This window comes from Micromonospora sp. RTP1Z1, from assembly GCF_033804685.1.
GTDB lineage: Bacteria > Actinomycetota > Actinomycetes > Mycobacteriales > Micromonosporaceae > Micromonospora.
On record NZ_JAPFQV010000044.1, the window covers coordinates 1 to 54,669 of the forward strand.

52 protein-coding genes are annotated in these 54,669 nt (G+C 71.3%); 34 read left to right on the forward strand and 18 right to left on the reverse strand.

Features of this window, described 5'->3' with window-relative positions:
* Positions 1 to 321: 321 nt before the first annotated feature.
* The 7 genes from SLP03_RS21035 to SLP03_RS21065 are packed head-to-tail and all read left to right on the forward strand — an operon-like array spanning position 322 to position 7,085.
* Positions 322 to 813 (forward strand): hypothetical protein, encoded by a 492-nt coding sequence (locus SLP03_RS21035; RefSeq protein ID WP_319462335.1) that lies wholly within the window; start codon positions 322 to 324, stop codon positions 811 to 813.
* A complete protein-coding gene (locus SLP03_RS21040) occupies positions 813 to 1,556 on the forward strand; it encodes a hypothetical protein (protein ID WP_319462336.1) in 744 nt (247 codons plus the stop codon). The genes SLP03_RS21035 and SLP03_RS21040 overlap by 1 nt, the downstream gene beginning before the upstream one ends.
* Entirely contained in the window at positions 1,553 to 3,130 is a 1,578-nt protein-coding gene (locus tag SLP03_RS21045; RefSeq protein ID WP_319462337.1) for a phage baseplate assembly protein V, read from the forward strand. Before SLP03_RS21040 ends, SLP03_RS21045 begins: the two co-directional genes overlap by 4 nt.
* The gene (locus SLP03_RS21050; protein ID WP_319462338.1) at positions 3,130 to 3,468 is read left to right on the forward strand and encodes a hypothetical protein; all 339 of its coding nucleotides are present in this window, start codon (positions 3,130 to 3,132) and stop codon (positions 3,466 to 3,468) included. Before SLP03_RS21045 ends, SLP03_RS21050 begins: the two co-directional genes overlap by 1 nt.
* Complete coding sequence (locus SLP03_RS21055; protein ID WP_319462339.1) at positions 3,465 to 3,914, forward strand: GPW/gp25 family protein; 450 nt, start codon at positions 3,465 to 3,467, stop codon at positions 3,912 to 3,914. The genes SLP03_RS21050 and SLP03_RS21055 overlap by 4 nt, the downstream gene beginning before the upstream one ends.
* Complete coding sequence (locus SLP03_RS21060; protein WP_319462340.1) at positions 3,911 to 6,496, forward strand: putative baseplate assembly protein; 2,586 nt, start codon at positions 3,911 to 3,913, stop codon at positions 6,494 to 6,496. Before SLP03_RS21055 ends, SLP03_RS21060 begins: the two co-directional genes overlap by 4 nt.
* Entirely contained in the window at positions 6,477 to 7,085 is a 609-nt protein-coding gene (locus SLP03_RS21065) for a phage tail protein (protein WP_319462341.1), read from the forward strand. The genes SLP03_RS21060 and SLP03_RS21065 overlap by 20 nt, the downstream gene beginning before the upstream one ends.
* A gap of 119 nt (positions 7,086 to 7,204) precedes the next feature.
* On the opposite strand, the gene SLP03_RS21070 is transcribed toward SLP03_RS21065, so the two are convergent.
* Positions 7,205 to 8,317, reverse strand: coding sequence for an RNA-guided endonuclease TnpB family protein (locus SLP03_RS21070; protein WP_319462342.1), 1,113 nt, complete (start codon positions 8,315 to 8,317; stop codon positions 7,205 to 7,207).
* A gap of 143 nt (positions 8,318 to 8,460) precedes the next feature.
* Here SLP03_RS21070 and SLP03_RS21075 point away from each other — a divergent pair, with 143 nt between their 5' ends.
* The 3 genes from SLP03_RS21075 to SLP03_RS21085 are packed head-to-tail and all read left to right on the forward strand — an operon-like array spanning position 8,461 to position 10,640.
* Positions 8,461 to 9,381 carry a hypothetical protein gene (locus SLP03_RS21075; protein WP_319462343.1) on the forward strand — a complete coding sequence of 307 codons (921 nt, stop codon included), beginning with the start codon at positions 8,461 to 8,463 and terminating at the stop codon, positions 9,379 to 9,381.
* Entirely contained in the window at positions 9,378 to 9,857 is a 480-nt protein-coding gene (locus SLP03_RS21080) for a hypothetical protein (RefSeq protein WP_319462344.1), read from the forward strand. The genes SLP03_RS21075 and SLP03_RS21080 overlap by 4 nt, the downstream gene beginning before the upstream one ends.
* A 27-nt stretch (positions 9,858 to 9,884) precedes the next feature.
* Positions 9,885 to 10,640 carry a hypothetical protein gene (locus SLP03_RS21085; protein WP_319462345.1) on the forward strand — a complete coding sequence of 252 codons (756 nt, stop codon included), beginning with the start codon at positions 9,885 to 9,887 and terminating at the stop codon, positions 10,638 to 10,640.
* A gap of 18 nt (positions 10,641 to 10,658) precedes the next feature.
* Here SLP03_RS21085 and SLP03_RS21090 read toward each other — a convergent pair whose 3' ends face one another.
* Positions 10,659 to 11,297 (reverse strand): DedA family protein, encoded by a 639-nt coding sequence (locus tag SLP03_RS21090; protein WP_319462346.1) that lies wholly within the window; start codon positions 11,295 to 11,297, stop codon positions 10,659 to 10,661.
* A gap of 221 nt (positions 11,298 to 11,518) precedes the next feature.
* Between SLP03_RS21090 and SLP03_RS21095 the strand changes: the two genes are divergently transcribed.
* Both SLP03_RS21095 and SLP03_RS21100 read left to right on the forward strand, forming a co-directional pair.
* Positions 11,519 to 15,649 carry a SpoIIE family protein phosphatase gene (locus tag SLP03_RS21095; RefSeq protein ID WP_319462347.1) on the forward strand — a complete coding sequence of 1,377 codons (4,131 nt, stop codon included), beginning with the start codon at positions 11,519 to 11,521 and terminating at the stop codon, positions 15,647 to 15,649.
* A 125-nt stretch (positions 15,650 to 15,774) separates the two neighbouring features.
* Entirely contained in the window at positions 15,775 to 16,494 is a 720-nt protein-coding gene (locus SLP03_RS21100; protein ID WP_319462348.1) for an HD domain-containing protein, read from the forward strand.
* Between the two features lie 74 nt (positions 16,495 to 16,568).
* On the opposite strand, the gene SLP03_RS21105 is transcribed toward SLP03_RS21100, so the two are convergent.
* Positions 16,569 to 19,481: a M36 family metallopeptidase gene (locus tag SLP03_RS21105; protein ID WP_319462349.1), complete on the reverse strand. Its 2,913-nt coding sequence runs from the start codon at positions 19,479 to 19,481 to the stop codon at positions 16,569 to 16,571.
* A gap of 229 nt (positions 19,482 to 19,710) precedes the next feature.
* On the opposite strand from SLP03_RS21105, the gene SLP03_RS21110 reads away from it, so the two are divergent.
* The 3 genes from SLP03_RS21110 to SLP03_RS21120 all read left to right on the forward strand — a co-directional run bounded on the left by SLP03_RS21110 (position 19,711) and on the right by SLP03_RS21120 (position 21,295).
* A complete protein-coding gene (locus tag SLP03_RS21110; protein ID WP_319462350.1) occupies positions 19,711 to 20,649 on the forward strand; it encodes a hypothetical protein in 939 nt (312 codons plus the stop codon).
* 79 nt (positions 20,650 to 20,728) lie between these two features.
* Positions 20,729 to 21,067, forward strand: coding sequence for a hypothetical protein (locus SLP03_RS21115; protein ID WP_319462351.1), 339 nt, complete (start codon positions 20,729 to 20,731; stop codon positions 21,065 to 21,067).
* A gap of 39 nt (positions 21,068 to 21,106) precedes the next feature.
* A complete protein-coding gene (locus SLP03_RS21120; RefSeq protein ID WP_319462352.1) occupies positions 21,107 to 21,295 on the forward strand; it encodes a hypothetical protein in 189 nt (62 codons plus the stop codon).
* Between the two features lie 5 nt (positions 21,296 to 21,300).
* Here the strand turns inward: SLP03_RS21120 and SLP03_RS21125 are convergent, their stop codons facing one another.
* From SLP03_RS21125 to SLP03_RS21145, 5 genes are all read right to left on the reverse strand, one after another.
* The gene (locus SLP03_RS21125) at positions 21,301 to 22,422 is read right to left on the reverse strand and encodes an LCP family protein (protein ID WP_319462353.1); all 1,122 of its coding nucleotides are present in this window, start codon (positions 22,420 to 22,422) and stop codon (positions 21,301 to 21,303) included.
* A gap of 365 nt (positions 22,423 to 22,787) precedes the next feature.
* On the reverse strand, positions 22,788 to 24,608 hold the full coding sequence (acpA, locus tag SLP03_RS21130; protein WP_319462354.1) for an acid phosphatase: 1,821 nt from the start codon (positions 24,606 to 24,608) through the stop codon (positions 22,788 to 22,790).
* Positions 24,609 to 25,175: 567 nt separating this feature from the next.
* Positions 25,176 to 25,724, reverse strand: a complete 549-nt coding sequence (locus SLP03_RS21135; RefSeq protein ID WP_319462355.1) for a hypothetical protein — start codon at positions 25,722 to 25,724, stop codon at positions 25,176 to 25,178.
* The gene (locus SLP03_RS21140) at positions 25,721 to 26,860 is read right to left on the reverse strand and encodes an XRE family transcriptional regulator (RefSeq protein ID WP_319462356.1); all 1,140 of its coding nucleotides are present in this window, start codon (positions 26,858 to 26,860) and stop codon (positions 25,721 to 25,723) included. Before SLP03_RS21140 ends, SLP03_RS21135 begins: the two co-directional genes overlap by 4 nt.
* 11 nt (positions 26,861 to 26,871) lie before the next feature.
* A complete protein-coding gene (locus SLP03_RS21145) occupies positions 26,872 to 27,111 on the reverse strand; it encodes a winged helix-turn-helix domain-containing protein (protein ID WP_109801097.1) in 240 nt (79 codons plus the stop codon).
* Positions 27,112 to 27,426: 315 nt separating this feature from the next.
* Here SLP03_RS21145 and SLP03_RS21150 point away from each other — a divergent pair, with 315 nt between their 5' ends.
* The 4 genes from SLP03_RS21150 to SLP03_RS21165 are packed head-to-tail and all read left to right on the forward strand — an operon-like array spanning position 27,427 to position 32,821.
* Positions 27,427 to 27,720 carry a DivIVA domain-containing protein gene (locus SLP03_RS21150; protein ID WP_319462357.1) on the forward strand — a complete coding sequence of 98 codons (294 nt, stop codon included), beginning with the start codon at positions 27,427 to 27,429 and terminating at the stop codon, positions 27,718 to 27,720.
* A gap of 2 nt (positions 27,721 to 27,722) precedes the next feature.
* Complete coding sequence (locus SLP03_RS21155) at positions 27,723 to 28,100, forward strand: hypothetical protein (RefSeq protein WP_319462358.1); 378 nt, start codon at positions 27,723 to 27,725, stop codon at positions 28,098 to 28,100.
* Positions 28,101 to 28,110: 10 nt separating this feature from the next.
* The gene (locus SLP03_RS21160) at positions 28,111 to 32,433 is read left to right on the forward strand and encodes a fibronectin type III domain-containing protein (RefSeq protein WP_319462359.1); all 4,323 of its coding nucleotides are present in this window, start codon (positions 28,111 to 28,113) and stop codon (positions 32,431 to 32,433) included.
* Between the two features lie 10 nt (positions 32,434 to 32,443).
* Positions 32,444 to 32,821 carry a hypothetical protein gene (locus SLP03_RS21165; RefSeq protein ID WP_319462360.1) on the forward strand — a complete coding sequence of 126 codons (378 nt, stop codon included), beginning with the start codon at positions 32,444 to 32,446 and terminating at the stop codon, positions 32,819 to 32,821.
* A gap of 143 nt (positions 32,822 to 32,964) precedes the next feature.
* On the opposite strand, the gene SLP03_RS21170 is transcribed toward SLP03_RS21165, so the two are convergent.
* Positions 32,965 to 33,738, reverse strand: a complete 774-nt coding sequence (locus SLP03_RS21170; protein WP_319462361.1) for a VOC family protein — start codon at positions 33,736 to 33,738, stop codon at positions 32,965 to 32,967.
* Between the two features lie 170 nt (positions 33,739 to 33,908).
* On the opposite strand from SLP03_RS21170, the gene SLP03_RS21175 reads away from it, so the two are divergent.
* From SLP03_RS21175 to tnpB, 4 genes are all read left to right on the forward strand, one after another.
* Entirely contained in the window at positions 33,909 to 34,118 is a 210-nt protein-coding gene (locus SLP03_RS21175) for a type II toxin-antitoxin system VapB family antitoxin (RefSeq protein WP_319462362.1), read from the forward strand.
* Complete coding sequence (locus SLP03_RS21180) at positions 34,115 to 34,534, forward strand: PIN domain nuclease (RefSeq protein ID WP_319462363.1); 420 nt, start codon at positions 34,115 to 34,117, stop codon at positions 34,532 to 34,534. Before SLP03_RS21175 ends, SLP03_RS21180 begins: the two co-directional genes overlap by 4 nt.
* Positions 34,535 to 34,957: 423 nt before the next feature.
* Positions 34,958 to 35,533 carry an IS607 family transposase gene (locus SLP03_RS21185; RefSeq protein ID WP_319462364.1) on the forward strand — a complete coding sequence of 192 codons (576 nt, stop codon included), beginning with the start codon at positions 34,958 to 34,960 and terminating at the stop codon, positions 35,531 to 35,533.
* On the forward strand, positions 35,530 to 36,957 hold the full coding sequence (gene tnpB, locus SLP03_RS21190; RefSeq protein WP_319462365.1) for an IS607 family element RNA-guided endonuclease TnpB: 1,428 nt from the start codon (positions 35,530 to 35,532) through the stop codon (positions 36,955 to 36,957). Before SLP03_RS21185 ends, tnpB begins: the two co-directional genes overlap by 4 nt.
* Here the strand turns inward: tnpB and SLP03_RS21195 are convergent.
* From SLP03_RS21195 to SLP03_RS21205, 3 genes are all read right to left on the reverse strand, one after another.
* Positions 36,940 to 39,276: a hypothetical protein gene (locus SLP03_RS21195; RefSeq protein ID WP_319462366.1), complete on the reverse strand. Its 2,337-nt coding sequence runs from the start codon at positions 39,274 to 39,276 to the stop codon at positions 36,940 to 36,942. The genes tnpB and SLP03_RS21195 overlap by 18 nt on opposite strands.
* A 116-nt stretch (positions 39,277 to 39,392) precedes the next feature.
* The gene (locus SLP03_RS21200) at positions 39,393 to 40,079 is read right to left on the reverse strand and encodes a VOC family protein (RefSeq protein ID WP_319462367.1); all 687 of its coding nucleotides are present in this window, start codon (positions 40,077 to 40,079) and stop codon (positions 39,393 to 39,395) included.
* 113 nt (positions 40,080 to 40,192) lie between these two features.
* The gene (locus SLP03_RS21205; RefSeq protein ID WP_319462368.1) at positions 40,193 to 41,980 is read right to left on the reverse strand and encodes an ABC transporter ATP-binding protein; all 1,788 of its coding nucleotides are present in this window, start codon (positions 41,978 to 41,980) and stop codon (positions 40,193 to 40,195) included.
* An 89-nt stretch (positions 41,981 to 42,069) separates the two neighbouring features.
* On the opposite strand from SLP03_RS21205, the gene SLP03_RS21210 reads away from it, so the two are divergent.
* Both SLP03_RS21210 and SLP03_RS21215 read left to right on the forward strand, forming a co-directional pair.
* Positions 42,070 to 42,498: a MarR family winged helix-turn-helix transcriptional regulator gene (locus SLP03_RS21210; RefSeq protein ID WP_319462369.1), complete on the forward strand. Its 429-nt coding sequence runs from the start codon at positions 42,070 to 42,072 to the stop codon at positions 42,496 to 42,498.
* Between the two features lie 114 nt (positions 42,499 to 42,612).
* Positions 42,613 to 43,041 carry an SRPBCC domain-containing protein gene (locus tag SLP03_RS21215; RefSeq protein WP_319462370.1) on the forward strand — a complete coding sequence of 143 codons (429 nt, stop codon included), beginning with the start codon at positions 42,613 to 42,615 and terminating at the stop codon, positions 43,039 to 43,041.
* Between the two features lie 12 nt (positions 43,042 to 43,053).
* On the opposite strand, the gene SLP03_RS21220 is transcribed toward SLP03_RS21215, so the two are convergent.
* Positions 43,054 to 43,470 carry a hypothetical protein gene (locus tag SLP03_RS21220; protein WP_319462371.1) on the reverse strand — a complete coding sequence of 139 codons (417 nt, stop codon included), beginning with the start codon at positions 43,468 to 43,470 and terminating at the stop codon, positions 43,054 to 43,056.
* Between the two features lie 321 nt (positions 43,471 to 43,791).
* Entirely contained in the window at positions 43,792 to 43,965 is a 174-nt protein-coding gene (locus SLP03_RS21225; RefSeq protein ID WP_319462372.1) for a hypothetical protein, read from the reverse strand.
* Positions 43,966 to 44,161: 196 nt separating this feature from the next.
* Here SLP03_RS21225 and SLP03_RS21230 point away from each other — a divergent pair, with 196 nt between their 5' ends.
* The 3 genes from SLP03_RS21230 (at position 44,162) to SLP03_RS21240 (ending at position 46,191) form a co-directional block, all read left to right on the forward strand.
* Complete coding sequence (locus tag SLP03_RS21230; RefSeq protein ID WP_319462373.1) at positions 44,162 to 44,908, forward strand: SAM-dependent methyltransferase; 747 nt, start codon at positions 44,162 to 44,164, stop codon at positions 44,906 to 44,908.
* A 71-nt stretch (positions 44,909 to 44,979) separates the two neighbouring features.
* Complete coding sequence (locus SLP03_RS21235) at positions 44,980 to 45,852, forward strand: class I SAM-dependent methyltransferase (protein ID WP_319462374.1); 873 nt, start codon at positions 44,980 to 44,982, stop codon at positions 45,850 to 45,852.
* 177 nt (positions 45,853 to 46,029) lie between these two features.
* On the forward strand, positions 46,030 to 46,191 hold the full coding sequence (locus SLP03_RS21240) for a hypothetical protein (RefSeq protein WP_319462375.1): 162 nt from the start codon (positions 46,030 to 46,032) through the stop codon (positions 46,189 to 46,191).
* Positions 46,192 to 46,561: 370 nt separating this feature from the next.
* On the opposite strand, the gene SLP03_RS21245 is transcribed toward SLP03_RS21240, so the two are convergent.
* Entirely contained in the window at positions 46,562 to 47,080 is a 519-nt protein-coding gene (locus tag SLP03_RS21245) for a VOC family protein (protein ID WP_319462376.1), read from the reverse strand.
* Positions 47,081 to 47,171: 91 nt separating this feature from the next.
* Between SLP03_RS21245 and SLP03_RS21250 the strand changes: the two genes are divergently transcribed.
* From SLP03_RS21250 to SLP03_RS21260, 3 genes are all read left to right on the forward strand, one after another.
* Entirely contained in the window at positions 47,172 to 48,194 is a 1,023-nt protein-coding gene (locus SLP03_RS21250; protein WP_319462377.1) for a YafY family protein, read from the forward strand.
* Positions 48,195 to 48,451: 257 nt separating this feature from the next.
* Positions 48,452 to 48,949 carry a DinB family protein gene (locus SLP03_RS21255; protein ID WP_319462378.1) on the forward strand — a complete coding sequence of 166 codons (498 nt, stop codon included), beginning with the start codon at positions 48,452 to 48,454 and terminating at the stop codon, positions 48,947 to 48,949.
* Between the two features lie 320 nt (positions 48,950 to 49,269).
* Positions 49,270 to 49,875 carry a YdeI/OmpD-associated family protein gene (locus tag SLP03_RS21260; RefSeq protein ID WP_319462379.1) on the forward strand — a complete coding sequence of 202 codons (606 nt, stop codon included), beginning with the start codon at positions 49,270 to 49,272 and terminating at the stop codon, positions 49,873 to 49,875.
* Positions 49,876 to 49,977: 102 nt separating this feature from the next.
* Here the strand turns inward: SLP03_RS21260 and SLP03_RS21265 are convergent, their stop codons facing one another.
* Entirely contained in the window at positions 49,978 to 50,652 is a 675-nt protein-coding gene (locus tag SLP03_RS21265; RefSeq protein WP_319462385.1) for a cytidylate kinase family protein, read from the reverse strand.
* 413 nt (positions 50,653 to 51,065) lie between these two features.
* Positions 51,066 to 51,470 carry a DUF805 domain-containing protein gene (locus tag SLP03_RS21270; RefSeq protein WP_319462380.1) on the reverse strand — a complete coding sequence of 135 codons (405 nt, stop codon included), beginning with the start codon at positions 51,468 to 51,470 and terminating at the stop codon, positions 51,066 to 51,068.
* Between the two features lie 420 nt (positions 51,471 to 51,890).
* Here SLP03_RS21270 and SLP03_RS21275 point away from each other — a divergent pair, with 420 nt between their 5' ends.
* Positions 51,891 to 52,547, forward strand: a complete 657-nt coding sequence (locus SLP03_RS21275) for a Type 1 glutamine amidotransferase-like domain-containing protein (RefSeq protein ID WP_319462381.1) — start codon at positions 51,891 to 51,893, stop codon at positions 52,545 to 52,547.
* A gap of 52 nt (positions 52,548 to 52,599) precedes the next feature.
* Here the strand turns inward: SLP03_RS21275 and SLP03_RS21280 are convergent, their stop codons facing one another.
* Positions 52,600 to 52,986: a hypothetical protein gene (locus SLP03_RS21280; RefSeq protein WP_319462382.1), complete on the reverse strand. Its 387-nt coding sequence runs from the start codon at positions 52,984 to 52,986 to the stop codon at positions 52,600 to 52,602.
* 524 nt (positions 52,987 to 53,510) lie between these two features.
* Between SLP03_RS21280 and SLP03_RS21285 the strand changes: the two genes are divergently transcribed.
* Both SLP03_RS21285 and SLP03_RS21290 read left to right on the forward strand, forming a co-directional pair.
* Positions 53,511 to 53,915 (forward strand): DUF1062 domain-containing protein, encoded by a 405-nt coding sequence (locus SLP03_RS21285; RefSeq protein WP_319462383.1) that lies wholly within the window; start codon positions 53,511 to 53,513, stop codon positions 53,913 to 53,915.
* A gap of 339 nt (positions 53,916 to 54,254) precedes the next feature.
* Positions 54,255 to 54,669: winged helix-turn-helix domain-containing protein (locus tag SLP03_RS21290; RefSeq protein ID WP_319462384.1), on the forward strand; the 415-nt coding region annotated here is incomplete at its 3' end.

Genomic DNA, 54,669 nt, shown 5'->3' on the forward strand with positions numbered 1-54,669 from the left:
ACGCGGGACCGACGGCTCCACCCGGACGCCGGTACACCGGCGGGCCGGCCCTACCCGGACGTCGATCCCGCGAGCCCGGACCTCGGCACCCCGTGGCCCCGGCGGCGGGCTGCGGGTCTCGGGACCCCAGGGGCCAGGCCCGACGATCCAGGCCGCGGCGCCGCATGGACCCGGCCCCGCGACCCGGGCCTCGGCAGCGCCCAGCCCGCACCCGGCCTCGGTAACACGTCAACCGCGCCCGACTTTGGCAGCCCCTGGACCGCGCACCCGGACCATGACACCGCGTCGCCCGGCCCCCACGGCGTCGGCACCGGCCGGCCGGTGAGTTCCCAACCGGACGCTACGGTCGGCCACGCGGCGCACGACAGCCATCCCGGCGCGCCGGGCCACGACCAGGCGACCGGTTCGGTGACCGGCCGGACAACCGGCGGGGCCTCGGCCGGTCGGGGTCGGCGGGACGTGACGGGCGACGGCCCGGCCGTCGGCCTTGGAACTCCCAGAGCCCAGAGGGAGGCAGCGCCGGTCGGCCCGGGTCGGGAGTGGAGCTGGCGGTGGACGGGGCCGGCCGAGCCGCCGCCCGCACCCGCCGCCGGGGCCTGGCCGGCGCTGCCCGTCGAGGCGACCCGCTCCGGCCCGTCCGGGGTACCCCCCTCGGGACGGCCGGGGCCGACAGGGACGGACCGGTCGTCCGTCCGCGACCCGCGTGATCCGTGGCCGGCGCTGCCCGACGACCGGGAGCTGTGGACGCCGGCCGCGCCCACCGGCGACACCGCGCACCGGAACCGGCTGGACCGGGAACAGGCGGGTGCCTGATGGAACGTGTCGCCTTCCTCGTGGACGAGTCCGGCACCCGGGTCGACTGCCTGCTCAACCCGGAGACCGTGCAGGTCACCCGGCTGGCCGGGGTACGCCCGCGGGGCGCCGCCGACGGCCAGCTCACCGGGGCCGGCCTCGCCGACGACCCGCTGGTCTTCACCGGCGGCGGCCGTACCGAACTGATCCTGGATCTGCTCTTCGACGTGGACTTCGTGGAGGCCCAGGTACGCCCCGAGGACGTCCGGACGCTGACCCGTCCACTGTGGATGCTGGCGGAGAACTCGGCCACCGAGCACGGCTGGCTCCGGCCACCCCTGGTCCGCCTGGTCTGGGGCAAGACCTGGAACGTGCCCGGCGTCATCGTCGCCGTGGCGGAACGCTTCGACGCGTTCACCCTCACCGGCACGCCGCACCGGTCCTGGCTGCGGCTCAAGCTGGTCCGGGTCGCGGAGAGCGCCGAGGCGGCCCGGGCGGGCTTCGAGGAGGAGCTGGCGGCGGCGAGCACCCCGACCGTGCCGCCCGGTTCGGCGGTGGTGGCCGCCGCGGACGGCGCTGCCGAGCCCGGCTGGTCCGGGGTGCGCTTCGACCTGCTCGCCCACGACGCGCTCGGCTCGCCGCTGCGCTGGCGGCTGCTCGCCGAGCACAACCGGATCACCGACCCGCTGACCGTGCCGGCCGGCACGCCGCTGGCCGTTCCCCCGGTCACCGCGTCCGCCGCGTCGGGAGGTACGCCGTCATGACCGTGCCCCGCACGCCGACCGTCACCGTCGACGGCGCGCCGCTGGCCGACGCCCGGCGGCTGCGCGCGGTCCGGGTCGCCGCCCGGCTGGACCAGCCGACCCAGTGCGAAGTCACCCTCGCCACCGGCCCGGGCGCGGTCGCCCTCGACCCGCCGGTACGCCCCGGCGCCGCCCTCGACCTCCGCCTGGACGGCCACCCGGACGCCCTCTTCACCGGCGAGGTCACCTGCGTGGAGGTGGAGTACGCCGGCGACGGCAGCGCCCTGCTGCGGATCCGGGCGTACGACGGGCTGCACCGGCTGCGCAAGCGGCAGCAGCTGCGGGTCTTCGAGTCGGTGACCGCGGCCGACCTGGCCCGGGAGCTCTGCGCCGACCTGGGGTGGACGGTCGACGCGGAGGCCGACGGGCCCCGGCTGGACCGGCTGTTCCAGCACCGGCACACCGACCTGGAGCTGCTGTGCGAGGTGGCCGGGCGGGCCGGGCTGCACCTCGCCGCCGACGGGGACCGGCTGCGGCTGCTGACCCTCGACGGGTACGGCGAGCCGGTGCCGCTGGTGCTGGGCGACTCGGTGCACTCGTTGCGGATCGCGGAGAACCTGGACCGGGCCGGCGGGGAGAGCGTCGCGCTGGGCTGGCACCCGCAGCGCGCCGAGCCGCTGCGCCAGCAGGTGGGCGAGGCCCGCTCCGGCCGCCGGATTCCGCTGACCCCGGACCCGGGCGAGGTGGGTGCGGACGGCGTACGGACCGCGGTCGACCAGCCCGGCCGCAGCGACGACGAGTTGGCCGCCCTCGCCCAGGCCGGCCTGGACGCCCGGGTCGCCGCCCTGGTCACCGCCGAGGGGGTGGCCGAGGGGGATCCGGCGCTGCGCCCCGGCCGGCGGATCGCGCTCACCGGAGTGCCCGAGGCGGTCGCCGGGGTGTACGTGCTCACCGAGGTGGTGCACACCGTGGACGCGAACGGCCACCTGACCCGCTTCGCCACCGTGCCACCCGGCCCGCCGCCGAATCCGGCGCCCGCCCCGGCGACGGTCACCCTCGGCACGGTCACCGACGTCGACGACCCGGACCGGCTCGGCCGGGTCCGGCTGACCCTGCCCGCGTACGGGGACCTGGACGCCGGCTGGCTCGCGGTGGCCTGCCCGGGCGCGGGGCGGGGCAAGGGCATCGTGGCGCTGCCCGACCCGGACGACACCGTGCTGGTGGTGCTCCCCGGCGGGGAGCCGGCCGCCGGGATCGTCCTCGGCTCGCTCTTCGGCGCCGTCGAGCCGTACGACGCGGGGATCGTCGACGGGAGGTCCCGGCGCTGGTCGATGCGGACCGGCACCGGCCAGTCGATCGTCATCGACGACGACGGCCGGACCCTGCGGCTGGCCACCGACGCCGGCAGCTTCGTGGAGCTGCGGCCGGAACTGACCACCGTGCACGCGGCCGGCGACCTGGTGCTCTCCGCGCCCGGCCGGGCCATGGTGGTCCGCGCCCGGACCGTCGACTTCCTGCGGGCGGAGGCGACCGAGGACGCCCGCACCGCCGCCGAACAGGCCCGCACCCTCGCCCGCGCCCACGGAGGTGGCTGATGCGCTGGATCCACCGCGACTCGCTGATCGTCTGCGACCACGACGGCCGGGTCGCCAACCGCGCCTCCCAGCAGTGGGTGACCGTGCGGGGCGTACCGGTGCTGGTCGACGCCGACCCGGAGGGGCGGGACATCACGGCCTGCCCCAACTACGGGCCGACCATCAAGCCGTGCGCGAAGACGCTGCGGGTCGGTGTCGGCTACAGCGCCTGGCTGCGGGTGGACGGCCATCGGGTGGTCCTGGACAACCTGGACGGCCTCACCGACGGCACCCCGCCGGGGCTGGTCCACCACACCGTCCGCGATCCGCGGCAGACGTTCCTGGGGGCGGACGCATGAGGGCCTTCCGCTTCGTCGGCGCCGGCTTCGACGCGGGTCGTACCGGCGGGCTGGCGCTGACCGCCGCCGGGGGGCTCGCCATGACCGACGGCGACGAGACGGTACGCCAGGCGCTGTTCCTGCTGCTCTCCACCACGCCGGGCGAGCGGCTGATGCGACCCGGGTACGGGTCCCGGCTGCACCGGCTGGTCTTCGCGCCGAACGACGACACCACCGCCGGGCTGGCCATCCACTACGTCCGGCAGGCGATCCGGCGCTGGGAGCCGCGGGTCGAGGTGATCGACGTGGACGCCGGCCCCGACCCGGACGACCCGTGGCGGCTCGTGATCCGGCTCGACTACCGGGTCCGGGCCAGCCTCTCCCCGGGGCAGCTGGTCTTCTCCGTCGACCTGCTGCCCGACGACGACCCGCCGGAACCCGACCGCGCCGAGGGAGACCCGTCATGACGCTGCCGGTGCCGCACCTCGACGACCGTGCCTTCCTCGACCTGGTCACCGAGGCGCGGGAACGGATCCGCCAGTCCTGCCCCGGCTGGACCGACCTCTCCGCGCACGACCCGGGGATGGCGCTGCTGGAGGCGTTCGCGTACCTGACCGAGGTGATGATCTACCGGCTGAACCAGTTGCCGGAGAAGGCGTACGTCGCCTTCCTGAACCTGCTCGGGGTGACCCGGCACCCGCCCTCGGCGGCCTGGGTGGACGTCCGGTTCACCCGGACCGGCCCGGACCGCGGCCCGGTCCGGATCCCGGCCGGCACCCGGGTCGCCGCCGCCCGCGGCGCCGACCCCCGGCCCGTCGTCTTCGTCACCACCGAGCCGGCGTCGCTGCCCGCCGGGGAGACCGAGGTGACGGTACGCCTGCACCACTGCGAGCCGGTCGACGCGGAGTTGCTCGGCACCGGCACCGGCCAGCCCGGCCAGGTGCTGCGCGCGGCGAAGGCCCCGCTGACCCGGACCGCCGAGCCGCTGGACCTGCTGCTCGGCGTCGAGGTGCCGACCGGCTCGGTGGAGCTGGGCGCGGCGGCCCGCGAGCACGACGGGCGGACCTTCGAGATCTGGCGGCCGGTGGACAGCTTCGCCGGCCTCGGCCCGCAGGCGAAGGTGTACCTGGTGGACCGGGCCAGTGGAGTGGTCACCTTCGCCCCCGCCCTGGACCTGCGCGGCGCCGACGGGTCCGGGCCGGTGACGGTGGCCGCGGTGCCGCCGGCCGGCCGGCAGGTCCGGCTCTGGTACCGCTGCGGCGGCGGGCCGGCCGGGAACGTCGCCGCCGGGACGCTGACCAGCCTGCGCGACCCGCTGATCGGGCTGAAGGTGGAGAACCCGGAGCCGGCGGGCGGCGGCCGGGACCTGGAGTCGCTGGAGTCGGCCCTGGCCCGGGGGCCGTACGAGTTCTTCGCCCAGCAGCGCGCGGTCACCGCCCGGGACTACGAGATCCTCGCCGCCGGCTCCGGGGCGGTGGCCCGGGCCCGCGCGTTCACCCGGGCCGCGGTCTACAGCTTCGCCCGCCCCGGCGAGGTCGAGGTGGTGCTGGTGCCGTACGTGCCGGACGAGGCGCGTCCCGGCGGCCGGCTGCCGGTGGCGGTGCTGCGCGACCACGAGGTGGAGGAGGCCCGCCGCCGGGTGGCCGACGACCTGGAGCGCCGGCGCGCCCTGGGCACCAGCGTCCGCGCCGGCTGGGCCCGCTACAAGGCGGTGTCGATCCGGGCCCGGGTGGTGGTCCGCCGGGAGGAGGACGTGGACGCGGTACGCCGGCGCATCCACGACCGGCTGCACCAGACGCTGAGCCCGCTGCCCACCCCGCTCAACCCGGGCGGCTGGGCGTTCGGCGAGCCGCTGCGGGCGTCCAACGTGTACCGGATGCTGGAGCACGCCGAGCCGGGCGTGCGGTACGTCGAGTCGGTCCGGTTCGTCGTCGACGAGGCGCCGGACGCGCAGGTGCGCACCCTCGCCGTCGACCAGTACCAGCCCGGCACCTGGTACGCCGGGCGCGGGCCGGTGCTGTTCCGCTCCACCAACGCCGGGGCGGGCTGGGAGCCGGCCGGCCGCTTCGACTCCGAGAGCGTGCTCCGGGTGGCCCCCGCCCCCGCCCCGGTCCGTCCCGGCATCGTCGGCCGGGCCGGCTCGGTCGCGGTGGTCACCGCCCAGGACGCCGGTGGCTCCCGGGTGTACCTGAGCACCGACCTCGGCGAGACCTGGTCGCTCCTGACCGACCTGGACTCCCGGATCCAGGACCTTGCCTGGATCGACCGGGACGGCGCCGGGGCGCTGCTGCTGGCCACCGACACCGGCCTCTACGAGGTCTCCCTGCTCCCCGGCTCGGTGCCGTTGCAGATCCTGGTCGACTCCTCCGACGCCGACCGCGGCTTCTACGCGGTCCGCGCCTTCGTCTCCGAGCGCGGGGCGCCCGGGGTGGCGGTGGCCGCGCAGGCCGGCTTCGGGGTCTACCTCTCCACCGCCGCCGGCCGCCCCGGCACCTTCGCCCATGTGGGGCTGGCCAACGTGGACAACCGCGTCCTCGCCGTCCAGTACGACGGCCCGGCCACCCTGCTCTGGAGCGGGGCCGGGGAACCGGACCCGAAGAAGCCCGGGCAGGGCTGCCACCGGACCCGGCTCTTCGAGTCCGACGTCAAGTGGCAGGCCGTGCAGGTCGGCTGGATCGGCGGCACCTGCCGGGACCTCGCGTTCACCGGGTCGCTCGCGGTCGCCGCCACGCAGAGCGGCGGGGTGGTCCGGTTGGACACCCTGGCCGCCCCGCCGCAGTGGCAGCCGGTGATGGTCAACTGCGGGCTGCCGCTGCGGGACCGGTCCCGGTTCGTGCCGGTGGACGCGGTCGCCGCGAGCGGTGGGCCGGACCGGCTGATCCTCGCCGGCGGCGAGCGCGGGGTGTACCGCAGCGGCGACGCCGTCGACTGGACGGCCAGCGCCAACCAGGCCACCGCGGACGTGGTGACCGTACCCGGCACCTGGCTGCTCTGCTCCGGCGAGCACGACATCGAGGTGGTGCGGCAGGATGCGCCGAACGGCGATTGAGCGGTTGCTGCCCGCGGCGTACCAGCGGGCCTGCGGGCCGGGCAGTGTGCTGGGCGCGCTGCTGGACGTGATGGAGGCGCTGCACGCCCCGGACGAGGCGGTGCTCGCCGACGTCGACGCGCTCTTCGCGCCGTACCGGACCCCGGACGGGTTCGTCGCGTACCTCACCCGGTGGGTGGCGATGGACCACGTGGTGGCCGCGCCCCGGCCGGACGCCCCGCTCCCGCTGCCGCTGGGGCGGCTGCGGGACCTGGTCGCGCACGGGGCGCTGCTGGCCCGCTGGCGCGGCACCCCGTACGGGATGCGGACCGCGTTGGAGCTGGCCACCGGGGTCACCGGGTTCGTCCTCGACGAGCCGGCGGACCGCCCGTTCCACGTGCTGGTGCGGGTGCCGCCGGCCGCCGCCGACCAGCTCGCCGTGGTCACCCGCATCGTCGAGGCGGAGAAACCGGCCGCCGTCACCGTCGAGGTCACCGTGCTCGACGACGCCGGTCCGCCGCCGCCCGGGCCCGCCGACTCGACCCCCGACCGCGCGGTCGGGCGGGCCCGCGTCCCGTCCCCCGTACCCGCCGTAGAGGAGCCGTCTTGACATCCTCCACCGCCTTGAAGGGCGGGGATTCTCTCGGTCGCCCGAGAGTGTTCCTGCTTCGCCGGGCCGCGCCTTCACCGCTTACGCGGGTCGGGTCTTACCGTCCCTCCACAGGCGTTTTACCTCTCCGCCAGCCCGGCGGCGAGGATGTTCTTGGCGGCGTTCACGTCCCGGTCGTGCACGGCCTCGCAGCCGGGGCACGTCCAAGCGCGCACGCCAAGCGTCATCGCGGTGTTGATCCGACCGCACGCCGAGCACGTCTTCGTGCTGGGATGCCATCGGTCGACGGCGATCACAGTCCGCCCATACCAGGCGGCCTTGTATTCCAACAAGCTTCGCATCTGGGACCAGGCTGCGTCGGAGATGACGCGGGCCAGGCAGTGGTTGCGGAGCATGTTGCGCACGCTGAGGTCTTCGATCACGACCGTTTGGTTCTCGCGGACGAGTCGAGTGGTCAGTTTGTGCAGGTGGTCCCGCCGCCGGTCGGCGATACGAGCATGAACGCGGGCGACCTTGAGCCGGGCCTTGGCCCGGTTCGCGGAGCCTTTCTCCTTCCGGGACAGGTTCCGCTGAACTTTCGCGAGCTTGCGCCGGTCGGCGCGCTCATGCCGCGGGTTGGCGAACTTCTCCCCGGTGGACAGGGTGAGCAGGCTAGTGATCCCAGCGTCCAACCCCACGGCCGCATCGACCGGCGGCAGTGGTTTCACGGTCGGGTCCTCAACGAGCAGGGACACGAACCAGCGGCCGGCCGCGTCCCGCGACACGGTGACCGTGGACGGTTGCGCGCCTTCGGGCAACGGACGGGACCACACGATGTCCAGCGGGGTATCCATCTTCGCGAGAGTGAGCTGCCCGTCGCGCCAGCGGAACGCCGACCGGGTGTACTCAGCCGCCGCCCGCGACTTGCGCTTGGACTTGAACCGCGGGTAACGGGCTCGCTTGTCCCAGAACGCCGCGAACCCGGCTTGCAGGTGACGCAGCGTCTGCTGCAACGGCACCGACGACACCTCGTTGAGGAACGCCAGGCCTTCGGTGCGTTTCCATTCGGTCAGCCACGCCGACGTCTGCACATAGGTGCCGCGCTGCCGGTCGACCGCCCACGCCCGGGTACGCGCGTCGAGCGCTCGGTTGTAGACCAGCCGCACACACCCGAAGGTGCGGTTCAACTGCTTGACCTGTTCTGGAGTCGGACAAAAGCGGTACTTGAATGCCCGCTTCACCACATCCCCCACGCCTCACATCTTATCGGCCATCCGTGTAAGACGATCACTGAAGGGAGGGAGCGGCGTTTCCTCCCCCGCCTGAAGGCGGGGGATGGTTGGTTGGGGGGTTGCGCGCCCGGCGTGATGGGGGGGTTGTAAACGCCGCGCATCCGATGACCACAGAATGGGCCGTCGTCGCCGCCGCCGGGCAGTTCACCCTGGACGCCCGCAACAGCGGCGAGCTGACCTTCACCGTCTCCAACCCGGGCGAGGCGCCGGACACCGTGGTCTTCGACGTGGCCCCCGGCGAGGGCACGCAGCGGAGCTGGTTCACCGTCGCCGAGCCGCAGCGGGTGGTGCCCGGGCAGGGCTCGGTCTCCTTCCTGGTCCGCCTCGTCGTGCCGTCGGGCACCCCGCCCCGGCGTTATGACATGACCGGCTTCGCGTACTCGGCGAACACCGCCCCGGAGGAGAGTTCCCGCTCCAGCGGCCGGGTGACGTACGACGTCCGGGCCGTCGTACCCCCGAAGCGCGCGCCGTGGCCGTGGATCGCGGCCGCCGCGGCCCTGGTGCTGGTGGTGGCCGGGGTGGTGGTCTGGCTGGTGAGCCGCCCCGGCGAGGCGCCGGCGCCGGCCGCGCCGAAGGTGGTGACGCTGGAGGCGGAGAGCCTGGTGGGCGGCGCGGCGGTCGAGTCGCCGGCCGGCGCGGCGGTGAAGGTGGTCGAGCAGAGGAACTGCTGCGACGTCACCTGGTCCGGCGACGCGCAGCTGTTCTTCCTCGGGCTGGCCGTCGGCGACCGGGTGACCGTCACCGTGGACATTCCCGTCGACGGCACCTGGCGCTTCTCGACCGTGCGCACCACCTCGTTCGACTACGCGAACACCATCTTCCTGGTGGACGGTCGGCAGGTCGGTGGCACCTTCTTCGGCTTCACCCCCACCGTCGTCAGGACCGACTGGCTCGACGTGGGCACGCTGGAGCTGAGCAAGGGCCCGCACAGGGTGACCCTGGTGGCGGTGGGCAAGACGCAGGGCTTCGACCGGTACTTCGCCGGCGTCGACCAGATCCGCTTCACCCAGCTCGTCCAGCCATGAGCGGCCGGCAGAAGGTGCTGCTGGCGGCGCTGGCCGTGCTGCTGGTGGCGCTCTACCTGGTCGCGGTGGGCGCCGGGCCGGGCGGTCGAGGCGACCCGGCCGCCCGGCCGGGCTGGCTGGACCGGCTCGGCGGGTCGAACGCCACGGTCGACCCGGCGACGGTCACCGCGGACTGCCCGGGCTCCCCCGCCGCGCCGCCGGGCACCCCGGGCGAACCGCGGGTGGTCAGCTTCGTCGCCGGCTGCGTGCTGCGGGTCGCCGACCCGGGCGGCCTGCGCACCCTGGTGCTGCGCAGCCGGGCGCCCTTCGGGGTGACCGCCCCGGCGCCCGGCGACGCCGAGGTGACCGTCGCCGACGAGGTGGAGCCGGCCGACGACGGGGAGGCGGTCGCGAAGATCGCCGTCGACCGGGCCACCGCCGTCGCCCTGCGCTGCCCGGGAGGTGCCGGATGTGCGGTCACCGTCGGCCCGTCCTGACCCACCGGTACCGGAAGGAGGCCCGTCATGGGTGAGTTGCGCAAACCGTTCCTGTTGCTGGCGCTGCTCGCGGTGCTGCTGGTGGTCGGCCTGGAACTCGGCGCCGTGCTGCTCACCGGGGGCGGGGACGCCGGTGGCGCGTTGCGGGACAGCGCCGGGCAGCTCGGCGTCGAGCTGGGCGACGTCGGTGCGGTCACCCAGCCCTCCGGTCGGGGCACCGGCTACCTGGCGCTGATCGACGTGGTCGCGCTCTGGACCACCGGGCTGTTCTGCCTGAGCCTGGTGGTGCCGGACCGGATCCAGGGGCGGGTGCAGGGGGTGGCCACCCTGGTCTTCGCGGTCCTGCTGCTGATCGCGTCGGTGGTGCTGCTGGTGGTGGCCTTCATCGAGCTGACCGTCATGGTGTCGCTCTTCCTGGCCGCCCCGTTCGGCACGCTGGCCTACCTGGCGGTCTGGGGTTTCTTCCCGGTCGGTGACGCGGCGGTCCTGCTCGGCCTGGTGCTGCTGCTCAAGCTGGTCTGGGCCGGGCTGCTGGTCCTCGCCCAGCCGCGCTTCCTGCAGAACAAGGGCCTGGTGCTGCTGATGCTGACCACCCTGCTCTGCACGGTGGTCCTGGAGTTCCTGCACCGGCTGGTCCCGGGCATCCTGGTCAGCATCACCGACGACGTCGGGGCGCTGGTGTTCGCGGTGGTCGCGATCGTCTGGGCGCTGGTCCTGCTGATCGGCTCCATCCCCGCCATCGTCAAGGCCCTCCGCGCCACCGCCACCACCTCCCTGCGCTGACCGTCCCCGGCCGCCCGGTCAGGGCTGCCCGGCTTCCCGTTCAGTCCGGTCCCGGCGGGCCGCGATCCGGCCACGCACGATCCGCACCAGCACCAGCAGCGCCACCAGGGCGAGCACCGCCTCGCCGCCCCAGCCGAGTCGCCGCTCCAGCATCCGGTAGGACGCGCCGGCCAGGTAGCCGAGCACGGCCACGGTCACGGCCCAGAGGCCCCCACCGGTGACGTTGGCCAGGGTGAAGGTGCGCTGCGGTATCCCGCTCATGCCCGCCAGGCCCGGCACCAGCGCCCGCAGCGCGGCCGCCCACCGGCCGAGCACCACGGCCAAGGCGCCGCGCCGCCGCACCAGGTCGAGCGCCCGGCGCAGCTCCCCCGAGCGGACGAACCGGCGCGGCATCCGGTCCAGCAGCCGCCGGCCGTAGGGGCGCCCGACCAGGTAGCCCACCTGGTCGCCGAGGGCCGCCCCGACCAGCGCGGCGACCACCACCGCCCAGAGCGGCAGCCGCCCCTCGTGGGCGAGGACGCCGCCCACCAGCACGGCCACCTCCCCCGGTACGACCAGGCCGAGGAAGGTCGACGCCTCGAGCGCCGGGAGCAGGAAGACCAGGGCCAGCACCAGGGCGGGCGGGAGCGCCACCAGCACGTTCAGTACCCGGTCCATGCACTGATTGTCACCCCACCGGGTGGCCCCGCACCGGCGTCACCCCGACCGGCGGCCTCCCCGGGCGGCCCGGCGACGGTACTCGCGTCCACGGGACCGGCCGGAACCGACCGGGTCGGGGAATGAAGCGCGGACGTGCCGGGGACAATAGCCGGGGACGGGAGGGTTACAGCGCGACCGAGCGCCCAGGCCCGGGGACATGGACGGGACGGGGGGCGGACGTGGAGGCTGGCACAGCCGCCGACGAGCTGTTTCCTGGCGACGACCCGACCAGCGCGGCGCACCGGGCGACGGACTGGTCGGCGACCCCGCTGGGGCCGGTCGAGTCGTGGCCGGTGGAGCTGCGGTCCGCGGTCCGCACCCTCATGCCCTCCCGGATCCCGATGCTGCTCTGGTGGAGCCACGAGCTGGTGCAGATCTTCAACGACCCGTACACGAGCTTCCTCGGGGACAAGTTCCCGGCGGCCGTCGGTCAGCGCGCGGTGGACTGCTGGGCCGAGATCTGGGACGTCGTCGGACCCCTGACCGAGCGGGCGCTGTCCGGAGGATCCACCTACTCCCACAATCAGCTGCTCTTCATGCTCCGGCACGGCTTCCTGGAGGAGACGTACTGGACCTACTCCTACAGCCCCATCCACGACGCCGACGGGCGGGTCGACGGGGTCTTCGTGGCCACCAGCGAGGTGACCGGCCAGGTCGTCGGCGACCGCCGCCTGGCACTGTTACGCCAACTCGGTGAACTCTCGATCGCCGAGGCGGACAGCGCGGCGGACGCCGTCCGGGCGGCTTCCCGGATCCTGGCCGGCGGGCCCGCCGACCTCCCGGCGGGCCTGGTCTACCTGGTCGGGGATCTGCCGGACCACGGCGACAGCCCGACGCCGGACGGTGAGCGACTGCGCCTGGTGGCGTCGTTCGGCCTCGTCGACGGCGCCGACCGGACCGCCGCCGACCCGCCGGCCGAGGTGGCGGAAGCGATCAAGACAGGGCGGCCGGTGCGGGTCACCGGCCTGGCCGGGACGACCTGGCCGCTGGCGCGCGCGGACGGCGTCGGGGACCCGGCTCCCGTCGACGAAGCGGTGGCGCTGCCGCTGTTGGCCACCGGGGGTGGCCGGCCGGTCGGGGTGCTGGTCCTCGGCGTGAGCCCCTACCTGCCGTTCGGCGAGCCGTACCGGCACTTCCTCGACCTGGTGGCCAGCCGGGTCTCCACCGCGCTGACCGACGTGCTCGCGTACGAGGCGCAGCGACGCAGGGCCGCCGCGCTGGCCGAGCTGGACGTCGCCAAGACCAACTTCTTCACCGACGTCAGCCACGAGCTGCGCACCCCGCTGACGCTGATCACCGGGCCGGTGCAGGAGAGCCTCGCCGACGAGCGGGAGCCGTTGCCGCCGGCCCAGCGGGAGCGGCTGGAGCTGGTGCACCGCAACGCGGGCCGGCTGCGCAAACTGGTCAACGACATGCTCGACTTCGCCCGGATCGAGGGCGGCCGGCTGGAGGCGGAGCGGGCACCCACCGACCTGGCGGCCCTCACCCGGGGCATCGCCGAGTCCTTCGGGTACGCGCTGGAGGGGGCCGGGCTGACCTTCGAGGTGGACGTGCGGCCGCTGCCCCGCACCGGGTACGTGGACCGGGACATGTGGGAGAAGGTCGTGGTCAACCTGCTCTCCAACGCCCTGAAGTACACCCTCGAAGGCACCGTCCGGCTCCGGCTGACGGGCGACCAGGAGACGGTCACCCTCTCGGTCAGCGACACCGGCGTCGGCATCCCGGCCGACCAGCTGTCGCTGCTGTTCCGCCGCTTCCACCGGGTACGCGGCGCCGGCGGGCGGTCCCACGAGGGCGCCGGCATCGGGCTGGCCCTGGTCCAGGAGCTGGTCCGGCTGCACGGCGGTGAGGTCGGCGTGCGCTCGGTCGAGGGCGAGGGCTCCTCGTTCACCGCGCGGATCCCGTACGGCCGGCCCACGGAGGGCCGGCCCGGCGCGGAGGAGGCCAGGCCCGGGGCGTACGGCGAGGAGGCCCTGCGCTGGGTGCCGGAGGCGCTGCCCGGCCCGGCGGCGACCGACCGGGCCGGCGGTCAGGCCCCGCCGCCGGACGCCCCGACCGTGCTGGTGGTGGAGGACAACCAGGACCTGCGGACGTTCCTGGTCGGCCTGCTCGCGCCCAGCTACCGGGTGCTCGCCGCGGGGGACGGCCGGGCGGCGCTGGACCTGGTCGCGACCGAGCCGCCGGACCTGGTCCTCACCGACGTGATGATGCCGCGGATGGACGGCCTCGCCCTGCTGGCCGCGCTGCGCGGCGACCGGCGCACGGCCGGCGTGCCGGTCATCCTGCTCTCCGCGCGGGCCGGCGAGGAGGCGGCGGTGGAGGGGCTGCGGGCTGGCGCGGACGACTACCTGCCCAAGCCGTTCTCCTCCCTGGAACTGCTCGCCCGGGTCCGGGCGCACCTGGAGCTGTCCCGGCTGCGCAACCGGGAGGCGACCTGGCGCAGCGCCCTGATCGACTCGTTGCAGGACGCCTTCGTGGTCTACGACGCCAGCTTCACCCTGGTGGAGGCCAACCACGCCTTCTGCCGGCTGCTCGGCCTCGACCGGCTGGAGCTGCCGGCACCGGCCCCGCAGTCGTGGTGGCCGGACCCGGAGACCGAGCCGGCGGAGCGGCGCGGGGTCGAGGCGATGGTGCGGGAGATGGGGACGACCGGCGGCGGGCGGGTGACCGTGCCGCTGCGGCACGCGGACGGGCACCGGATCTGGGTGGAGGCGGTCCACAACGCGCTGCGGGAGCCCGTCACCGGCCAGCGGCTGCACGTGGCGACCATGCGCGACGTCACCGCCGAGATCCGCGCCGCCGCCCGGCAGGCCGCGGTGGCCGCGCTGGCCACCCGGCTGGCCAGCGCCAGCGACATCACCGAGGTGCTGGCGGGCGGCCTCGCCGAGCTGGGCGAGCTGCTCGGCGGGGCACGCGGGGTGGCGGTCAGCCCCGACCCGGCCGGTACGCCCGTGGTGGTGGGCGCCGGGCTGGAGCTGACCCCGGAGATCCGGCGGATCCTCGACGCGGCCGTACCGGAGGCCGACCCGTACCTGGCCCGGGACGACGTCGGGCGGGTGACCGGCGTCGGGGCCCGGATCGGGGTGGGCGTCGGCACCGGGGGGATCTGGCTGGAGCCGGACGCGCCCCGGCCGATGCCGGCGGTGGACGCGCCGCTGGTCCGCCAGCTCTGCGCGGCGCTGGCCCAGGCGCTGGTCCGGGCCCACGCCTACGAGACGCAGCGGGGCGTGGCGCTGGCCATGCAGCGGGCCATGCTCGGGCCGACCGACCTGCCGGCCGGCTTCGCGGTCCGATACGAGCCGGCGGTCCGCCCGCTGGAGGTGGGCGGCGACTGGTACGACGTGGTGCCGCTCCCCGGTGACCTGTTCGGCGTGGTGGTCGGCGACTGCGTCGGACGGGGGCTGTCGGCGGCCACGGTGATGGGGCAGCTGCGCAGCGCCTGCCGGGCCATGCTGCTGCAGGCCAAGAGCCCGGCCGAGGTGCTCTCCGCGCTGGACGGCTTCGCCCGGCTGATCCCCGGCGGCGCCTGCACCACGCTCTTCTGCGCGATCATCGACTGCGCGGGCGGCGAGGTGCGCTACTCCTCCGCCGGCCACCCGCCGGGCATCCTGATGCACCCGGACGGCGCGGCCGAGCTGCTGGACGGGGCCCGCTCGGTGCCGCTGGCCAGCGTGGCGGTCGACCGGCGTCCGGAGGCGGTCGCCCCGGTGCGGCCCGGCTCGACCCTGCTGCTCTACACCGACGGCCTGGTGGAGCGGCGCCGGGAGCTGATCGACGCGGGCATCGCCCGGGCGGTGGACGTGCTCGCCGAGGGTCGGGACTTGTCCGAGGGTGAGCTGGTCGACCGGCTGATGCGCGATCTGCTGCCGGCCTCCGGCAGCGACGACGTCGCCGTGCTGGTCTACCGGCACCGGGCGCCGGCGGTCTTCACCGCCTCGGTGCCCGCCGACCCGGCCCAGCTCGGCCCGACCCGGGAGCGGCTCCGGGGCTGGCTGCACGACCTCGGCGTGGACGAGTGGGACGTCGAGACGGTGCTCATCGCCACCGGTGAGGCGTGCGCGAACGCCATTGAGCACGGCTACCGGTTCGCCCCCGGCGCGATCGCCACTGTCCGGGCCGAGCTGCGCGACGACCGGCTGGAGATCGAGGTACGCGACCGCGGCGGCTGGCGGGTGAGCGACCCGGACGACGACGCGGACCGGGGCCGAGGACGGTTGATCATGGCGCGGTTGATGGACGAGGTGACCATCGTCGGTACGCCCGAGGGTACGACGGTCCGGCTGGTGAAGCGACTCTCCGCCAGATCCTGAGCGCCGGTCACCCGCCCGATCGCCGGCCCGGCCCCGCCGTGCGGGCGGGCTGGGGCCTGTCCAGCTCCCGTCGCAAGGCCGACGCCGGGGCCCGGCGGACGGTGAAGATCAGATATAAGTGACGAATGGACTTCCCGGCGTACCTGGCCACCATGCCGATGCACGCGATCACCGAGATCCACGGCGAACCGGGCCTGCTGGAGCGGTTCCGGCTGGAGATCGGGGCGTTCGACGCCGCCGCCCGGGACCGGCTGACCGAGGCGCTCGACCTGGCTGCCGAGCTGCACCGCGACGACCGGCGGGTCCGCGAGCCCTACCTCAACCACCTGCTGCGGGTGGCGATCCGGATGATGCACCACTACCAGGTGCGCGACGTCGACGTGATCGTCGCCGGCCTGCTGCACGACGCCGTGGAGGACCACCCGGCGGAGCTGGCCGGCCCGGACGCGCCGGGCGACCCGACGGAGGCGGCGCTGGCCGCCCTCGCAGCGCGGTTCGGCCCGCGGGTGCCCCGCCTGGTCGGTGCGGTCACCAACCCGGCGTACGACCCCGGGCGGGACAAGCACGTCCAGTACCGGGAGCACGTGGCGGCCAGCCTGGACCGGGAGCCCTGGGCGCGGGTGATCAAGGTGTCCGACTTCACCGACAACGGGGTGGGCGTGATCCACACCGTCGGGCCGAAGGTGGCCCGGTCGGCAGCCAAGTACCGCCCCCTGGTGCCGGTCTTCCGGGACCTCATCGCCCGACCCGACACGCCGCTGTCCGCGCCGGTGAAACGGCACATCTTCGCCCAGCTCGACCTGGCCGAGGAGCGGTTCAGCGCCATCCTCGACCAACCGAACTGACGCTGGATGATCCGCGGCGGACCGGCCGTGCGGGTGGACGGGTCGCCGCCCACCCGCACGTCCGGCTCAGCCGATCACTGGGCGAACGCCTGGAACTCCGCGATCCGGACGTTGTTCGCCTGGACGCTGGCGGTCGCGCAGTCGGTCGCCGCCCGCGGGTCGGCGTCCTGCTCACCGGCGTAGTCCGGCGCGCCGGTGCACTGGTTGGTCACCACCTCGACGCGCAGGTGGGTCGCCTTCGTGCGGGGGATGTCGAACGACCGGATGATCAGCTCCGGCGCCCGGGGCCGGGGCGCCACCGACGGGAAGGCGTCCGCCGGGCTGGTGTAGACGGCGTGGAAGTCGGCGGCGTCGGCACAGGTGACCGTGCCCGTCGCCGTGCATGCCAGCACCCGGAACTGCCGCAGCGCCGAGAAGCGGCTCTGCGTACCCGCGTCCGGGTCGCCGGCGACCGGCGGCCGAAGCATCGCGCTGACCTGCACCCGGCGCACCTGCCGGACGTCGCCGGCCAGATCGACGGTGACCTGCCGGCCGGCGACCGGGCTGCCCAGCGAGGCCCAGGTGGTGGCCTCGTCATCGTCGGCGATCCGGGCCAGGTTGATCCCGTCGCCGCTGACCGTCGCCCCGGCGGCCGTGGAGGCCAGGTTGGCGCGTACCTGGACCGGCAGGTCGCGGACCTGACCGGCCTTCACGGTGACCGGACCGACCCGGACGTGCCCGTGCCCGGGCGCCCGGACGATGAACTCGTACGTGCCGGGTACCAGCCGCACCTGGTCGGTGAGCGGGGTGGCCGGGTCGGTGTCGGCGACCGGCACCGCCCGGGCCTGGTAGCGGCCCACGAAGAGCTGCGCCCCGGGCACCAGCACGTCCTCGTCCTCCGGCGCGAACGTCAGGGTGGCCTCGTCTGCGTACGGGGAGGTGAAGCCCGGCGTCGGGTTCGGGTCGCCGTTGCCGACGCTGGCGGCGGTCTCGCCGAGGCCGCGCGCGGCGAAGGCGTTCCAGAGCAGGTCCTGGTTCGCCCCGCCGAAGCGGATCCGGTCGGCGGCGAGCATCGCGTCCCGCGCGTCGACCATGCTCACCTGGCTGACCGCCATCAGCAGGAACGAGTCGAAGACGAGCTGGATCCAGCGCCGGTTGCCCGGGCAGGCGGTCACCGGCGTCGCGCCGTTGGCGCAGGACTTCTGCAGCGCCGCGTCGCCGGCGCCGTACCGCTGCATCATCGCGGCCCGGATGTCGACGTTGGTGGCGCTCCACACCTCGCCGGAGGCGTGCACCTGCAGCCCGACGAAGTCGTAGTCGACGCTGCTGTAGTTGAGCGGGCTGTCGCTCATGTTGTAGTTGCGGATGCCGGCGTCCGGGTCACCGGTGGCGTACTCGCCGATGGTGAAACCGCGCCGGCCGGGCGCGGCGTACCCGTGCTCGTAGAGGTACTCCATCGCCAGCTGGTCCGACCAGCTCTCGCTCATCCCCTGCGGGGAGCTGACCCCGGCGTTCGGGCCGGCGATCATGCGGTTGCTGATGGCGTGGCCGTACTCGTGGGCGATGACCGACATGTCGAAGTCGCCGTCCACGCAAGGCGAGTAGAACGATCCGGCGATCGGCTGCCAGAGGTACATGTTGGTGATCGGCGCGACCCCGTCGGGCGGGGTGATCTGGTTGGCGTTGTCGCGGGCCGCGAAGTTCGGCGGGCCGCCGCTGATCCCGCCGGCCTGGGCGTTGCCCTGCTCGGCGTCGGCGCCGAGGCCGCCGCGGCCGAAGTTGTCCTGCTGCAGGTTCCAGGTCGCCTCGGTGAAGCCCAGGTGGTACGACCAGTCGTGCATCCGGTTGTGCATCCCGAACAGGTTGGCCCGGGCGGCGTCGATGTCGTTGGCCTGCGGCGAGGTGAAGGTGTCCGGGCTGCACTTCTGCTCGTACCACTGGTTTGCCCAGGGGTAGGCGTAGTTGCGGTCCGGCCGGGGCGTGGCGGTCTGGGTGCCCACGCTGAACGGGTCGTTGTTGTTCCAGTTCTGCACCGCGATGGTGTTGTTGCCCTTGGTCGTCTGGGTGGACGACCCGGTGGCGGGGTCGACGTCCCAGGGCAGCGGCGACGCGGCGGTGCCGACGGTCTCGTCGCATCCGGCGTCGGCCTGGAAGCACCAGCGGGCCCGGGTGTCGGTCGACGAGTGGTCGGTCCGCGGGGAGTTCGGGAAGACCTCCCACTGCGGGTTGTCCGCGTCGTGGTCGACCAGGTCCTCCCGGACCAGCACGGCGCCGTCCCGGGCGTCCACGTAGGTGGCGAAGGCGGCCGGGTCCGCGCCGGTGACGTCCGCGCCGAGGACCACCTCGTACGCGGCCCGCGCGCCCCGGTCGGCGGTCGGCACCGCGACCAGCGCGGTACGCATGATCGTCGGGCCGGTGAGGCCGGCGTCGGCGATCGCGGCCTGCTGCGCCTGGGCGGCGGTCAGCGTGGCCGGTTCCGGCGCGGCCCCGTCCCGAGCGAGGGAGGAGCTGACGTGCCAGACCGCGCCGTCGCGGAGGCCGACCGCGAGGACGCCGTCCACCGCGGCCGGCAGGTCACCGAAGCGCTGGCGGAACAGGACGGTGGCGCCGTCGCCCATCGGGGCGACGGTCATCTGCTCCAGGGCCTCGGCGCCGCTGGCGGTCAGCCCCAGCAGGTCGCGGTTGGCGTCCACGTAGGCCCGCGCCGCGGTGGCCGGGTCGGCGGGCAGCCCGGTGGCGAGCGGCCTGCCGGTGGAGGTGAGGGAGGCGGGGGTGCCGAAGGTGGTCCAGCGGGCCCGCGCGCCGAGCGCGGCGGCCCGGTCGCGCTGGCGGGCGGTCGGGGCGATCCGTCCCTGTCGGTTGTCTCTGGCCTTGCTGTCCTGGCGGTCGCCCGGCAGGTCACCGGGGCGGGCCTGGGTGGGGGTCTGTTCCCGGGGTGCCGCCTGGCCGCCAGCTCCTGCGGTCAGGACCAGCCCGGCCGCGAGTAGCAGCGCGGTGGTCCCCGTCAACGCACGGGATGGTGTGCGCACGGTCCCTCCTATCGTCGAACGGCGATGTCCGTCCTGCCATCCGACCAGCTCACAATGGACCTGGGGATGGGCCGAACATCCACACATGCGCTCAGATCGATGGCATCGTCGGAGCAATGAAAGTGCATTTGTCGGAATATCCGGACGCCGCCGTGCGGCACCGGCCACGGTGGCCGACAAATCGGTCATGCCGTGGCTACCGTGAAGCATGGACGGCGACCCGGCAGCGCCCACCGAGGACAAGGACAACGCTCCTGGGCGCGACTCCCCCGCCCGGGATTCGGCCCCGCTGCCGCCCCAAGCGGAGGAGCCGGGCGACCAGAGCGGCGCGGGCAGCGACCTGACCGACGCCGCCGGCACCGCGTCGCGGTCGACTGGCCTGCGGCGGGTCCTGATCGACCTGGCACTGGCGCTCTGGCTACGGACCGCCCCACTCCGCCGAAAGCTGAGGGAGCTCTGGCGGAGCACGATCGACGCCCTGCGGGAGACGGGGCCCGTCTCGGGGGCGACCTCGGCACCTTCGGCCCCTTCGGGCCCGCTGACCGAACGGCTGGACACGCCGGTACCGATCCGGGTGTCGGGTCAGGGCCGGACGTTCAACTTCCACATCCACGCCCGGTGCGTCTGGTCATCATGGGATCTCCACCGAGAGGCGCTGCTCAGCTACGCGCACTACTACCTGCCGGACGCCGTCCGAAAGCTGACGCGTCTCGCGGCCAAGCATGCCGCCGACTTCCCGGCGCACCGGGCGGCGGAACTGGAGGTCGCCCTGGAACGGGCGTTGTCGGAGACCGGCCCGTGGCGCTACCAGCGGGGCGACACGCTGGTGACCTGTCAGCCGCATGTCTCGGTGGACGTCGACGAGCGCGTGCGAAAGGTCGTCCTGCCGTACTGGGAGAAGCTGGTCAAGCTCGACTGCGAATTCGACCTGGACCGGCGGCGAGCCGAGTACGCGGACCGGCTCGGTCGGCAGCGGGCGACCGGCGCCGAGAACGTCACCGACGGCGCTGCCGCGGGCGAAGCCGCCCGGACGACCGGTGAGAACCGAGCCGGCGACGTACGGCGAATGGCGGCGGAGCTGAGGGCTGCCGCGCAGCGGCTCGAAGACGTGCTGCGCAGGACGCCGCGCGACGACGACAGCGCTTAGCGGCCACGGTGCGGGCTGGGCGGCGCCACCGCATCCGCCTCCGGCGGCCACCGCCCGCGTACGGCAGAATCGGCGGGCGATGGAGGCGGCGACGATCCTGGCCGCGCTCGCCGACCTGGCCCCGGCCAGCGCCGAGCGGATCTTCGACGTGTCCGGCACGGGCCGGCCGCTGGTCTGGCTGCCCGAGCCGGACCGGGGGCCGCGCGGCATCCGGCTGGACCGGCTGGCGGCGCTGGACGCGCTGCACCGCGACGAGCGGATCCTGCGCCGCGGCCTGGCCTTCGTGGTGGCGGGGCCGACATGGACGGTGGACGACGCCGGGTGCGGCTGCCGCTGCTGGCCCAGCCGGTACGCCTCGAGCGCGCCCGGCGTGGCTACCGGGTCACCGCGGCCGGGGACCTGGAACTCACCGCGCTGACCGGAGTATCCCGGCGGCCGCTGGCGGCTCGACCTCTGCGTGGGCGCGGACGCGAACGCGGTCGGGGTGATCTGCGGCGTGCACCGGTACGGGGTCGCGACGCACGTGGAGCGGCAGCGGACGCTACTGCGGGCCGGGTGGCGGCTGCACGACGTCTTCGCCAGCCGCTGGTCGGACGACCCGATCCGGGCCGCCCTCGACCTCGCCTCCCGGATCGCCCGACCGTGACGTGATCAGTGCGCCGGGGTGGTCGGCTCGGAGGCGGCCACCCAGTTCGGGTGGGCCTGGACGAAGGACCCGACGGTGTCGTCCCGCACCGCGCGCAGCAGTTCCAGGCTGGTCGGGCTGAGGATCTCGGCGCTGCCGACCCCCGGCACGGTACGGCTGTTGAAGGTGCCGTCGTTGGTCTTGATCGTGGTGATCGCATCCGGGTGGATGCCGCGCATGGCGAACGCCCAGTCCTCCAGCGGGATGCCGCCGTCGTCGACGGTCATGGTCTTGCCGACCGCCGACAGCAGCCCGGGCAGCTTGGTCGGCGAGTTCAGGCCCTCGGTCATCACCTGGTGCAGCACCGCCTTGAGGAACTGCTGCTGGTGGCGCTGCCGGCCGTAGTCGTAGTCGTGGTTGGCCAACAGGTCCCGCTGCCGGACGAAGTCCAGCGCCTGAGCCGGGTCCAGGCAGTGGTTGCCCTTGGTGTAGATGTTCGGCGTGACCCCGGGGATGCGGTGGTTCACCGTGCCGTCGGGGTTGATCTTGTACGGCCCGGCGGCCTTGCCCGTCGCGTCGTCCCGCCCGACGTGGATCGAGGTGGTGGTCTCGTCGACGTACATGCAGACCTTGCCGAGCACCTGGACGATCTTCTTGAATCCCTGGAAGTCGATGATCGCGCCCGCGTCCGGGGTGATCCCGGTGAGGTCGCGTACGGTCAGGGCCAGCAGCTCGAAGCCGTGTGACAGCGCGGGCGCGCCGGTGAGCCCCCGGCTGCCGAACGCGAAGGCAGCGTTGATCTTGTTTTTCCCGCCCGGGTACGACGTCGCGCCGTTGCGGTAGGCGGGGATGGTGACCAGCGAGTCCCGCGGCAGTGACACCAGGTACGCCTGGGAGTGGTCGGCCGGGATGTGCATCAGGATGATCGAGTCGGAGCGGATGAGCTGACTGGGATCCTGGTGGGGACGGGTGTCGACCCCGACGAGCAGGATGTTCTTCGCTCCGGTGATCGTCCGGTGCTGCTGCGGCGCTGCGGCGGCACCGAGCAGGTTCTGCTGGGTGATCTTGCTGGTCGCGCTGTGGAGCAGGTACTGGGCGCCACCCAGCGCCACCCCGCTGAGCATCATCAGCGTCGCGCCGAGGGCCACACACCACCGCGCCCAGCGTGGCCAGGGCCGGCGGGCCGATCGCCCCCGCCGGGCCGGGTCGGCCGATCCGCTGCGGCGATCGGAGCGCGTGGTGATGGCGTGCGGCACGTGTCTTTCCTGGGTCGGGGGGCCGGGGGGGGCAAGCCGGTCCAGGCTATGCCGCCGACTGGCGTCCGCCCAGGTCATCGGGCTGTGAACTGGCTGAGAGGCGGGGGCGCGCCCCCTCCCCCGCACCGTTCAACGGCTATTCGAGGCACGGCGACTCCGCTCGGCCGGCCCCGATCAGCGAGATCTGGAACTGCCCCCCGCCGGAGGCCGGGCGGGCCGGGATGTGCGGTCCCGGCCCGCTCCGCGTACGGAATGGGTCAGCCGGCCCGTCGGCGGCGGGAAAGCAGCGCGGCCGCGCCCGCGACCACCAGCGCGACGCCGGAGACCGCCATGCCGGCGGCGTTGGTGCCGGTGATCGGGAGTTCGCCGCCGCCCGGGGCGGCCTGGCCGCCGCCGCTGCCGCCGGTGCCGGCGCCGCCGTCGTCACCGCGGTCGCCGTGGTCGTCGCCGCGGGTGAAGGCGGAGGCGAGGCTGGCGACCGTGGCGTCCCGGCTGCCCAGCGGCGCGAGGTGGAACTTCTGCTCGATGGTGGCAAGCACCGAGGTCGTGTCGTGCGCGGTGCTGTCCACGCTGAACGGCTCGGCCAGGCGCGGTGAGATCACCAGCGCGGGGATGCGGGTGCCGGGGCCCCAGACGTCGCCCTTCGGCGGGGAGGCGTGGTCCCACTGTCCCCCGAACTCGTCGTAGGTCACGATGACCATGGTGTTCTTGGCCTGCTTACCGCCCTCGATCGCCTTGAGCAGCTCGACCAGGTGGTCGCTGCCGGTGGCCTCGGAGGCGTAGCCCGGGTGCTCGTTCTCCTCGCCGACCGGCTTGACAAAGCTGACCGGCTTGAGCTTGCCCGCCTTCGCCGCCGCGATGAACTCCACCTCGTCGCGCAGGTGCTTCGCGCGGGCCTCGGTGCCGGGGGCGTACGTCGCGAAGTAGCTGAACGGCTGGTGGTGGAACTGGAAGGTGGCGTCCGGGCAGTTCGGGTAGACCGCGCCGGTCATGATGCGCGGATCGGCGCAGGTCCTGCCGTCGGTGCCGTTGGTCCAGCCGGCACCGCCGGCGTTTGCGTTGGCGTTGTCCCAGCCGCCGGCGTACCAGGCCCAGTCGACGTGCTTGGCCGACAGCCGGTCACCGATGGTGTCGTAGGTCAGCGCCGGCAACCGCTTGGCGTCGACCGTGCCCGGGCTGTACGGCTGGTACCAGGGCTGCACGGTGTTGATCGCGTAGTCGCCGCAGACCGTCACCTTGCAGGAGCCGTCCGCCTCCGGCGCCTGGGTGAGCGGACCATCGGTTGCCGGGCCGGTTGCCTGGTACAGCGGGTAGGACCTCGGCATGCCGTTGGCGTCAACGACCGAGTTCTTGCCCGCCGCGGTGGTCTTGTCGGTCCATTCCGGCGTCCGGGCGGCGACCAGCCACTGGTGGTTGAGGAACGAGCCACCGAACGCGGCCTGGAAGAAGTTGTCCGCGATCGCGTAGTGCGGCGCACCGGGGCCGTGCAGGTACCGGTAGATCGGCAGCGACCTCGTGTCGTAGTGGCCCATGGTCAGCCCAATGGCGTCGCTGCCGGTGACGTACCGGTTCTGCCTGCCACCGTTGATCTGGTACTGCTCCTGGTAGAAGCGGTGCACCAGGTCCTCTGTGCAGCCACCGGGGGTGCCGGTGCCGTCCAGCCAGCCGTTCGGCTTGTACGGCCCGTTCAGCACCGGGCAGGTGGTGTCCTCGGGCTTTATGTAGTTCTCGATGCCGAACGGCTTGTTCGGGAAGATGCCGCCGGTGCAGTCGGTCGTGATCGGCGGCAGGTTGACGTCGTTCTCCGGCAGGCAGCCCAGCGGCGTACCGTCCGCGCCGACCTGGGTGGTGCGCTCGGGCGCGGCCTTGCTCAGGCCGTTGACCCCCTCCCAACCGCCGAAGAGGTTGTCGAAACTGTGGTTCTCCTCGTAGATGACCACGATGTTCTTGATGCCGGCGAGCGCGGACTCGTCGCCGGCGGCGAGGGCCGCCGAGGGGGCCGGCACGGCGACGGCCGAGACGACGGCCAGCGCGGCGCAACCGGTGAACGCCCGGCGCGCGTGGGAACGGATGGACACGAAGCCTCCCGTGGACAGGGAATGACACGCGGAGCCTAGGGGCGCTTGCCGAACGACAAGCGTCGACCGATTGAACTCTATCGACCGTTACGCTCGGGCGAAACCGCCACTTCGAGCCGCTCTGCGACAAGTTCTCACAGGTAGGCGAATCTGACGGGCTCCTGAAGCACCGTCACGGAAGAACTGCGCCTCGGCCTCCTCGGCCAGCACCAGCCGGTCCCTGGCCCGGCGAGATGTGGCTCGGCCAGCAGACCGTTGTCCTCGCAGAATCGCACGAACACCGTGCCTAGCACCCATGCGACGGCAACCTGAGTGACCCGCTCGTCCCGCCACCCCGTCCGGGTAGCAGCGGTACGCCCGACCTTGAAGGCATGGTCGTACTCGCCACGCAGGCGGAGGCGCACCTCCTCGACCGACTCGGCCTGCTCCCGCAGGTCCTTTCCAGGTTCTTGACCTGCTTCTGCAGGTCACTCAAGAGCAGCTTCCGGTCGATCACGCGACGACTCTAGTCGTCCCGCCGACGGGACGGAGGTACCCGTTAGGGCGAAGACCGCAGCGAACCGCCGGTTACAACAAGTTGTGGCGACGCGCGAAGTCGGGGAACTGCGCTCCCGTGCAGGGCAACCTGGCACCCGTGGAGCGCAGAGCGTCGATGAGATTCCCCGTGCTCACCTCGGTCTGCTTCCCATCGCGGCAGGCCCGCGCCAGCAACCAGATCGTTCCGTGCACTTCCGCCCCGTGAACACGAGCCACCCGGGTCGCTTCCCGATCGTCAGTGATGGCGATGCCCCCGCGCAGCTCCGCAGCGGCAATGACGGATGCCTCTCCGAGGTCACGGTCGCCTGCTCCGATCCGCGTGGCCCACTTTGTGAAGCATCTGATCTCGTCGAGGGTGTCCAGTTGGGCAACGCTGAGCCAGTCCACCTCGCAGGTCGCGGCCAGAACGGGATAGGCCGCAGCTCCTGCACGCAGCTCTTCGATCACCACCCTGGTCGTCCAGCACTCTGCATCGACGAGCAGGTGCTGGAGCACATCAAATCGGTCCGCCAGGGTGAAGTGACTGAGACACATGGTGTCGAGCACCAGTACGCGAGCCGATGTCGACGCCACGCTCACGGCTCGATCTCCAGCTCGCCGCTCTCTGGCAGGTCCGACTCGGCGATCTGTCCGTGCATCAGTTCGACCGCTCGCACCCGGGTGATCCAGCCACCTCGCCATGCCTCCATCACGGCATGGGCGTAGCTCGGAGGCACTCGTACCGAGAAGAGATCCGGTTGGGGAGCCCATCCCAGCGCTTCCATGAACTCGGCATGCGTCGGGCGGGACTGACTCCATGCGGCACGCGTCGCGGTGTCGATCAGCCTTGACCGGACGGCCTGCCGAAGCGCCAGTGACCACGACACCCGGTATCGGGCGGCAATCTCCACCAACCGGTCGCGGGTCAGGCCGCCGGGTACCTCCTGCTGCCCGCCCAGCACCGATACGGGCAACAGCAACTCCGCAGCGAACGCGTCGATAGCGGCCTCCCGATCAGCTCGGGATGCGTGCACGCCAAGATCGCTCGAATACTCATCACCGATGACCAGATGGCCCAGCTCATGTGCCGCGGTCGCGCGCCGCCGACCCGGATCTCCGGTGGTGCTGACCACTGCCGCCGCGACGTCACCCTCAACCAGCGACGCTCCATCCCCAGGCACATCGGTAACGAGGATGAACTGTCCCGCGCGCTCGCACACCTCCACTACGCTGTCGATCGGTCCGTCTCCGAGGCCGAGCTGCTGGCGCACCCAAAGCGCCGCCTCTCTGGCCTGCGCCTCAGACGCCACGGCGCCGGGATATCGCAGCACCGGTCGGCTCCGCAGCACGCCATGACTGATCAGCTGTCGTAGCTCGCGCAACCACTCGGTAAGCGCGATCTCCAGCCGCTGCGATGATCGCGCCACCTGGGAGTCGCTGTCCTCGGTGATCTGAGCGGACCGGCGGGAGAGCACCTCCGGCTGGGGCTCGATGAGGTAATCCATCGAGACGCCGAGTGCCGACGACAACTTGAGCAGCTCAAAGGCGTCGAGACGCCGAGTGCCTGCTTCCACCTTGGCGAGCATCGTGCGGTCGAGGCCCACGGCGCGAGCCAGCTCGTTCTGGGACATCCCCATCGACAGGCGCACCTGACGCACCTGCTCGCCGACCGCACTCCACTCCCGGTCATCAACCATGGTGCGATAATCGCACACATCGGCGGCGGAATGGGTCAACGCAAGGAACGTCAGGGTTCACGCATCCACGTCTTCGGATCAGTGATGAAGATGCCCTTGCCCTGCTGCCGCCGGATCACCCGCAGCGCTTCCAGCCTGACATAGACCATTTGGATGGTCGATGAGCTGACCCCGAAGCGGTCAGACATGTCAGCGATAGAGGGCAACTTGTCCCCTGGCTGGACCTTTCCGCTGCGCAGGTCACTGATGATCTCGTCCGAGATCCGGATGTAGTCCGGTGTCTGTGGCATGGCACTCCTCGCGTGGCACGCCAATTTGATCACGACACGCACTGGCCAGACAACCGAGCGTTGCCTTCCGCTACTTAGGCATATATGGTTGGTCGCGAGTCAGACCTCGCGTGGCAACGAGTTCGGCTCATCCCCCTGGTCGGGGCGGGTGTGCGTGCCCGTCCCGACCCACCGGACTGCTCCGCTGTCGTACCGCTGATCAGAGCTGCGGCGGCGGGGCGGGCGGGCCGCCCGCGGCCGGCATGCGGACGGCCCGCCCTTCCAGACCCACCGAAAGGACCTCCCCCACTCCCGCCTGCTCAGGAAAGGACCGCCGTGGCCCAGGTGTATCGAGGTGGCCAGCTCTACGGGACCGGTCGCCCGGCCCGGTTGACGCCGCACGAGGTGCGGAACCGCGAGTTCGACCCGCGTCGGCGCGGTGCCGACCCCGATCAGGTACGCGAATTCCAGGCCCAGGTGGCCGACGACCTGAACGACCTCCACCAGGAGGTACGGATGCTCAGCCAGGAGAACGACCGGCTCAAGCGGGCGCTGCGCGACTGGCAGACCATGCACGCCCGGGAGTGCCGGCCGCCGCAGGAGTACCACACCAACGAGGGCCGCTGGTAGCCGTGCGCCCCTCCCCCGGTGACCTGCTGCGGATCGACGGCCGGGCCTCGGTGCAGTTCGCCGGAGATCGCGCCTTGACGTTCCGCGTTGTCTCGGTCTGCGACCGGCCGACGTACGCCGGTTGGGTCTGGCTGACCGGCTACGTCACCAACCGCGCCGGCCGGGCGACCGCCAAGCGCGAGGTCTACGTCCAGCTCGCCGGCCTCCGCCGCGCCCCGGCCACCAGCACCCCGGCCCCGCATCTCACAGGCGGCCAGCCACCGCTGCACCGCGGGGGTCTTGTGGGTGGCGTAGTTGTCCAGGACCCGACTGTCGGCCATCTTGCCGTTCGGTCGCCGCGCAATTCCGCCCTGGCAGGCTCCGCTCATTGGCTCAAGTGATGGAGGATCCATGTCTTCCTCGTTCCGCGGCGCCGTGCTCGTATCCTCCATTGTTCTGCTGAATGCGACGATCCTGGTTCCCGCCCAGCGGGCGTACGCGGCCGGCCCGCCGGCGTTCGTGCAGCAAGTGACCGGACACGGGCTGGGCGTGACGCGGGCCGTCACCACACCGAACCCGACGACGGTAGGCAATCGGCTGGTCGTCGAGGTCGGCGTGTGGAACTCGGGGTCGGCCACGGTCAGCGCGGTGACTGACAACGCGGGTGACACGTTCGTCAAGATCTTGAGCTTCACGGCGTCCGACCACACCGAGATGAGCGTCTGGACCGCCGTCGTGGCGACCGGTGGGACCAAGCCGACCATTACCGCGCGGGCCACGTCGTCGGCTGACTTGGGGATCGCGGCGCTGGAGTACTCCGGTCTGTCCACGGCCTCGGTGGTCGATCAGGAAAGGCACGCGGCCGGTACCACCGGCAGCACCGCCACGACCGTCAGCTCGGGTGCCACCGCCCCGACGACCGCCGGCGGTGAACTGGCACTCGGTCTCTACGCGGACTCCGGCTTCGGCGCCACCCTGACCCCCGGCACGGGCTTCACTCAACGCGCCAACCTCTCCCCGACGGGCGACATGGAGCTGCTCGTCGAGGACCAGATCATCGCTGTGGGTGCGACGCCCAACGCGGGCGCCGGCACGGCGGCGCGCACCACATGGCTGATGGCCACCGTCGTGCTGCGGGCCGCGTCGTCAACGACGCCGACCGCGCCGCAGGCTCCCATCGGCGTGGCCGCCACGCCCGGCGACGGCAGCGCCACCGTGACCTGGGCCGCACCTGGCGACGGCGGCAGCCAGATCACCAGCTACGCCATCACGCCGTACGCGGGCGGTGTCGCACAGGCGCCGACCACCGTGGCCGGGTCGCCGCCGCCGACGACCGCGACGGTGAACGGGCTGACCAACGGCACGGAATACACCTTCACGGTGACCGCCACCAACGGGGTCGGGACCGGCCCGGCCTCGACCGCATCAGCCCCAGTCACGCCGGGCCCTCACGCCGGTGGATCATGGTCGGGCGTGCAGACCTGGCCCATCGTGGCGTTGAGCAACACCCTGCTCTACAACGGCAGCGTGGTGGCCTGGGACGGCTGGCAGCAGCCCCAGCCCACAGTCGTGTGGAACCCGGCATCGCCGCAGACGTTCAACACGTTCAACGCCCCGACCAGCATCTTCTGCGACGGCGCCGCGAGCCTGCCGGACGGGCGGCTGCTGGTCGTCGGCGGCTACGGCGGTCTGACCACCGGGCAGCTCGGAATTGTCGACACCAACATCTTCGACCCGGCGACCAACACGTGGAGCCGCGTCGCCGACATGCACAAGCCCCGGTGGTACCCGACCGTCACGGAACTGGCCGACGGTCGCTACGTCGCCATCAGCGGCAACGACACCGGTTCCTCGCACTGGGCGGACACCCCCGAGGTGTACGACCCGACCACCAACACCTGGACCCTGCTGTCCGGCCTCTCCACCCCCCAGGTCCACGAGACCGAGTACCCGATCTCGTACCTGCTGCCCAGCGGCAAGGTTTTCACCATCGGCCCCAACGAGGACAACTCGTTCCTGCTCGACGTGAACAACCAGACCTGGACCCCGGTCGGCGACACGAGCGGTGTCCACAACGGGTCCTCCGTGATGTACCGGCCGGGCAAGGTGCTCTACAGCGGCGGCGGCGTCGACGTCAACCGTCCCGGACAGGCCTTCAAGACGACAGCCCTCATCGACCTCAACGCGGCAACCCCGACCTGGCAGCAGACAGCGCCGATGAACAACGCCCGCGTCTACCACACACTCACCGTGCTTCCGGACGGCAAGGTTCTCGCCGTCGGCGGCAACACCAACACCGACCAGGGCATCGCCACCAGCGGGGTGCTGCCGGCCGAAATCTGGGACCCGGCGACCCAGACCTGGACGGCGGCGGCGCCGATGGCTGCGGCCCGCAACTATCACTCGACCGCGCTGCTGATGCCCGACGCGCGGGTGCTGGTGGCCGGCGGCGGCCACCCGTTCGGCAGCAGCGGCGACGCCCAGTACTCAGCGCAGTACTACTCGCCCGCCTACCTGTCCAACGGTCCCCGGCCCACCATCACGTCGACCTCCGGCGGCGGCTCATACGGCGGCACGATCTCCGTATCCACCACGGACGCGGCGTCCATCACCGCCGTCAACCTGGTGTCCCTCGGCGCGGACACCCACCAGATGGACATGAACCAGCACTTTGTGCCGCTCAGCTTCACCAAGAACGGCAGCGGACTGACCGTGCAGGTGCCCGCCGGGCCGGAACTCGCGCCCCCGGGCTACTACATGCTGTTCATCCTCAACGCCAACGGCGTGCCATCGGTCGCTTCGATGGTGCAGATCGGCGCCAACCCCACCGCGCCCGCCGCGCCGACCGCTGTCACGGCCTCCCCCGCGGACCGCAGCGCGAACGTGTCGTGGAAGGCGCCGCCGGGCAGTGGCAGCCCGATCACCAGCTACACGGTCACCCCTTACATCGGCTCGACCGCGCAGCCGTCGACCACGGTCACGGGAAATCCGCCGGCGACCAGCGCCACGATCCCCAACCTCACCAACGGCACCGCCTACACGTTCAAGGTCACCGCCACCAACGCGATCGGTACCTCGCCACCGTCAGCGCCGTCGGCCGCGGTCACCCCAGGCATCGCGCCGCCACCGACGTTCGTCCAGCACACCGGTACCCAGTCCGCGGGCACCGACAGCCTGTCGGCGACGCTGCCGGCGGTCCTGGGCTCCGGTAACCGACTGATCGTCGAGGTCGGCACCTGGAGCGGGGCCGGCGCCGTCACCACCGGCGTCACCGACGCCGCCGGCGACCAGTTCGTCGAGGTGGCGCGCTGGAAGGCGTCCGACAACACCGAGCTGAGCGTGTGGACCGCGCCGGTCGCCGCTGGCGCGGGTCAGTCCCCGGCGGTCACCGCACAGGTGTCCGGGCCGGCCGACATCGGCATCGACGTGCTGGAGTACGCGGGGCTGTCCACTGTCGCGGATGCTAGCGTGGTCGACCAGAAGGCCACGGCGTCGGGCACCACCAGCGCCGCCGCCACGGTCCGGTCGGGAGCGACGCCAGCCACGACGGGCGGCAACGAGCTGGCCGTCGGCTTCTACGCTGACTCCGGCTTCGGCAAGAGCCTCACCGGCGGCACCGGCTGGACCGTGCGCGGCAACGTCTCACCCAACGGCAACATGGACCTGCTCACCGAGGACCAGGTCGTGGCCGCGGGCGTGACCCCGAACGCGGCGGTGGGCGCCGGCTCCAACACCATCTGGCTGCTCGGCACACTGGTGTTCAAGGCCGCCTCCACCGCACCGCCGACGGCCCCATCGGCACCGACCGGCGTCACCGCCTCCGCCGCCGACAGCTCCGCCAGGGTGACCTGGACCGCGCCCGGCAACGGCGGCAGCGCGATCACCTCCTACACCGTCACGCCGTACGTGGGCGCGACGGCCCAGGCACCGACCACCGTCAGCGGGTCGCCACCGGCGACCACCGCCACGATCGGCGGGCTGACCAACGGCACCACGTACACCTTCACCGTGAGCGCCACCAACTCCATCGGCGACGGGCCGCAATCCGCGCCGTCGGCACCCGTCACCCCGGGCGTCAGCCCGCCGGCACCGGCCTTCGTGCAGCAGGTGTCCGCGAAGGGTGCCGGACGGACGAGCCTCGCAGTCACCACGCCGGAGACCACCACGCGCAACAACCGGCTCATCGTGCAGGTGGGCGTGTGGAGCGCGGGATCGGCCACGGTGAACACCGTCACCGACAACGCTGGCGACACGTTCACCAAAGTCACCTCGTTCACCGCCTCCGACCACACCCAGATGAGTGTGTGGACTGCTGTGGTGACCAACGGTGCGACCAAGCCGACGATCACCGCGTCGGTGTCCGGCGCCGCCGACGTGGGCGTCGCGGTCCTGGAGTACGCCGGGCTGTCGACCGCCGCGGGCGCTGCAGCCGTGGACCAGCAGGCCACAGCGACGGGTACAACGGGCGGCGCGCAGGCCGTGCAGTCGGCCGCGAGCAGCCCGGTCACCGCCGACGGCGAACTCGCGCTCGGCTTCTACGCCGACTCCGGGTTCGGCACGCTGCTCGTCGCCGACCCCGCATACACCGCCCGCACCAACCTGTCACCCAACGGCAACATGGACCTACTGGTCGAGGACCTTCCGGTGAATGCCGGCGCTCGCCCGGCGGCGAGTGCCACCACCGGCGCGTCCACGGTGTGGTTGATGGCCACGGTGGTGTTCAACCATGCATAGTCGGAGACAGATGCGATACTTCGCCATCACCGAAGCGTGCCTCGCGGTCGCGGCGGTCGTCGTCGGCCTGGCGCTCGGGCCGCCTCAGGCCTCATCCGCCGAACCTGTCAAGGCCAGCGTCACCCGCTGCGTCCTGAGCACCCAGGGCGCAGCGCAGGTCACCTACACGGTGACCAACGCCGACCGCGTCACCCACGGCTACCGGGTAGAGCTGACCGTCGCGACCGACACCGCGCCGCTGGGGTGGGGAATCAGCCTGGTCAACCGAGTCAAACCGGGAGCCACCGCGACCGCCCAGGCGATGCTGCCGGTGACCGGCAGCCAGGCCGAGGCGCGGTGCACGGCCCGCGCCAGGACCAATGACGGGAGGTCGGGCCACCACGGCTAGTGTCCTGAGTCGTCAATTCGCCGGCAGTACGTGGCGAGGCTGTTGAGTGAACGGGGCAACGAGCGTGTCGACGCCGGCGATGCGCACCTGCTCAAGGGGCACTCTGGCGGCGGCCCACCTGGAGCGGTGGGCCGCCCGCAGCGTCACATGGAGAAGTTCGGCTCGTTCTTGATGATCGAGAAGGCGCCACCCTGCGGGTCGGTGAGGTTGGCGAAGCGCCCGGCGGGCGAGTCCTGCCGCAGCTTCTCCGTCGCGCCTAGCGAGATGGCCAGGTCCGCAGTGGCGTCGCAGTCGTCGACGGCGAAGTAGACGCTCCACTGCGAGGGCATCGGTCCCCATTCGGGCCTGATCTGCATGGCGCCCGCCACGGGCTGCCCACCGGCCTCGATAAGCGTGTAGGTCTCGTTGCCGCCCATTGTTACGTCCCGCGTCGTGACCCCGAAGGCGGAGGTGTAGAACGCCTTGCTCGCCGCGATGTCGCTCGTCATGAGCTCGGCCCAGGTGAAGCTGCCGTGCTCGCCGGTCACCTCGACACCGCGGTGCTCGCCGGGCTGCCAGATCGAGACGTACGCGCCAGTCGGGTCGAGCAGGACCGCCATGCTGCCCTGGTCCATCACCTGCATCGGTGCCATGATCACCTTTGCGCCGGCGCCCTCCGCGGCGGCAGCGGTCGCCGTCGCGTCGTCCGTAGCGAGATAGGTCGCCCAGGACGTGCCACGCTTAGGATCCGCCGCCGGGCCGATCCCGGCCGTCTGCCGGCTGTCCTTGAGGAACGCTCCGTAGCCGCCCGCGTCGGGTCCGAAATCCCGGTGCGTCCAGCCGAAGAGCCGCGTGTAGAAGGCGACGGCACCCGGAATGTCGGTCGTGCCGATGTCAACCCACGTCGGGGCGCCCTTGGGGAACTCTGGTGTCCTCATGCCGCCATCCTGACATACCGGTCGAACACGTCCAGGCCGGATGCGCGCCGCGGTGGCGTTCGCGCAAGCCAAGTGATCTCGCCCGGCGCTCCCCGAGAGCAGTGATATCAACTTCGCGAATTCTTGATATCATCGGGTGCTGACTCGCTGCCCGCAGAGGGGCCCTTGCCATGACACGAACGATCCTGGACGTTGACGACGACCTGCTCGCGGAAGCGTCGAAGATCCTGGGTACCACCACGAAGAAGGCGACTGTCAACGCCGCTCTTGAGGCGGTGGTCAATAGGGAAAAGCGGCGCGAGTTTGCCGACTGGCTCAAGAGCGGTGGGCTTCCCGACCTGACCGGTGGAACGGGCACGGCCAAGCCGGACGCGGCGTGAGCCGGGAACTTTACCTCCTCGACAAGTCGGCGCTCGCCCGCTGGCCCAAGCCCACCGTAGCCCCCGTGCTCGACGAGTTGTCCGACAGAGGGCTGCTGGCGGTCTGCGGAGCGGTGGAGATCGAGGTGATCCACAGTGCCCGCACGGCCAAGGACGCGCAGCGCGCGCGTTGGCTCCTCGGCGGCTTCCAGTGGCTGGCCATGCCCGACGAGATCTGGGACCGGGCGATCGACGTCCAGGTCCAGGCGCTCCACAAGGGCAACCACCGGGCCCTGTCGATGGCGGACCTGCTGATCGCCGCCACCGCCGAACGCCACGGCGCCACCGTGCTGCACCACGACGGTGACTTCGACCTGATCACGGCAATCACCGGCCAGCCAACAGCCTGGGTCGTGCCTCCCGGCTCGGCTGACTAATCCTCATAGAGCCGCTCCATCGACCGGTACCGGGCCAGCACCGCTGCGTCGTGCAGCAGCACCGGCCCAGCGTCGGCCGACAGGGGGGCGCGCAGCTCCGTCGCGGCCAGCTGCCATGCCCGCTCGACGTACTCCCCCAGCTTGTGTCCGTCAGCAGCGCCTGGACGTGCGCCAGCGCCTCCCGCTCGTGCGCGAACTGCGCCGGCGTGATCGTCGTCCACGGCCGGCGATCGGGCACCTCGGAGCCTCGCCCCTCCGCCGTACGACTGGCACGAGGGCAGAGTCTCCGGGTCCGTCCGCTGTCCGAGGCCGGCCAGGCTTGTCTCTAGTGGTCGGTAGGCGGTCGGTCGGCCCGAAGGGGTAGTCAGCGGTTCACCCTTCTGTGAGCAGGCGTACGAATCTGTGAGTATTAGTATCGGTCTGATGAAGCTTGCCGAGTGGGCGCGTCGCAACGGGGTGCACCCGCAGACCGCGTACCGATGGTTCCGCGAGGGGACCATGCCGGTGCCCGCTCGGCGTCTTCCGTCTGGCACGATCATGGTAGATGTAGCCGGTGATGACACCCAGGGCCAGGTGGTCGTCTACGCCCGGGTGTCGTCGGCCGACCAGCGAGCCGACCTGGATCGGCAGGTAGCCCGTGTGACCGCATGGGCGACCGGGCAGAACATGGTCGTCTCCCGCGTGGTGACCGAGGTCGGGTCCGCGCTGAACGGCCGACGCAAGAGGTTCCTCGGGCTGCTGCGCGACCCGAACGTGACCACGATCGTGGTCGAGCACCGGGACCGGTTCGCCCGGTTCGGTGCCGAGTACGTCGAGGCGGCGCTGGCCGCGCAGGGACGTCGGCTGCTGGTGGTCGACCCGGCCGAGGTGGACGACGACCTGGTGCGGGACGTGACGGAGATCCTGACCAGCCTGTGTGCCCGGCTGTACGGCCGCCGCGGCGCAGCGGACCGGGCCAGCCGCGCCGTGGCCGCCGCCACCGTCGGGGACGTCCCGTGAAACGGTACGAGCCGCCCGCCGGCTGGACCGTTCAGGCGTACAGGTTCGCCCTCGACCCCAGCGACGCGCAGGTGGCCGGTCTGCGCCGCAACACCGGCGCGGCACGGTTCGCGTACAACCACATGCTGCGGCGGGTCAGCGCGGTCAAGGCGCAACGCGCCGCCGAGGCCAGTTACGGGGTGGCCGAGGTGGACCTGACCCCGTGGCAGGGCTGGTCGCTACCGGACCTACGCCGCACCTGGAACGAGATCAAGAAGTGGGTGGCGCCGTGGTGGGCGGAATGCTCCAAAGAGGCGTTCAACACCGGCCTGGCCAACCTGTCGGCGGCGCTGGGGAACTGGCACGCCTCACGGACCGATGCCCGCAAGGGCCGCCGGATGGGCTGGCCCCGGACCAAGAGGCGCCACGGCCGCAGGTCGGCCCGATTCACCACCGGCGCGATCCGGGTCGACCCTGGCTACCGGCACGTGGTGTTGCCACGGCTGGGCCGCATCCGCACCCACGAGTCCACCCGTAGGCTGGCCCGGCGGGTGAAGGCTGGCACCGCGACGATCCTGTCCGCAACCGTCACCGAGACCGCCGGCAGGTGGTTCTGCTCGTTCCAGGTCGCGGTCAAACGCGCCGTGGGCCGTGCGGCGCACACGCCGAAAGCCGGTCGGATCGTCGGCGTGGACACCGGCATCAAGCACCTGGCGGTGCTGTCCACCGGCGAGCTGGTGCCCAACCCGGCACCGTTCAAGGCGGCGTTGAAGAAACTCGGCAAGGCCCAACGCCGGGCCGCCCGCCGAATCGGCCCGTACGACCCGGCCACCCGGCGTAAGCGGACCGCGTCCAATCGGTGGCAGCGGGCGCAGGACACGGTGGCCCGGCTGCACGCCACCGTCGCCGCTGTTCGCGCCGACTCGTGGCACCAACTCACCACCCGGCTGGCGCAACAGTTCACCACGGTCGTGGTCGAGGACCTGCACGTGGCCGGGATGGTCCGCAACCGTAAGCTGGCCAGGGCTCTGATCGACGCCGCCCCGGCGACCCTGCGCCGGCACCTTGGCTACAAGACCGGTTGGTACGGCAGCGTGTTGTACGTCGCCGACCGGTGGTACCCCAGCTCCAAAACCTGTTCAGGCTGTCAGACGGTGAAACCCAAGCTGTCGCTGGCCGAACGCACCTTCAACTGCACCACGTGCGGACTGTCCCTGGACCGGGACGTCAACGCCGCACGTAATCTTGCCGGCCTAGTTCGGCACGTCGACCTGGAGTTGCTGGGCGACGCAAAAACAGGACGTGGAGCCTACGTAAGACCCGTAAGGCCTGCACCCGCAGGCGGGGCAGCGGGCCGTGAAGCGTCAAGACCGGTCCATCCGGTCAACGCCGCCCGGCAACGGACGGCTGCCAATCGTGAGTCACGTTTACTCACTGAAAGGTAACGGTAGCTCCTCGGCGTACGTGTCGACCAGGTTCCAGACCCGGGGGTCGACCCAGTAGCCGGAGTGTCGGCCGAGCACCGGCGGCTCCTGCCCGTAGACGTACCACGCGGTGGGCGGGTCGCTGAGCGCCTGGTCGACACCGGCCGATGGTTCGTCGGGGAAGATCGGGCCACCGATGGGATCAGAGTCGTAGTAGAAGTTGTGCCACCGCCAGGCCCGTGGCCGCCCGGGGCCGAGCGCGTCGGAGCCGAAGTAGGCGGGAAACGCCCAGCCGTACAGTTTGGTCACCGGGCTGCCGAACGTGACCAGCCCGACCTGGTCGTCGGGCCGCCCGTCGCGGTGCGGACGGCTCCCCTCCTGAAGCAGCGCGGCGACCGCGAGGACGCTGCCCTGGCTGTGCGCGACAACGACGGCTCCTCCGGGGTTGTCGTGGAGCCGCCACAGCCGGCGTTGCACGTCGGGAACCGCTCTTTCCGAGTACGACGGCGGGGCGAACGGGTGGTAGGCGCGGGGCCAGAAGGTGGCCACGTCCCACAGCACGCCCAGGTGCTTGCGATTCTCCAGCCCGTGCCACCCCTGCCGCATCAGCAGCAGCACGGCCAGGGGTGCCGCCGCGGCGAGCCAGGTCGACACGGTCAACGCCCACCGGGGCGCGTACGGCAGCGTGTCGAAGCCCCACACGGCGACCATCACGTAGCCGAAGACCACGAGCGCGGTGAGGGCCATCAGGCTGAGCGGCCGGTCGATGTCGTGGACCATCCTCGCCAACCGCTCGCCGCGGACGATCCCCGCGGTCCAGCCGGGCCGGACCGGGCCGGGACGACTCGACGGCGTCGGCTCGTCGAGGGCGGACGCGTCCCAGACCGTCTTCGGATCCGGCGGCGGCAGGGCCGCGTACGCGTCGTGGACGGTCTGCCGGCGGGCCGGATCGGCGGACCGCCACACCACGGCGACCTCGATGAGCGCGAATCCCACCAGGATCGCGATCGGCAGCAGCGTCAGGTACGGCGTGAGGGCGTAGACGATGTCGTACACGTACAGCCGGTCGGAGCTGCCCGCCCCGGCGCCGGGGTTCGGCACCCTGCCGAGCAGGTCGGCGACCCGGATCATCGTGCCGATCCCGACCGCGTTGAGGATCACCGTGGCGAGCGAGGTGACCACGAACGGGCCCGCGAACGAGAACGCTCCCCGGTGGTGCCCGTTGACCGCGTACGAGACGAGCACGGACAGCACGGCGCCGAGACAGATCGCGAACGTCCAGTTGATCGCGGTCCGCATGCCGGGCAGGGGCGCCGACCAGCCGGCGGGCGTGGACGCAACCGCCGGCTGCGCCAGGGCGAACACCGCCGCGCCGAGCAGGGCGAGCAGGCCGAGCCCGACCACCGCTCTGGCCGCTGGCAGGGGTGTCCGGGACCGGGTCGACAGCACCACGGCGCCCGCCACGGCGAGCCCGGCGACCCAGGTCACCGCGGTGGCGAGCGGGTCGTACGGCACCGGCACCCCGGTCTGCCCGGTGACTGAGCGGGCGGTCCAGGCGGTGATCCAGCCGACGAAGGCGAACGCGGCGCCGAGATGCAGCAGCCCGAGCGCGGCGACGCTGCCACCGCCGTTCCAGAAGTCGTGGTCGTCAAGGCCGACCCGCGGCCGGGCGGGAGTCTCGTCGGTCATCGCGCGCAGCGACGTGCCGGCCTGCGGGGGTGGCACCTGCTCATAGCGGGCCAGCGACCTGCCGCTGAGCGCCTTCAGTCCGAGTGCGACCAGGAGCGGCGCCGCTGCACCGACCAGCAGTCGTCGTCCCGGGTGGGCGGCGAACGCCGCCGTGTCCAGCCAGCGGAGCCACCATCGGTCCAGGCATTCCGGCCGGGAACCGCACTGGAAGGCGACCACGTCCATCGAGGTCATGGCGACGAGCAGCAGCAGGTTGACGGTCAGGCCCAGCGCCGCCCAACGGACCACCGCCCGGTGGACGCGGAACCGCCAGGGATTCCGCCAGGCGGTCGGCGTGCACATCCAACCCGCGAGGTTCACCAGGGCGAACGGCAGCAGGAGCAGCCACAGCACCCGGCTCCCGCTGCGCGAGGTCAGCCCACCCCACGAGTACGCCTCGACGTGGCGGCCTCTCGCGTCGGCGGTGCGGTAGAAACCCGCGACCCGGTTACCGGAGACGAGCTGTGGCGCCACGTCGGCGAGCAGGTTCTCCGGCGTGGTGCCACCGACCCCGTGCAACCGCAGCTCGGTCACACCGCCGAGGTCGACATGCGGGGGCACCAGCCCCGACGGCCGCCCGACCGGGCGCATGTCGTGTTTCTGGACCGGCATCTCGACCGACCTCACAGGAGGTTACTCTGCGTAGAACCTCACCGTACGCTTCGGCTCCACCGCAGTCCATCGGCTGCGGCCCGTCGCGGCTGGCGGCGTTGCCGCGACGGCGGGTCTCAGCCCTGGCCTGCGCGGTCCCGCTGGGGCTGACGGGCCTGCAGGAACGGCCCGAGCCCCATCCCGTCCTCGGTGGCCAGGAAGGCGCCGCGGGCGTTCAGCAGGGTCTCGTCGGCGTGCGCCATGCAGCCCCAGACGGTGTCGCCCCACGAGTCGGCGAGCTTCACCTCGGCCGGCTCCGGGCACACCTGGCCGCGCGGGCCGCCGATCTGGCAGTGGGCCGGCGCGCCGCCCCGGCGGCTGACCGCCTCGGCGGCCTGGCGGATCAGGGAGAAGCGCGCCTCGCCGCCGGGTTGCTCGACCCGGGCCTGCTCGGGGACCGCCCGGCGCTGCCCGAACACCACGACGTTGCCGTCCGGGTCGCTGGTGCGGCACTCCCCGCCGGGGGCGTGCTCGGGATAGCCGGTCCGCTCGGCGGCGTACCCGGCCGCGGTCAGCCGCTCGATCGTCGCCGAGAGCTCGTCGACGTAGAGGTAGACCAGCAGCGGCAACTCGACGGTGAACAGTCGTGGCTTGACCTCGGCCAGCAGCAGGGTCAGCTCCCCACACTGCAGGTACGACCAGCGGGACTCGCCGTCGCCGCCGAAGCGCTGCTCGGAGTAGCCGAAGACCTCGTAGAACCGCCGCGCGGCCTCGGCGTCCGCGACGTACAGCACCGGCACCTGAGCCTGCACTCCGTTATGCACCGCGCCACTGTACCCACGATGAACCTGCGACTCACGACTTGGAGATCGGGTTTATCCGAAGCCGGCGCGGACCGGCCCGGCGGTCGGGACGGCGCCGGGTCGGGGCTGCCCGGTCAGGCGGCGAGCGCCGCGTACCGGCCGGCGCGGTCGAGCAGGCTCCGGTGGGTGCCGGACTCGACGATCCGGCCGTGGTCGATCACCGCGATCTGGTCGGCGTCCCGGACGGTGGAGAGCCGGTGCGCGATGGTCACCACGGTGCGGCCCGCCGCCAGCGCGTCGAAGGCCCGCTGCACGGCGCGTTCGGTCTCGGTGTCCAGCGCGCTGGTGGCCTCGTCGAGCACCAGGATCCGCGGGTCCCGCAGCAGCGTCCGGGCGATGGCAAGGCGCTGCTTCTCGCCGCCGGAGAAGCGGTGGCCGCGGGAGCCGACGACCGTGTCGTACCCGTCGGGAAGGGCGGCGATGAGGTCGTGGATCTGCGCGGCGCGCGCCGCGGCCTCGATCTCGGCGTCGGTGGCGTCCGGCCGGGCGTACCGGAGGTTCTCCCGCACGGTGGTGTGCAGCAGGTAGGTCTCCTGGCTGACCACGCCCACGACGGCGGCCAGGTCGGCCAGGCGCAGCTGGCGCAGGTCGACGCCGTCGATGGTGACCCGGCCGCCGGCCGGGTCGTGGAACCGGGTGATCAGCGCGGCGAGGGTGCTCTTGCCGGAGCCGGTCTCCCCCACCAGCGCCAGGCTGGTGCCCGCCGGGACGTCCAGGCTGACGCCGGCGACGGCGGCGGTGTCGCTGCCGGGATAGCTGAAGGTGACGTCCTCGAAGCGCAGGTGGCCGCGGACCCGGGGCGGGTCGATGTCGACCGGTCGCGCCGGGTCGTCCACCTCGACGGGCAGGTCCAGGTATTCGAAGATCCGGGCGAAGAGCGCCAGCGAGGCGGTCAGTGAGACGCCCACGTTGAGCAGCCCCATCAGGGGCCGGAACAGCCCGCCCTGGAGGGCGGTGAAGGCGACCAGGGTGCCGATGCTGAGCGTGCCGGCGGTCGCCGGCAGGCCGGCGCTGAGGTAGATGACCGCCGGGATGGCGGCGAAGATGACGCTCATCGCGGCCATCCGCCACCGGCCGGCCAACTCGGAGCGGAGTTCCAGGTCGACCAGCCGGGCCGAGGAGGCGGTGAACCGCTCGACCAGCTTCGGTCCGGCGCCGAGGGTCTTGCTGAGCTGCACGCCGCTGATCGACAGCCCCTCCTCGATGGTGACGTTGAGGTCGGCCAGTTCCCGCTGCCGCTGCGCGGTGATCTCCCGGCGCATCCGGGCCACCCGGCGGGTCAGCCAGATCGCCGGGGGCAGCACCACCAGCGACACCAGGGACAGTCGCCAGCTCAGCGCCACCATGGCGACGGCGGTGGCGACGACCGTGGTGAGGTTGGCCGCGATCGAGGTGGCGGTGGAGGTGACGACGGTCTGCATACCGCCGATGTCGTTGGTGATCCGGGACTGCACCTCGCCGGTGCGGGTGCGGGTGAAGAACGCGATCGACTGGCGGTGCAGGTGGGCGAAGACGTCGGCGCGCAGCCGGTGCATGACCTCCTGCCCGACCCGGGTGGAGATCCAGGTCTGGACGACGCCGAGCACCGAGGTCACCGCCGCGACGGCCACCATGCCCAGGACCAGCCAGACCAGCAGGGTCAGGTCGCGCTCCGGCAGGGCCCGGTCGATCACGGTACGGAGCAGGAACGGCGACGCCATCGCGATGACGGACGACGCCACGATGATCGCCACGACGACGGCCAGTGGCCGGCGGTGCGCGGCGAAGAGCCGGCCGACGCGGCGCAGCGACACCTCGCGGGCCTGGGCCTTCTCGGCGGGGCTGACGCTGCGCTGGCCGCCGCCGCGGCCTTCTCTCGGCATGGGGTTCGGTTCCAAGCGGCGCCTCCGGGCTGAATGCTGTGGTTACCTCATCATGAGGCAACAACAACGCCCTCTGCTACCGTATTCCCGTGGCCGCCGGAGAACGCGAGGACGATCAGGAGAGCCTGGCCGAGGCGTTCTGGGGCGTCGCCCGCCGGCTGCGGCACCTGTCCCGGGAGACGCTGGAGCCCTGGCAGATCACCCCCGGCCACGCCCGCGCGCTCACCGTGCTGATGCGGCACGGGGTGATGCGGCTGAGCGCGCTCGCCGACCACCTGAACATCGCGGCGCGCTCGACGACCGAGGTGGTCGACGGACTGGAGGAGCGGGGCCTGGTCGAACGCCGGCCGGACCCGCAGGACCGGCGCGCGACCCTGGTCGCGCTGACCAACGAGGGTACGCGGGTCGGCACCGCCATCCGCTCCGCCCGCGACGCCGACGCCGAACGCTTCTTCGGCGACCTCAGCCCGACGGACCGAGCCGATCTCGCCCGCATCCTGCGGACCCTGCACGGCTGACGCCTCTTCCGCGCCGCACGACCGATCCCCGCCGTGCCCGTCGGAGCGCTGCCACGGTTGAACGGGTGACGACTGGGCACGATGTCATGAGGTCGCGAGAGGAAGGAGAGAGCCGTGGGGCAGAAATTGACGGCGACGAGCACTGCGATCATCGACGCGGAACCGGCTGCGGTCTGGGCGGTGCTGACCGATCCCGAGCTGCTGAGCCAGGCGTTCTTCGGCGCGAAGGTCGAGACGGACTGGCAGGTCGGCAGGCCGATCACCTTCAGTGGAGAGTGGAACGGGAAGTCGTTTCAGGACAAGGGCGAGATCGTGGCGGTCGAGCCGAACAGGATGCTGCGGTTCACCCACTACAGCCCGCTCACCGGCCAGCCCGACCTCCCGGAGAACTATCACACCGTCACCTTCGACCTGACGCCCTCCGGGGGCGGCACCGAGCTGACCATCAGCCAGAGCAACGCCGGCAGCGAGGAGGAGCGCAAGCACTCCGAGGCCAACTGGGCACAGGTGTTGAAGAGCTTCAAGCAGCTCGCCGAGCGGTGACCGTCAGGACAATCAGGAACGCAGCAGCCCGACGCCGAGCGTGGTGACGGCGGCAGCGAGCACCACCGCCCCGGCGTACACCAGCACGACGAACCGGTTGGGCCGCTGTACGTCCCGACCGGCGGAGGAGAGGAAGAATCCGGCTGGCATGAGGATCGCCGCCAGCCAGACGCCGCTCCGGGCGATCAGCTCCCACCCGCCCGACAGCCGCGCCGCGTCCGCGTAGGGCAGCGTCACCAGCGCCAGCACCACCAGGATTCCGGCGTGGGCGTGACCGGCCCGGGAGAAGCGGAGCTGGAACGCGGTCGCCGGGGTGGAGCCGCGCACCAGTCGCAGCACGTACGTGCCGCCGTACTCGATCGCGAGCACGGCCAGCAGGAGGATGCCGGCGGTGTGCCGGGTGTCCGGGGTGAACGAGGCGTACTGCATACGGCCCCTCCGGTGGGATCAACGCGTCGAAGCATCACTGCCCTGCATCCTTCAACGGATCCGACCGCGCTTCGTGCCGATCCCTGCGGAGAGGATCGAAAAATGCGACCAGCCTGGCGGAGAATCGGCTCTGCTGCGGGCCGAGGTAGGAGCAGGCCGTTGACGCGCTCCATCGCCGACGGCCGCTGGTGTTCGTCCAGATGCATCCAGACAGCCGTCAGAAGAATCAGATTGAAGCGCTGGTCGCGCTTGCGGAGCACCGGCAGGTCGGGCAGAGCGTCGTCGACCCACTCGATGTCCTTGGCTGCGTGGATGCGTTGATCATACGCGCGGAGCTGCGGGGTCGGTTCGACGGCGACCACCCTGTCCCAGGTCGAACAGGGCTGCCGCGTCGCGGCCCGTGCCCACGCCCATAGCTGGGCTCACCGCGGTGCGCTCGCTGTCGACCAGCACTCCGTCGCAGTCGAAGATGACAAGCTCGATCGGAATGATCATCCGGAGATAACCAGCGGGGATGGGTGGGGCGAACGGCGGCGTGGAGGCACCAGCGAAATCCCGTTGACCGCAGCCTCCGGAGCACCTACCTTCTGGCCTCACATGACCTTGGAGGTGCATTTTATGCGTGTGTCCGTCACGTCAATCCGCGTTGGCCTTGTCACCATCCGCACCATCGACGTGAGGAACTCTAGAAGTGGATCTTCCGCGCAACTTCACCATCCGGGAACGTAACCACCGCATCCACAACCCCATAACCGCCGAAAAGCTCGCCACGCTAGGCCAGGCCATCGACCTGCAGACAGACATGAGCGTGCTCGACCTCGCCTGCGGCAGTGGGGAGATGCTGTGCACCTGGAGCCGTGACCACGGCATCATCGGTACCGGAATCGACATCAGCACGGTCTCGATCGGCGACGCCCGAGCCCGTGCCGTCGAACTCGGTGTCGGCGACCGGGTCATGTTCCGGCACGGCGACGCCGCCGGGTACGTGGCAGCCACACCCGTCGACGTCGCCGCCTGCATCGGGGCCACCTGGATCGGCGGCGGCATCGCCGGCACCATTGCTCAACTACAGCGCAGTATCTGCCCGGGAGGGATGCTGCTCGTCGGCGAGCCGTTCTGGAAAGCGGCTCCACCAGATCAGGCAACCGTGGAAGGGTGCCACGCCTCCGCCGCAGAGGATTACCGTGACCTGCCCGGCCTCGTCGAGCTGTTCGGACAGCTGGGGTGGGACCTGGTCGAGATGGTGCTCGCCGACGAGGACAGCTGGGACCGGTACGTCGCCGCTCAGTGGATCACCGTGCGCAACTGGCTCAACGCGAACCCGCACGATGAACTGGCTGGCGAGTTTCGTATCGAGCTTGATACCGCCCCGCTGCGGTACGTCCGTTACCTGCGGCCGTACCTTGGCTGGGGGGTCTTCGCACTGATGCGGCGCTGACAGTCGATGCGGGGGCTTCGATCACCTCGAAGCTAAGCGGCCCATGGCGCCAAAGCCGTCCGACCGTGCCGATGAGCGATCGTCGTTGCTTCAGCGTTTCGCTGCCCGTGATCGCGGCGGCTGGGTCGCCGAAAAGACCGAGCATTGACGGCGCAGATCGTGTCAGGATGCTCGGCATGCCTGGTCGCGCACTGAGCTTCGGAGTGGTGGCGGAAGCATACGAACGGTTCCGGCCGGGGTATCCCGTGGAGCTTTTCGACATGGTGATGACGTACGCGGGTCGGCCGGTTCGGACTGCCCTCGAGATTGGCGCTGGGACAGGCAAAGCAACCCGTCTGTTCGCTCAACGGGGGGTCACGGTCACCGCGACCGAGCCTGACGGGGCCATGCTCGCCGAGCTGCGTAAGCACGTGCCAGCAACCGTCAAGACCGTGCAAGCCGCCTTCGAGGACTTGCGAGCGGGCGAGAGCTACGGGCTGGTTTATGCGGCAGCGGCGCTGCATTGGACGAACCCGGAGGGTCGGTGGTCGCGCATGGCCGCGCTGCTGGAGCCGGGTGGCGTGTTTGCCTCGTTCGGTGGACCAGTCCAGCTGGCTGACCCGGCTGTGGAGGAAGCTGTTCGCGCGGCCCGGGCACCGTTCTTGGAGAGCGACGAGGTTCCGTCTCCAGATGGGACGCCTCCGGGACATGACATGCAGTGGCCGGGTACGGAGCTCCAACGGTCTGAGTGGTTCACCGATGTTCAGCAGTCCTTGATCGAGCGGCGCTTGACGATGAGTGCTCGCGACTACGTTGGCCATCTCTCGACCATCTCGGCTTATCTCGAATTGCCGATCTCGGAGCAAGAGCAGGTATATAGCCGGATCATGCAGGTCCTGCCTGAGACGGTCGAGATTGCCGCCGACATCACCGGCCATCTCGCGCGTCGGCGTTGCGAGCAGTAGTGCCTCGATAATCAGATGTCCGCCCCTGCCAACGGTCGTCCGGACATGCCGCAGAGCGAGCGCCGCGTGGCGCTACTCCTCCTTCACATTCGCCAACCAGCCGCGTGCCACGCTCGCTGCCTGCTGTTCCCAGGCCCGCACGCCGCCTCGGACTGGCCAGGCCCGGGTCCTTCCCTCTTGGGGCAGGTCAGCGCACACGTCGGCGAACCGACGTGTGAGGGCATCTGCGGCCCGCAGCGCGTTGGCGCGGCCCCGCACAGCCTGCTCGTTCACTCGATCCAGCAGTTCGACGTGAGCGGCGGCGTGGTCGAGCCACTCGTGGTCGACTTCGGGGTCTGAGCCGATGGCCAAGACCAGGAATGATGGTTCGATACCCTCAGCGAGGGCTGCGGCCAGACGGCAGTGTCCGTCAATCAGGAGCTAGCCGTCGAAGCCACTGACGGACCACAGCAGGATCGGCGGAACGCGGGCTGACGGTCCCTGGCCTGGCCGTACAGCCATCCGTACAGCCAAGCCGGCCGGCCGGAACCGATGAGCATCGGCGCCAGCCGACAGCTTGAGCAGGTCAACCCCTGGATGAGGATCGAGCGATGGTGGCGGCGCACTCACCTGCCGAGAAGAGTGCGTTTTTGAAGCCGGATACTGGCGCGGGGCGGATCCTGGGTGCGGGAAAGCTTTCGCGACGTAGCGTCTTGGACAGGTACGGGGCTCAGCCGATCAGTGGGCGGCTGACGAGGCTGTCGGTGCGGCCGCTCAGCTCCCGGTCCAGGGTCTCCTGCGCGTCGCGCATCGCCTCGGCGTACGGCGGTTCGGCGAGCCGCCGCATTCCCACCTCGGGTGCGACGTCCTCAACCACTGTGCTGATCCACCAGATGTTGCCGAACGGGTCGCGTACCCGGCCGCCCCGCTGACCGAAGGCGTGGGTGGCCGGTGCGGTGACCACGCGGGCTCCCGCGGCGACCGCGCGCTCGGTCGTAGCGTCGGCGTCGGCGACGAAGACCCGCAGCAGCGACGGCATGGCCGGCCAGTCCGGTTGCTGGTCGAAAGCGAGCAGGATGGTGTCGCCGACGCGAATCTCGGCGTGGCCGATGGTCCCGTCCTCCAGCCGTACCCGCCCGAGCTCGACCCCGTCGAACACCGCGGTGATGAAGTCCAGCAACTGCCCGGTGTCCGGCGTGACGATCCATGGCGCGGCGGTCGTGTACCCGGCGGGCGCGGTGCTGCTCATGGTGAATCTCCCTCGTGTCGTAGCGAACTGCGCCTACGGTAGATCTCGTATAGGTCAGTTCCCGTCCTAATCGAGCGGCACAATGGCAGCCATGTCCGACGCGCGTGCCCGACTGCTGTCCCTGCTGTCGCTGTTGCAGACCCCTCGGCTGTGGTCGGGAAGCGAGCTGGCGCAGCGGCTCGGGGTGTCCGGCCGAACCGTGCGGCGCGACATCGAACGGCTGCGGGAGCTGGGCTATCCGGTGCACGCGGAGCAGGGCGGCCTGGGCGGGTACCAGTTGACAGCCGGCGTGGCAATGCCGCCGCTGCTGCTGGAGGACGACGAGGCGGTCGCCGTGGCCATCGGGCTGCGTACGGCGGCGGCGCAGCCGGTGGCCGGGGTGGACGAGGCTGCGGTGCGGGCGATGCGCAAGCTGCTTCAGGTTCTGCCGGCCCGGCTGCGCCGCAGGGTCGACACCCTGGCCTCCTCCACTGTGGCCCACCCGTTCTCCCTGGCCGCGGAGCCGGTGGACCCCGACACGCTGGTCGTCACCGCCGCGGCGATCGCCAACCACGAGCGGCTGCGGTTCCAGTACCGCGACGAGGGCCGGCACGTCGAGCCGCGCGCCCTGGTGACGGCAGGGCGGCGCTGGTACCTGCTCGCTTTCGACCTTGACCGCGACGACTGGCGGACCTTCCGACTGGACCGGGTCACGACGCTCGCCGCGACCGGTGCCCGGGCGGCCACGAGGGACGTACCCGGCGGGGACGTCGCTGCCTTCGTCGCCAGCCGGACCATGCAGATGGCCCCGACGTACCCGGCCGACGTAGTGATCCACGCACCGGCCGCCCACGTGGTGGACCGTCTCGGCGGGCCGCCGCCGGGCACCCTAACCGACCAGCCGGACGGAACCTGCCGGTGGCACGCACCGCCGGACACCCCCGAATGGCACGCGCTCCGGCTGGCGTCGATCGGGCTGCCGTTCGAAGTCAGCGGTCCAGCGGAGCTGACCGCACACCTCAGGTCAACAGCCGCGCTGTTCCAAGCCGCCACGGCAGGACCAAGCCGGTCCGGAACGCGGTCACCACGAGCTGGGCGCGACGGTGTCCGCCCAGCGTCGCCGCCGCCCGGTTGATGTGCGTCTCGAAGCGAGCGCTCTCCGAACTCCTCGCCCGCCACGGCGGACGAAGTCACCGATCCGAGCTGATACCCCACGTGCCCAATCGGCACCATCGCGCTGTACCGCCAGTTCCGGCCCTTGCTGCAGCCGGGTGCGCGGATCTGCCGCCGATCGGGCGTCAGGGGCCGCACCTGCGAGACCGACAAGTCAGCCGACCGCTCGCGCAGATGTCCGCTAGTTGCTCCTGGGCGACGGTCTGGAATGCTTCGCCCATGCCTTCCTACCCGCCTACCTTCGCCGACCAGGTCGTCGCACAGCCAGCCCGTGCCCAGTTCGAGGCGTTCCTCGACGAGCACCGCGGCGCGCTCAACGGCTGCTTGGACGGGCTGACAGAGGAACAGGTGCGCCGATCGTTGGTGGCCTCCCGGACCACGCTGCTGGGTCTTGTGAAGCACGCGACCTTCGTCGAGAAGGTCTGGTTTGACGAAGCCGTCACGTGCCGGTCGCGCGCTGAGATCGGCATCCCTGCGACGTCAGACGAGTCGTTCATCCTCGATGACGACGACACGATCGCCGCCGTCCAGCACGCACACCGCGAAGCCTGCGAAGCATCACGCCATGCGACGTCATCCCTGGGTCTGGACGACATCCTTCACGGGCACCGGCGGGGCCCGCTTCCGCTGCGGTGGGTGTATCTCCACGTGCTGCGCGAGCTCGCCCAGCACTGTGGGCACGCAGACATTCTTCGAGAGCAGCTCATCAACGAGTAGTGCGCGGACGTCCGCTCATAGCCGCAGACCGAGCGGTTGAGGTGCACGGCTGGATCGCCGGGCGTGGCCGGCTCGTACGGCGTCTGGCGGCCACCGTGGATGGCGCTGGCGATTGGCAGAGGCCCGTGGTCGTGGACGACGCTCGCCGCAACCGACACGTGCACGAGGAGTCCGACATGCCGGCCCGACGTCGAGACCGTCCTGAGCGTCGAGGTCCTGCCCCCGACGGTCCGCCGAGCGACCGGCGCGCCGGCAGCCCGCCGAGTCGGGCGGTCCAACAGGCAGAGGCTGCGGCCACGGCGCAGCGATAGCCTGCAGTCATGGGCAGCGCCGAACTGGATGAGTTGATCGTTGCGGACGCCGAGGCGCTGCGTGCGTGGTTGTCGGCCAACCACGCCACGTCGCCCGGTGTCTGGCTCGCCCTGACCAAGAAGGGCGGCACGGTCACGACGCTGACCTGGCAGCAGGCGGTCGACGAGGCCCTGTGTTTCGGCTGGATCGACGGGCAGGCCCGTAAACGGGATCAGGAAACCTCCTGGATCCGGTTCACCCCTCGCAGGCCCCGCAGTTCCTGGTCACAACGCAACGTCGCCCACGTGGCCCGGCTCGAGACGCAGGGGCGAATGCTGCCCCCAGGCCGCGCCGCGGTAGAAGCCGCGAAAGCGGACGGGCGGTGGGCGGCCGCCTACGCCCCGCCGTCGGAAGCCGAGGTGCCGGCCGACCTACTCGCCGCCATCGCTGCCGACCCCGCCGCCCAGGCCATGCTCGACGTACTCACCAAAACCAACCGGTTCGCTCTCATCCACCGCGTCAATGCAGTCAAACGGGCGCAGACCCGCGAGCGGAAGATCAGCGAGTTCGTTGCCATGCTGGCCCGTCACGAGACCATTTACCCGCAAAAGGCCAAGCCTCCGAACTCGCCGTAATCAGCACCTTCATGATCATGTGCATCTGCCGCGATCAGCGCGCTACGGAACGTCACGACGAGTTGGGTCGCCCAGCTCCCGGACATGCCGAATTGAGTGCGGTCAGTGTGTTTGGGTCTCCCAGACCGGCTGCTGGGGCTCGTCGTTGTGCACGATGATGTCGACGTGATCGGTCGGGCGGACCGTAGCGAAGTAGAACTGTTGGGAGGGGATGTAACGCTCGCGCCAGCGCCGTTCGATTTCGGCCCGAGATGACACTCGGCGCTCTCGGATCACGGCACGATCCACGGTCTTCTCGAGCGCGGTCGACACGAAGATGCGCAGATCCCATCGATCAATCAGTTCCGGGCGCATGAGGAAGACGCCGTCGAAGATCAGCACGGCGTCGGCGGGGGCAGTCGTGACCGGCGGGGACAGCGCAGTATCCGCTGTGCGGTCGTAGACCGCGTATTGGCAGCGTCGATCTCCGCTCGGGCCGAGCGGATCGAGCAGAACCCGGTTCAGCGCGTTGTAGTCGTGGGTGTCGAAGTAGCAGCCTTCGGCCGAGTACTCGCCGCGCGGATAGCGCTGTGCCCGGGGGAAGAGGAAATCGTCAATCGCCGCGCGGATGACATCGCGACCCTGTTCGCGCAAGACGACGGCCAGCTCGTCGGCGAGGGTGGTCTTGCCGGCGGCGGGCGGTCCGTCGATGGCAACCCGCGTCGGGTGTGCGACTGTGACGGACCCGACTGCCTCAGCCAGGCGGCCGAGCATCTCGTCGCGGGTGCCTTGGTCCATGTCCTGCCCGTCCTGGTCTCGCGAAGGTTGCCGTGCCGAGCCGACCTTAAGCGCGCCAGCCTTTTCGCGCCCGGCCACTCCCCCGAGTGAGCGCGATTGGCGGCGAAGGTTGTGGCTCGACACCTCCTCGGCGATCTGCTTCCGGCCGTGGCCGAGCTTCGAGACGATCCGCTACCGAGGGTTCGCGCGGCCGCTGCCCGAGCGGTCGCCGCGCTCACCAGTGCTGGTGCCTGAGTCGGGAATCGGCGCCACGATCATGCCGCCGTAAACATCCTCGACTGCCGCAGATCGCGAGGCGGCGCCCGCCCGGTCCGCTCTGGGCAAGAGCAGGCCGGCCGGTGGTGAGGCAAACCGGCCAGCCTGCTGCACTTGAAGCTGGCAAGCGACGCCAGGCGGTCAAGATTTTGGGATGGTCACGCCATGCTGGGCGCGGGCAGCGGCCGCTCCTTGGGGTTGGCGCCGAAACGGTTCGTCCCGGGCGTGCTGTCCAACACAAAGAACACCAGCAGGACGATGGCGCCCACGATCGGCACCAGTCCGATCAGCAGCCACCACCCCGACCGGTCGGTGTCGTGCAAGCGTCGCATCGCGACCGCCAGCGTCGGCAGCAGCAGCGCCAGGTTGACGATGATGCCGATGACACCGGTGGACCCGCGCCCCGAGCCGAGAGTCGTTCCCAGCACACCATCCAGGATGGCAGCGGCAAGACCAACAAGGACGGTGAACAGGGCGAACCACCAGTACTCAGACCGGCGGGCCCGACCCGTGAAGCCGACGTACTGAGTAAGAACCGACCTGATCGCGGCAGTGAAGGACATAACTGTCTCCGGTCTCTCGAGTGGGAGTTGCAAGGTCGTCGCGGACGCAGCCAAGCAGATCGCCCCACCTGGGGTCAACGGCCGAGCAGACGCCGACGAATAGAAGCCGCCACGTCAACAAGACGAACATCCGCATCTGCCGCCGTCCGTGCGCGCGCACTGATCGCGAGTGGTCACGCTCGGTAGCTGGCCTTTGAGCCGAGCAGGCATCCTGATCTGCCGATGAGCGGTCGTCGTGACATGGGCATCCCGCGTGCCTGAGTCGGGTGCACGTGCTGTGTGAGTAGGACCCGGGTGCGGGGCCGATCGCGCCTGGCAATCTGAGGGACCTCCGAAAGAGGAGACCCGAACTACGATGAGCCCGGCTCGGTGCCTGGTCTCAGGCACATCCACCCTTCCGCGTGCGAATTCAGAGGCACCTTGAAGCTCTTGCTTACATCAGGTGGCGTCACGAACCCCAGCATCCACTCGGCGCTCGTGCAGCTTCTCGGCAAGCCGATCGGCGACGCCAATGCCCTCTGCATTCCCACAGCGGAGTACGGGCACCCCATGTGCAACCCCGCCTCGGCCTGGCGTTTCATCGCCGGCCGGAGCCCGTCACCCATGTGCGACCTGGGCTGGAAGTCGTTGGGCGTGCTGGAACTCACCGCGCTGCCCACCATCCGCGCGGAGCGATGGGTCCCCTGGATCCGGGAGGCCGACGTGCTCCTGGTCGACGGCGGCGACGCGACGTATCTGTGTCATTGGATGCGAGAGTCCGGACTGGCCGATCTGCTGCCTTCGCTGCCCGACATGGTCTGGGTGGGCGTGAGTGCGGGAAGCATGGTGATGACGCCCCGGATCGGAAAGGACTTCGTCGAGTGGCCGTCCGCGCCGGACGACCGCACCCTGGGAGTCGTCGACTTCTCGATCTTCCCGCACCTGGACGCTTTCCCAGAGAACACCCTCGCTGACGCGGAGCGGTGGGCTGCTGACCTCGGCGTCCCGGCCTATGCCATCGACGAACAGACGGCCATCAAGGTCGTCGACGGCTCCGTCGAGGTGGTCTCCGAAGGGCAATGGACGAAGTTCGGGTGACGCCCCCGGGCGGCCATCCGGATCTGCCGATGAGCGGACCGCCCGGTCGGACTCACTCTTGGGGGCCGTCTCCCGTTCGCGCCAAGCGCTCGCGACTCAGATACCGAACCGGCTTGCCGAGCGACTCCGCGTAGGCAATCTCCCGTCGGGTTGATTCACCTAAGTAGCCGCCCGGATCCACGATGTACACCTCGTCAGCCATGCGAATCTTTTGGAAGTGCACGCCGCCAAGCCGCCCCTTCAGGTCCGAGCTGTCGACTGTCCAGTCGTAGTCCGGCAGATCGGGGAGGCTGAACATTCCGAGGCTGATCACGATGCAACCTTCCATCGTGAGCCGCTGGTTGACCTCCGCGAACTCAGCCTCAAACTTGGTCGAGCCGCAGAGCGTGATGACCTTCGCCTCACCCTCGGCCGACTGTGGCGCCTGCTGGTCCTCCATGAGGTTCATGATCGGTGAACGGGCAGGACAAGTCTATCGCCGCCCCCTGGACGTCCGCTCATGGCCGCGATGCGAGCGCCGCCGTGACGACGACGGATGTGCGGGCTCGGGCTTTCGAGGCGGCTGCTCCTATCCTCTCTGTTCACCAATTCGCCGTGGCAGGTAGGCGGCGGTCGTCCCCGCGAGGCTGACGAAGGACAGGGCGAAGGCCAGCGGGAGGAACAAGTCCCACGGGGGCGGCCGGAACGCGGCAGACAGGGGCCGCGGGGGCGAACGACGCGTGGTCGATGCCCAGCTCGCCGACCCTGCCCCTCAGTGCTCGGCACCAAGACAAAATGGGTGGCCTCGCCAGCCCGTCCCGCCCTACCTTGCAACTGGATCTTTCTCCTCCGATCCACTCACGAGAGGACTTCACCCCGCGTGACGCCGCCTGCTCTTTAGACCTGACGCCTTCCCCGTGCATCGGTCGCCGACGTCGCCGTCGGCTCTTTCCCCATGCCTTCCGTCAGGTCTTCAGAGGGATCATGTCTACGCGTCCTCATATCGTTCCGTCCTGGACCCTTCGGCGCACGCACCTTCCCCTGCTCGCGTTCCGCTGCGTCCACTGCCACTCCGGCCTCGCCAGCACCGGCGACGGCAAGTTCCGCGTCAATGCCAACGGCAAACTCCTCGACATCCTGCTCCTGGTCGCCTGCGTTTCCTGCGACCGCACCAGCAAAATCACGGTTCACGATCGCGTCCCGGTCCGGTACCTGGATCCGATCCTTCTGGAGGGCTACTCCGGCAACTCCTCCCGCCGTGGGCCTGAGCCGGGGCGAGAGGCAAGGTGGCCTTGCCCCGGACTGCATCATGCGGCGGTCCGCGCGCGGTCGTTCATGACCGGGCGCGAACGAAGATCAGGGCCGGCCCGATACCGGCGACGAAGGTGAACGGCTGGGTGCACACATCCGGACGTGCCGAGATGAGTGCGCCGAACTCGGCTGCCGATGCGCAACAGATGACATCGATCACGAGCCTTCGCCGGCGCCCTCGGCGGCCCCCATCTTGGGCGCAGTCCCCGAAACTCGAGTAGCACCTGGATGTTCGCCCCGCCGCATCGGCAGTCTCCCGGTGGGCTGCTCTCTGTTGATCGCCGCACGGGCGGCGACGAACGACGCGACTGGGCCCCAGGCCCGAGCGGATCAAGTCGTAGCCAGCTTCGCTGTGGTTCGGTGATACTTCCAAAACATAGCTTGGCCAAGAAGTGTTGGCCAAGCTATGTTGGCTCAATGTCGTCCGGTCAGAAGAAGCAACTCACCGACCCACAGGCGCTGCGCGCGCTCGCCCATCCCATCCGGCTCAAACTTCTCGAACTGCTCACCGTCGACGGTCCGGCCTCCGGTCGAAAGCTGGCCGATCGGACCGGCGAGTCCACGGCATCCATCAGCTATCACATCGGCCAGCTGGCCAAGTGGGGCCTCGTCGAGCCCGCACCCGAACTGGCTGAAGGACGCGAACGGCCGTGGCGCGCAACCAGCCGAGGGATCACCTGGTCAGCGACCGGTGACGGCTCACCGGAGTTCGTCGCCGCCTCCCGGGCGCTGCGAGAGCAGTTCATCGCCCAGCGGCTCGCCGCCCTGGACGCCTACCAACGCCACCAGGACGACTTCGACACCGCCTGGCAGGAAGCGGCGTGGGTCGGCG

What these genes read in the sequence shown, in the direction of transcription:
- SLP03_RS21040 (WP_319462336.1), top strand. Translation starts at nt 813, where the DNA reads ATGGAACGTGTCGCCTTCCTCGTGGACGAGTCCGGCACCCGGGTCGAC.
- SLP03_RS21045 (WP_319462337.1), top strand. Translation starts at nt 1,553, where the DNA reads ATGACCGTGCCCCGCACGCCGACCGTCACCGTCGACGGCGCGCCGCTG.
- SLP03_RS21050 (WP_319462338.1), top strand. Translation starts at nt 3,130, where the DNA reads ATGCGCTGGATCCACCGCGACTCGCTGATCGTCTGCGACCACGACGGC.
- SLP03_RS21055 (WP_319462339.1), top strand. Translation starts at nt 3,465, where the DNA reads ATGAGGGCCTTCCGCTTCGTCGGCGCCGGCTTCGACGCGGGTCGTACC.
- SLP03_RS21060 (WP_319462340.1), top strand. Translation starts at nt 3,911, where the DNA reads ATGACGCTGCCGGTGCCGCACCTCGACGACCGTGCCTTCCTCGACCTG.
- SLP03_RS21065 (WP_319462341.1), top strand. Translation starts at nt 6,477, where the DNA reads ATGCGCCGAACGGCGATTGAGCGGTTGCTGCCCGCGGCGTACCAGCGG.
- SLP03_RS21075 (WP_319462343.1), top strand. Translation starts at nt 8,461, where the DNA reads ATGACCACAGAATGGGCCGTCGTCGCCGCCGCCGGGCAGTTCACCCTG.
- SLP03_RS21080 (WP_319462344.1), top strand. Translation starts at nt 9,378, where the DNA reads ATGAGCGGCCGGCAGAAGGTGCTGCTGGCGGCGCTGGCCGTGCTGCTG.
- SLP03_RS21085 (WP_319462345.1), top strand. Translation starts at nt 9,885, where the DNA reads ATGGGTGAGTTGCGCAAACCGTTCCTGTTGCTGGCGCTGCTCGCGGTG.
- SLP03_RS21090 (WP_319462346.1), bottom strand. Translation starts at nt 11,297, where the DNA reads ATGGACCGGGTACTGAACGTGCTGGTGGCGCTCCCGCCCGCCCTGGTG.
- SLP03_RS21100 (WP_319462348.1), top strand. Translation starts at nt 15,775, where the DNA reads ATGGACTTCCCGGCGTACCTGGCCACCATGCCGATGCACGCGATCACC.
- SLP03_RS21110 (WP_319462350.1), top strand. Translation starts at nt 19,711, where the DNA reads ATGGACGGCGACCCGGCAGCGCCCACCGAGGACAAGGACAACGCTCCT.
- SLP03_RS21115 (WP_319462351.1), top strand. Translation starts at nt 20,729, where the DNA reads ATGGAGGCGGCGACGATCCTGGCCGCGCTCGCCGACCTGGCCCCGGCC.
- SLP03_RS21145 (WP_109801097.1), bottom strand. Translation starts at nt 27,111, where the DNA reads ATGCCACAGACACCGGACTACATCCGGATCTCGGACGAGATCATCAGT.
- SLP03_RS21160 (WP_319462359.1), top strand. Translation starts at nt 28,111, where the DNA reads ATGTCTTCCTCGTTCCGCGGCGCCGTGCTCGTATCCTCCATTGTTCTG.
- SLP03_RS21165 (WP_319462360.1), top strand. Translation starts at nt 32,444, where the DNA reads ATGCGATACTTCGCCATCACCGAAGCGTGCCTCGCGGTCGCGGCGGTC.
- SLP03_RS21170 (WP_319462361.1), bottom strand. Translation starts at nt 33,738, where the DNA reads ATGAGGACACCAGAGTTCCCCAAGGGCGCCCCGACGTGGGTTGACATC.
- SLP03_RS21175 (WP_319462362.1), top strand. Translation starts at nt 33,909, where the DNA reads ATGACACGAACGATCCTGGACGTTGACGACGACCTGCTCGCGGAAGCG.
- SLP03_RS21185 (WP_319462364.1), top strand. Translation starts at nt 34,958, where the DNA reads ATGAAGCTTGCCGAGTGGGCGCGTCGCAACGGGGTGCACCCGCAGACC.
- SLP03_RS21195 (WP_319462366.1), bottom strand. Translation starts at nt 39,276, where the DNA reads ATGCCGGTCCAGAAACACGACATGCGCCCGGTCGGGCGGCCGTCGGGG.
- SLP03_RS21205 (WP_319462368.1), bottom strand. Translation starts at nt 41,980, where the DNA reads ATGCCGAGAGAAGGCCGCGGCGGCGGCCAGCGCAGCGTCAGCCCCGCC.
- SLP03_RS21220 (WP_319462371.1), bottom strand. Translation starts at nt 43,470, where the DNA reads ATGCAGTACGCCTCGTTCACCCCGGACACCCGGCACACCGCCGGCATC.
- SLP03_RS21225 (WP_319462372.1), bottom strand. Translation starts at nt 43,965, where the DNA reads ATGATCATTCCGATCGAGCTTGTCATCTTCGACTGCGACGGAGTGCTG.
- SLP03_RS21235 (WP_319462374.1), top strand. Translation starts at nt 44,980, where the DNA reads ATGAGCGATCGTCGTTGCTTCAGCGTTTCGCTGCCCGTGATCGCGGCG.
- SLP03_RS21245 (WP_319462376.1), bottom strand. Translation starts at nt 47,080, where the DNA reads ATGAGCAGCACCGCGCCCGCCGGGTACACGACCGCCGCGCCATGGATC.
- SLP03_RS21250 (WP_319462377.1), top strand. Translation starts at nt 47,172, where the DNA reads ATGTCCGACGCGCGTGCCCGACTGCTGTCCCTGCTGTCGCTGTTGCAG.
- SLP03_RS21255 (WP_319462378.1), top strand. Translation starts at nt 48,452, where the DNA reads ATGCCTTCCTACCCGCCTACCTTCGCCGACCAGGTCGTCGCACAGCCA.
- SLP03_RS21260 (WP_319462379.1), top strand. Translation starts at nt 49,270, where the DNA reads ATGGGCAGCGCCGAACTGGATGAGTTGATCGTTGCGGACGCCGAGGCG.
- SLP03_RS21265 (WP_319462385.1), bottom strand. Translation starts at nt 50,652, where the DNA reads ATGGACCAAGGCACCCGCGACGAGATGCTCGGCCGCCTGGCTGAGGCA.
- SLP03_RS21270 (WP_319462380.1), bottom strand. Translation starts at nt 51,470, where the DNA reads ATGTCCTTCACTGCCGCGATCAGGTCGGTTCTTACTCAGTACGTCGGC.
- SLP03_RS21280 (WP_319462382.1), bottom strand. Translation starts at nt 52,986, where the DNA reads ATGGAGGACCAGCAGGCGCCACAGTCGGCCGAGGGTGAGGCGAAGGTC.
- SLP03_RS21285 (WP_319462383.1), top strand. Translation starts at nt 53,511, where the DNA reads ATGTCTACGCGTCCTCATATCGTTCCGTCCTGGACCCTTCGGCGCACG.